We start from the raw sequence: 57,671 nt of genomic DNA on the forward strand, positions 1-57,671 counted from the left end.
TTGTTCATAAGCTTTTGCTTGTTCGATCACGTTGACGGATAAATTGATTGCGCCTTTAGACGGAGACGCTCGTTTGACTTCTCCGATGATATGCATTTTTTCAGGATGATCTTTGACTTGCTGATAAAATGAGTATGTTTCTCTCAGTGGCTGAACCGTTTCTAACGGCATTAGGTTCACTTCTTGTTTTTTTTCATTGATAATTTTTTCTAAAAAATCCATTTAGGCGACCTCCTTTTGTACTTGGATCAACTGTTGTAGTTTATCAAAAGCCGCACCGCTCGCCACACAATCTTTCGCCAATACAATTCCTTCTTGCACAGTTGATACTTTTCCATTGCTGAAAAAACCTAGCCCTGCATTCAATAAAACAGTATCTAAATAGGGACTTCCCTGATTTTTCAAAATCGACAACAGAATCTCAGTGTTTTGCTCAGCATTACCACCACGAATTGCTTCTATCGGAAGTTGAGCAAAACCAAACTCTTCGGGTTCGATCGTATGCATCGTGATCAACCCTTTTTCCAACAAAGCAAAATGTGTCGTTCCAGCAAGAGAGGCTTCATCCAATCCGCCTGAACCATTGACCACTACCGCCCGAGTACGTCCTAATTCGCCTAATGTTTTCGCGGTTTCTTCCAGCAAGTCTCGTCGATAGGTTCCCATTAATTGTGAATCCAAAAGCACTGGATTCGTTAACGGACCAATTAAATTTAAGATTGTCGGTGTCCCTAATTCTTTGCGTACTTTCATGACGTATTTCATTTTTGGGTGCATATGAGGTGCAAAGAGAAAGGCCAATCCAACTTCATTCAATACCGTACTTAATTTATCTGGAGAGAGAGCAATATCTACACCTAAACATTCAAATATATCCGCACTGCCTGATTTACTGGAGATACTGCGATTACCATGTTTAGCAACAGTTACGCCCCCCGCTGCCAAAACGAATGCTGCGGTTGTACTAATATTAAAGCTGTTTGATTGATCGCCGCCGGTGCCGCAATTATCCATGACGTTTTCTTTTTGACAATCAATGGTTACTGCTTTTCGCTGGATCGTTTCAGCTATTCCCGCCATTTCTTCAGCCGTTTCTCCATTACATTTTAGTGCTGTTAAAAAAGCTGCGATTTGACTATCGGTTAGTTGGCCTTCAAAGATTTTTTCTGCCACTTGTTGCGCTTCTATACGCGACAAATGTTCATTTCTAAAAACTTTTTCAAATAGATTTTTCATATCGTTGTTCCTCCATTAGTTGGATAAAATTTTTAATGATTGCCTTACCGATTGGTGTACCGATCGATTCCGGATGAAATTGAAGACCAAAAACGGGATAAGTTTGGTGTTCGATCGCCATGATTTCCTGATCGTCTGTAGCTGTTGCCGTAACGATGAATTCTTCTGGTAGTGTTTTTCGATCAATTACTAATGAATGATAACGCATAACTGAACCTTCATCGGCGCTTCCTTTAAAAAGTCGACTGACTTTCTCTGTTGTAATAGTGGATTGTTTGCCGTGACGGATTTCTTTAGCCGTTATCACTTTAGCACCAAATACCTCACCGATCGTTTGATGCCCTAAGCAAATACCTAATAATGGTTTCTGTTGGTAAAATTGCTGGATCACTTCTTTTACATAGCCTGTTTCTACTGGCGTTCCAGGCCCCGGTGAAATCACGATTGCATCCGCTTGTTCGGCTAAATGAAACATATCATCTGAATCATTTCGAACGATTACTACATCGTGACCTGTCCCAATCATTTGAGCTAGATTATATGTAAATGAATCATAATTATCGATCAGTAAAATCATTTTCCCACCTCCAAAAGTGCTTTGGCTTTTTGTAGTGTTTCTTCATATTCTTTCGTAGGATCAGAATCATAAACAATACCCGCTCCTGCTTGTACATACGCTTTATTTTTATGGATGACCATTGTTCTTATCGCAATGGCAAAATCTGCTTGATCATTTTTAGATAGATAACCGACCGCTCCTGCGTAGATACTTCGTTTAACTGGTTCAATTTCGTAAATACGTTGCATCGCTCGGATTTTTGGCGCACCGCTGACTGTTCCAGCAGGTAGTGTTGCCTGTAAAGCATCCATCGCGGTCAATCCTTTTTTTAGTTTTCCTGTCACAACTGAAACTAAATGCATTACAAAGCGATACTTCTCAATAATCATATAAACAGGGACTTCAACTGAGCCCACTTCACTAACTTTTCCTACATCGTTTCGACCTAAATCAATCAACATTAAATGCTCTGCACGTTCTTTTTCATCGGTTAGTAATTCTTGTTCTAAAGTCAAATCCTCTTCCACCGTTTGCCCTCTTTTGCGTGTTCCCACAATTGGATTTGTTGTTACGATTCGGTTTTTGACACTGACGAGACTTTCTGGTGATGATCCAATCACGTATGTTTCGCCAAAATCTAGAAAATACAGATAAGTTGATGGATTAGTGACCCGTAATCTGCGGTAATAATCGAAAGGTTCTTCTTCAAAATCAGCTGTTAAGCGTTGTGAAGGTACCATTTGGAACATGTCTCCTTGCTTGATATAGTCTTTCACTTTGGTAACTACTTGTTCAAAGCTTTCTTTGGTAAAGTTGCTTTGGTAATTTAATTTTTTTAAATGGATTTCCTTTTGCTCTTCTTCGTTTGGCGTTTGTAATTCATTTATTTTCTGCTTGATTGCTTTATTTAAAGCTTCTTCGCTTCGTTTTGAGTAAGTGTCCGCCTCAACCAAAAAGATTTTTTCACCGACATGATCGAAAATCAAATAAGAATCGAATAGATAAAAGTGGATATCAGGAACATTTAATTCATCAAATGGCAGCTTGCCTAAATCTTCATAGCAGGCAATCACATCATAGCCGACATAACCGATTGCACCGCCTTGGAAAGGAAGTTCTTTTACGAGTTCTTCTCTCTTCAATACCTGTTTTTCGATTTCTTTTAATGGATCTTTTACCGTATTCGTTTGCCCATTGATCGTGAGTTTTTGACCCAAACAAGTAATTTCAGAAACAGCATCCCAGGCAATGATTGAATAACGTCCTTTGCTTTTGTCTCTAGGAATGCTTTCTAAAAGGCATTTGTTTGTTCCTTGAATTCTCAAAAATGCGGATATCGCCGTTAGATAATCTGCTTGGATTTCTTTGATTAATTGCATGTTAGTTCCTCTTTTCTAGTTTTTTTTAGAGTTTGATAGAATATGTGATTATCTAGTAATGAAACTTCTCTCGCTTTGCTCGCCAAGTACTGTTCATCATCTACTCTGGCGAAGCCAGTCGTAGTGATTCCTAGTACGGTTACTTCTCTCGCTTTGCTCGCCAAGTACTGTTCATCATCTACTCTGGCGAAGCCAGTCGTAGTGATTCACAGCAAAAAGCCCTCACAAAACAGACCTCGATCTGTTTTGTGAGGGCGAATAATAGTATCCACGGTACCACCTCAATGAAAAAAATTCTTTATAGTAACCTTGGAATCGCTGTTCACTATTGATCATTTGGGATCAGAGTGTTTGGTGATTCCTAGTAAGGTTACTTTTCTCTCCTTAACACACCTTTTATTGTAAACCACTTTTTTCACGCTTTACAATAAAATAAGCCCCCAAACCACACAAAATCTGTGGTTTGAGGGCGAAAAATTCACGGTGCCACCTCAAGTTTGAAAGAAAGTCTTTCCTCTTATCAGTCGTCTATCAACGACCTTACTCTATAACGGGAGTTCCCGAAAATGCCTACTGAGATTCAACATTTCGCTCGAAAGTCCATTCACAACCCATCCCTTACTGATTCGCAGTCCCATCAGCTCTCTGAAAAGTTCCAGTGTTGTTACTCCTCTTTCTCAAAGCTTTGCTATTGAGGATAATCATATTAGAAAACTCTAATATTGTCAACTATTTTTTATATAAAAATTGATTTTTTTCTTAAACTTTTGATTTAATCGTATTTTCTTTAATGATTTCTATGATTGTTTTTGCAGCTAGTTCCATTGACTCTAATGTAATAAACTCATATTGCCCATGGAAATTTTCACCGCCTGTAAATAAATTAGGGGTCGGAATCCCCATGAACGAGATTTTCGATCCATCTGTTCCGCCACGAAAGGGTTGGATATCCGGTTTGATTCCTAGATTTTCCATTGCTTTAACAGCTAGTTCTACAGATGTCATATCTTTTTCGATGATCTCTTTCATGTTGTAATACTGATCTAGAAAGTCAATCCTGATCCGTTCTTTGTCGAATGATTTATTTAATTCACCGACAATATCCGTAAGTTGTTGTTTTCTTTTTTGGAAAAGGTTCTTGTCATGATCCCGAATGATATACGTCAACTCGGCATGGTCTAAGCTTCCAACAAATTTTGTCAGTAAATAAAATCCTTCATGTCCACGTGTTTTTTCCGGAACTTCCGCTTGAGGTAATTGAGCATCTATCTTCTCCCCCAATTTGATTGCATTGAACATCGTTCCATAGGCCGTTCCTGGATGGACACTTGTCCCTTCGATCGTGATCACAGCTTGTGCCGCGTTGAACGTTTCATATTCAAAGCAACCGACTCTGCCACTATCTATTGTATAAGCAAATGCTGCTGGAAAATTCGCCGCATCAAAACGATCTGCACCACGTCCAATTTCTTCATCTGGTCCAAAAGCAAGTAATACTTCTCCATGAGGAATTTCAGGATGGGCCAATAGATACTCAACTGCATCTAAAATTTCTACGATTCCAGCTTTATCGTCTGCTCCTAAAAGGGTCGTTCCATCGGTTGTGATCAAGGTTTGACCGATATACTCTTTCAGATTGGGAAACTCTTCGGTTGCCATGATGATTCCAAGTTTTTCATTCAGTACAACATCTTGACCATCGTAATTGGGAAAAATGTTGGGCTGAATATTCTCAGCGTTATAATCAGCTGTATCCAAATGCGCAATAAACCCAATCGTCGGTATCTTCTCATTTGTGGTTGCAGGTAAAGCAGCCGTTAAGAAACCATTTTTTTCATTGTAGTGAATATCAGAAAGTCCAATTTCTACTAATTCTTTTTCGATGATTCTTGCAAAGTCCACTTGCCCTGGTGTTGTCGGAACTGTCTGACTCGCGGCATCTGAGCGAGTGTTGACTTTAACATATCGGATAAATCGTTCTAATAATTCAGTCATCGTATACCTCTTTCATTTCAAATTTTTAACTCATATAGTGTTTTTTATTCTTCTAAATAAGCCGTTCTCAGGTTGAAATAGTCGCCGTATAAGTGATAGCTGATCCCTTTGATTTTTGGATTGATCAAATAATTAGACGCACTTTGATAAAGTGGTACTTGAGCAGCATCTTGATCCAATAAAATATCTTCTGCTTCTTTGTAGTTATCAAATTGCTCACTAGGTTTATTTGCATTCACTGTACGTGCATCCGTGATCAATTTATCATAGTCAGTATTTTTATATGATCCATAATTATAAGCAGATTCTCCAGCATATAAATTAAAGTAAGAATCTAAATCACTGCTCCCTGCGATCCAGCCAGATAATGATAGTTCGTAGTCTTTATCTTTACGCGTTTGTAAAACATTATTTTTTGGTTGTGCATTGATTGTAATTTCGATACCTTTTAAGTTTTCTTGCAATTGACTTTGGACATATTCAGAGATTTTTTTCCCATTATCATCATCAGAAACTAAAAGTGATAACTTAATTTTATCACCTAAATCAGCTTTGGCTTTTTCCCACTCTGCTTGCGCTTTTTTCACATCATGAACTAAATGGTCACCACTAAACTTTCTAAAGTCTTCAGAAGTTTCAGGATTTTTGTACAGGTTACTTGGGATCAAGCCATTTAATGGTTTTGATCCATCGTTTAGCACATTTTTTGTTAAGGCATCTTTGTCGATTGCTTGGGCAATTGCTTTTCTAAGATGGATATTTGCTGGCGCTGTTCCTTCTTTTTTATTGAAATCTAAATAATAATTGGCGACATCTGAATGTGTGACATAGCCCTCATCATCGCTATATTGTTGAACATATTGACCACTGATCCGAACTAAATCCAACTCATTTGACTGGTATAAATTAATCCCAGTATTCTCTTCTTTAATTGTATTCACTTTAACTTCTTCTAATTTCACTTTATCAGCATCATAATATTCAGGATTTTGCTTTAATGTCCATGTATCAGATGAAGCATCCCAATCCGTTAAGATAAAGGGTCCGCTGTATATTAAATGGTCACTATCAGCTGCATACTCTTTTCCTTGTTTCTCAACATAAGCCTGATTTTGCGGTGCTAACCAACCAATCGATACGACTGTTAAAAATGATGGTTGCGCCTGTTCTAATGTGACTTCAAATTCTTTATCACTTGGTGCTGAAAGACCGATCTCGTCAATAGATTTCTCCCCATTGCGGATTGCTTTGCTGTTTTTCACGTTGTCTAGTAAATAAGCATTTGGACCTATCGTTGCCGGTGTTACTAGTTTTTTCCATGAATAAAGAAAATCTTGTGCCGTGATCGGCTCACCATTACTCCATTTTATATCGTCTTTGAGTGTAAATTTATACGTTAAGCCATCTTCGCTGATCTCGACTTTTTCTGCCAATCCTGGAATCGGTGTACTATCATCATCAAAACGATACAGCCCTTCAAAAAGATGTTGAACGATCGTAAAGGTGTTTTTATCCATTGTTTGTGTTGTATCTAATGTTGAAAGTGGTGCTGGTGAACTGATTTCGATTTTTTGACTTGTTGCGATTGTCCCGTCTTCGCTTTTAGCCGTTTCTTTTTTGTCGTTGCCCCCGCATGCTGTTAGTAATAATCCCGTTAACACTGCGCTTACGACTAATAACTTTTTCTTCATTTTTGTTTCCCCCTTCAGTGTCTATATACATTAACTACTCCTACCTTTTTGTGTAGATGTCAGAAAAGCTGAATATTGTTCATCATCGAATCACTTTGTTCTTCGTGTTTTACAACAATGAGTTGGAAGCTGTGTACCGTGATTCACTAGTATGGTAACTTCTCTCCCTTTGGTCGCCAAGTATTGTTCATCATCTACTCTGGCGGAGCCAGTCGTAGTGATTCACAACAAAAAACTCTCATCCTAATAAAAGGACGAGAGTTTCAACTTTCGCGATACCACCTTCAATTGACTTACATAATAAGCCCACTCTTTCAGTACGAACATACTGAGGCGCTATAACAGGCGCACCTGAATTGATCTTAACGTGTTCAATCAATTTGTTCAAAGGCCATTTTCTTTTCCATATTCACTGTCTCTTCCCACCAAACGAGACTCTCTTTGAGTTATCTGAAAAATACTTTCCTTATCTTCACATTTAATTTTAATAGATAATGTATTATATGGATTGTAGCATAAAATTTTAGTGAGAGTCAACAAAGATTTTTATCCATGTATTTAAATTACCATATCCATATAGCCTTCGATAAAGACTTGTAAACGCTCTATTTCTATCACTCTCCTGTGTCAAAAAAAATTGACACTTGAATTACAATCTATTACTTTGTTCTCTATTTCTTATAAAATAATGTCTTTTTTTGATAAAAAGCTCATACTTGATAATGGTATACTTTAATTGGTATCAAAATGATTTGATACTATCTAGGAGGAGAAGGGAAAATGAAAAAAAACAAAAGATTTGCTAGTTTAGCATTGGTTACTTTACTAGCGCCTACATTATTGAATGCACAATGTGCACTTGCTGAAGAAACACCATCAGCTCCATCAGAGCAACAACAAGAGATCGTTCCTGAAAAAGAACAGCCTGAAGCTGAAAAAGAGGTTGAACCTGAGAAACAAACAGAATCAGAAACTAAACCTGAAACACCGGTAGAAGAATCTAAGCCTGAAAACAAACCAGAAAAAGATCCTACAAAAGAAGAAGCTAAAACTGAAACTGAAAAAGAATCAGAAAAAAAAGAACAACCTAAAAAAGAAAAAGCTGCTACGAATGTAACAGTGACTGTTAGTCTTATAGATCAGACAACGGGCATTATTCAAAATCTTCCTATTACTGGCGAAGTAGGCACAACAACAAATCTTGAATTGCCTCTTACAGCTGGAAAGTATGAATTTGTTTCTACTTCCGATGCACTGGCAATCCCAATTGCAGACGCTACTGGTCATTTAGGCTTACAACTAACATTCCCAAGTTCTGCTACAGGTAGTTATGCTATTTCTGTTACTGTTAGACAACTTGCTGGAATCGTCGGCGGAAATGTCTTTGTTCTTCACCTGGATGACTTAGGTAACGAACTTACACAAGCAGTGACTGTTTTAGGAGGATTTGTTGGTGAAACTTATACGACTGAACCAAAAAATATTCCAGGTTACACGTTAGTCGAAACACCTCTTAACTATACAGGTACATTTACAGAAACTGAGCAATCTGTGACATATCGTTATGATCGCGTACAAACAACAGTTAGTGTAGTTTGTGTCGATGAAAACGGTGTACCATTAGGAGATGTTGTTTCCCAAGCTGGTAAATTTAACGATACATTCACTATTACTGCACCTGAAGTGGCTGGTTATGAATATTTAGGAATTTCTCAAGCAACTTATTCAAATCCTTCCACAACATTCAGTGGAACATATGGTTTAGAAGATCAAAACTTTGTTGCTACGTATAGAAAAATAGTTGAAGTACCTGCTACACCTGCTGACCCAACACCAAATATTCAAACAGCAGCAATACCTAACCTATTAAATCAACTACCTGTTAAAACAGAAACTCCTAAAAAAGAGCATAAAAAATTACCTGAAACAGGTGAAACTGAAACTAGCTCATTCGTAGTCTCTATGGGTGTAACTTTAATTGCAGCCGTTTATTTCACTAAGAAAAAAAGAGAAGATCAATTTAGCTTATAATCAGTTTTTGATACTCTATTAAAAATCGGGACATAGGTCATTATCCGACCTATGTCCCGATTTTTTATTTAGTAAAGATTACTTCAACGCCTTTTTTACATCTTCAATCATCAAGTGCGTAGACTCTAATCCACCACCACTTAGGTACCAAACATCAGGTTGTAAAGAAATAACTTTACCATTTTTGCCAGCGTTCGTTTGTTTTACCAATTCATTATTTTCTACATTATCATTCGTATCATCGCCACCGATTGCTTTCGTACGGTCAACAACAAACAAGATATCTGGATTTTTTTCTAAAACATATTCATAAGAAACGCTTTGGCCATGAGTTGATGCTTCGATGGCATCATCTGCTTGTTTAAAGCCGAATGTATCATGAACAATTCCGAAACGAGAACCTGTACCATACGCTGAAAGTTGTCCTTCATTTACCAAGACAACCAACGCTTTTTCATCACTAGCTTCAGCTTTTTCTTTAACATCTGCAATTTCTTTTTCTAAATCAGTGATTTTTGTCTTCGCTTCATCTTTTTTATCGAAGATTTCAGCTAACGTTTCGATGTTTTTCTTCGTAGAATTCCATGTGTCTTTAGCATCGACTGATAGATAAATTGTTGGTGCGATTTTGCTTAATTTATCTTGGAAATCTCGTTGGCGTCCAGAAATAATGATCATATCAGGTTTCATTTGGTTGATTTTCTCTAAATCAGGCTCTTTGATTCCACCAGCTGATTCTACTTTTTTGTAGTCAGCTAAATACTCTGGTAAATTCTTTGTTGGAGCACCAACAACTGTATCACCAACCCCCAATGCGTCCATTGTATCCAATGAGCCATTATCAAAAACAACGACTTTTTTAGGATTTTTAGGTACTTCTATTGAACCATTTGAATCGTTTACTGTGATTGTTTTTGCTGTATCTGAACTTGATTCTTTCGAAGCTGAACCATCTGTCGCTTTTTTCCCGTTGTTACCACACGCACCTAAAGTAAGCAGTGCGATCATTGATACCGTTGCAATTGCTAAAAATTTCTTTTTCATTTTATTTCCCCCAGTTTAATTAATGTTTTTAAATTTTTTTCTACAATAGATTAAAGTGTTTTTTCTGCTTTTCTTGTGATCTAGCTTCGAGCGTTAGCTCTCAGCTTTTCTAGTTAAAATACATACAAAATCTTTTTCCTTCAATTTCACAAATTCGGATGTTCATATCATAAAGTTTATTCAAAACTTCGGATTGAATAATGTCATCTGTACTACCATGAGTAAATAACCGACCATCTTTCATTGCTACGATCTCATCTGCATAACTAGCTGCAAAATTGATATCATGTAACACAATTACCACTGTTTTGCCAAATTCATCGACTAAGCGACGCAGCGTCTGCATCATTTGAACCGCAAAGTTCATATCTAAATTGTTTAAAGGCTCATCCAATAAAATATAATCCGTATCCTGAGCTAAGACCATGGCAATATACACACGCTGTAGTTGCCCACCTGACAAAGTATCAATTAAATCATCGGCCATATCCAACAGTCCTAGATTTTCCATTGCTTCTTCAACTTTTTCATGATCTTCTTTTTTCAAACGCCCTTTACTATAAGGGAAACGTCCAAAATTAACTAACTCTCGAACCGTGATTTTAAGATTGATACCATTTGTTTGTTTTAAAATCGATAACTTTTTAGACAGTTCGCTTTGTTTCCACGTCTTTACTTCATTGTGATCTAAATAAATCTCACCAGTATCTTTTGGAATCAAGCGGCTCATCATTGAAAGCAGCGTACTTTTCCCTGCCCCATTTGGACCGATAAAAGCGGTCAATTTTTGTTCTGTGATCGGCAATTGAACCTCTGAAACTACAATCTTTTCACCATATCTTTTTGAAACATTTTTGATTTCGATCATCTACGCTGCTTCCTTTCACTAATAATCTTTCCGACAAAATATACACCGCCGCCAAATTCGATCACAATACTTAACGTCGTATTCAGCTGAAACACTTGCTCTACAAGAAACTGTCCAAATACTAACAAAAGGATGGACAATAAACTACCGCCTAAAAATAACTCACGATGTCTATATGTACCCATTAACTGATAGCTCATATTGGCAACAATAAATCCGAGAAAGGTCACAGGCCCCACCAAAGCCGTCGATAATCCTATCAAACCACTGATCACAGTCAATAACACAAACTGAAATCTCGGAACATTGATCCCTAAACTAGTTGCTTGCTCATTACCTAAATGCAAAACATCTAACGCATGACTTTTGAACCATAAAAATCCCACTAATAACGTGATCAAAATCCCGGCAATCAACAGATGCTGACTATTCACATTCCCAAAACTAGCAAATAATTTACCTTGCAGCAAATCATATTCATTCGGGTCCATCACAACTTGCAGGAACGTACTGATACTATTGAAAAAGGTCCCTAAAATAATCCCGATCATTAATAATAAAAACAGATCGTTACCACCTTTTTCCAACAAGAAACGAGACAACATAATACTCGCACTCACCATCAATAAAACGTTCAAAAGAAATGTAGTGATTGTTTCATTACCTAAAAGCTGCTGTCCACCTAAAAAGAAAAACAACAAGGTCTGAATAAAAACATATAATGAATCCAAACCCAAAATATTCGGCGTTAAAAAATGGTTCTGCGTCATCGTCTGAAAACTGATCGTTGAAAATGTTGCAGCGATCCCCACAAAAATAAAAGCCAGTAATTTTTTTCCTCTAAGCTCTAAAGCAAAGGCCCAATTTCCATAGGTTTTATACGATAAATACAAGGCGCAAACCACAATCACCGCAATCAACAATAAACTAATTTTTACCGCTGCTGACTGGAAGAATTTTTTCATGCTGTTTTCCTCCTCATCAATAATGCGATAAAGATAAAGCTTCCAAGTACGCCAACAACCACGCTGACCGGCACTTCATATGGTGCAATCACGACACGCGCTAAAACATCACACGCTAATAAAAAGATACTTCCGCCGACCGCTGTGATCGCCAGTGTATTTTTCATATGATCGCCATATCGCATCGACACTAGATTAGGAACGATTACACCTAAAAATGGAATATTTCCTACCATAATCAAGACAACCGCACTAGATAACGCAACAATCCCTAAACCGAATAATTGGATACGCTGATAATTCAACCCCAGATTCGTTGCCATATCTTCACCCATACCGACGACTGTAAAGCGATACGCAAAAAGATACGTGATGATCAATAACGGAATCGTCAGATAAAGTAGTTCATAATTCCCTTTCATCACGGTAGAAAAGTTCCCTTGTAACCAAGAAGACATATTTTGAACCAGTTGGAATTGATAGGCAAAAAATGTCGCCACCGAACCTATAATATTCCCAAACATCACACCGATCAGCGGAATCATTACTTGATTTTTTGCTGGCAAAAACCGTGTTAAATAAATAAAAATCAATGTACCGCCAAAAGCAAACAAGAATGCGATAAAGGATCGAAATAATAACGGCGCACTGGGGAAAAAAATCATCACGACTAAAATTCCTAAACGTGCACTATCCATCGTACCTGCTGTACTTGGCGAAACAAATTTATTCTGTGTTAAATGCTGCATGATCAACCCAGAGATACTAATTGTACTCCCGGCAATCACCAAACTAATCGTTCGGGGCAGCCGCGTTGTTAACAATACTAATTGTTGCTGTGAATCCCATTGAAATAATTGTGTCAGAGAAATATCTTTCACCCCGACAAAAATCGATAATACAATCAAAAGGAGTAAGAGAACAAATAGGCCTATTTTTTTCATATACTTGCTCCGTTTTTCTACTTGCTGGAATGAAAGCTTCTAAAGAACTAAGCGAGCTTGCTCAACTTTTCTCTTTGTCTAGCTTTACAGACTAGCTCCTCGGAAAAAAGATAAAACCTGCTCGTGCCCAAAAGCGGCACAATCATGTTTTCCTATTTTTCTGTCGGTGCTGAACGAGTCTGTTCAACTTTTCTCTTTGTCTAGCTTTACAAACTAGTTCTTCGGAAAAAAGATAAAACCTGCTCGTGCCCAAAAACAGCACAATCATGTTTTCCTATTTTTCTGTCAGAACTGAGCGAGCTTGCTCAGCTTTTCTAATTGAGAATGATTTTCATTCTTACTTATTAGTCTATGCGAAATTACTAATAAAAGCAATACCTTTTTAGCTTTTGTTCATTCTCAATTAGCGAGTAAATTCAGTTCTTTCAGGTGTTTCCTGTTTGTTCTATGCTATAATTTGAAGTAAGACTATATGGAAGCAGGTTAGATAATTAATGGCACAAGATGACTTACAGAAACATTTAGACAATGCAATGTATGGCACCCCGCTACTGAAACCAGAAGAACAGCGCAAATACATGGGAACTTTCCGTGAAAGATGTTACTTGACGATGAAGATTACACAGATGAAAAATACTGAAGATAAAGCAAATTTCTTAAAAGAACTGACACAGCATCCTGATGCTGCTGTCCTATTGAACGGCGCAATGGCTATTGATCTGCAATCGGCTTATATCAAGTTGATCAATGAGCGGAAAGTAAAATTCACCGTGGTCAATGACTTTGTTGAGAATACGCCAGATGCTTTAGGTTTAGTTTTAACTGCAAAAGAGGCAGTAAATGAAGAAGTTATCGATATTGAAGAAAAATATCCGAAACAAGCTGCTTCAGCTGTTCAAACAGAGCAACCTAAAAAAAGTTTTTGGCATAAATTATTTCATTAAATAGGAGGAATTATCATGGTAGAACCACATTTATTGAAACAAGATTTAGCTGATGCATTGAATGTCCATATCAAATTATTACGCGAAGTAGAACAAATCGAAGCGGATCACATGGATGCTTTTACGTTTATGATGCGTAGCTTTGGTTTTATGCTGGATCGATCCCCGAAAGTGCTTTTGGGATCTGATGATGAAGAGTTGAATTATATGATGTTTCAATATTATAGTTTGTTGACTGAACTTAAATATAATTTGATTTTGAATTATCCTTATGCTCATTTGCAAGGTAAGACAATGAGCGATGTGGTCGCTGTGTTTCCAACAACTTATGAACGTGAGCTGAAACAATGGTGGGAAGAGAAGACTGGATTGGAAGTAGAAGAGACGAAACAAACAATTGCGATTAAAGAATTAGAATATTAAGAACGCCATTTTATGATAACGAAATAGAAGCTTGAAATCTCATGGATTTCAAGCTTCTAATTTTGTTATTTCTCCAACAGCTCTGGATACAACATGTTCAATACATCCATAGTTAGCTGACGTCCTTTACCCGAATGCGGATATGCATGCATATGCATCGCTGGGTTAAAGTTTGCTTCTATAATCCCATATGTTCGGCTATTCTTCATTCCTTTGACCGATTTATCAGGAATGATCAAGTCAATTCCGCAGATTTTTGCACCTAAAGCTTGAACTGCTTCAACAGCAATTTGTTTGTAGCTTTCGTCAAAATTGTCCGTTACGTCGATTGAATCGCCACCAGTACTAACATTGGAGTTTTCACGTAGATAGACGATCTGATCTTTTTCTGGAACAGAGGTCGTCAATAGATTCTGCTCTTTTAACATCAAACGCTCGACATCCCCCAACTGAATCACCTCTAATGGCGAACGGTGATTCGTTCCTCTTAATGGATCAAGATTCTTTTCTGCGACTAACGCTTCAACCGAACGAATCCCATCACCGACAACATTAGCTGGCACACGCAACATGATTGCCCGCACTTGATCATCTAAAACGAAGAAACGGTATTCTGTTCCTGGCATAAATTCTTCGATCAAAACAGCTGAATCTTCTTTAAAAGCTAATTTCAAGGCTTCTGTATAATCAGCTAAAGATGCTCCTTCTTTAAAAATAGTGATTCCAAGACCATAATTGGTTGTCTTAGGTTTGATGACAAACGCTTTTTCTGAATATTTTACATACGCTTGTTCTGCTTGCTCTATTGCATCAAACTCATCTCCACCTGGTACGGTAAAGCCAGCTTCTGCCAAAACTTTTTTAGTGACGGTCTTATTCTCCATAATCAAAGGAACAATGTAGCTATCTTTACTCGTCATATTCGCATTTTTAACGTATTCGATATGATCATTGTGTTTGAGTTTTAAAAATTGTTCTGCTTCATCTAATATCTCAACTTCCACACCTTTTTGAATGACGTCAAACAAAAACAACTGCGTAGAGAGCTCCATATTTCTAAAACCAGCTAATTGATAAGGATGTTCAAACGCCATCCCTTGGTATTCTTTTCCAAAAATGATCCCTAATTCTTGATTAGAATTGCTTTCAATGATTGTCCACATCTTTCCGGCAATCGTTAAATCTGGTGTTCTTAGCTGAGCTCGATGGACTTCTAATGATTTTTTCGCTCTAAACAGCCCTAAAGCTTCGATCATTTCATCCATTTCAGCAAAAATACGATCCCCTTCTGCCAAAAGTTTTACCTGAGCAAACGGATGTCCCAATGCGACTTGTTCATTTAAGAAGTCTCCTGTCGCTACCCAATCATTCGGCGCTTCTTTTTCGTCCGTCCATAATAAATACAACATAAACAAATGAATAAACTCAAGGGCCTCTTCATCCACACCAAGTGGCGCAAATGGATTTAAATCCAGATTTCTAAGTTCGATGTAACGAACACCAGTCTTAGGCAAATCAGCCATTTGTTTACCGCCACGTAATCGAACAGCCGAATAAAATTCTTTTTCTTCTGATAATATGCCATTTTCAACCATCCGATGAATATCTGTGATGTACTGTTGCAAAGATTCATAGGATACTTTGACATTTTCATTGTTTTTGTAGCCAAATGCACTGTTTCGCAGACTTCTGACGGGCTCCTTCGGTCGTTCCTCACGCTCAGTAAAGTAACCCGACTCACTGACAGGAGAAGCACCAAATAAATACGTAATCAGCCAACGGTAACGCAAATAGTTACGTGAGACTTTCATATATAAAATATTTTTGAATTCTTCAATCGTTTCGTACTCTGTTTGCGCTGAGAAAAGCTGTTGGACCAACTCGATATCGTATTCAAAATTAAAATGAATACCGCTGACCATTTGTTTACGTTTGCCATATTCTCTTGCTAAGTAGCGACGATATAAAATCCCATCATACTGTTCTAGTTTGGCAATTTTTATATCTTCATCTTTTAGCGGTAATTTTGGCGGCATGCTTAGCGGCCAAAGCATCTCATGTTTATTCATCGAACGCAATGCTACATCATGAATGGCTGCCAGATAACGCATCATCTCATTGATAGAATTCGCCACAGGTGTGATTAATTCCATTTGCGTTTCGCTAAAATCAGTTTGAATATACGGATGATATGTTCGATTCCCCAAAACTTCCGGATGATCTGTCTTTGCTAGCTGACCATCAAATGTCGTGCGCTGACTTTCTTTTTCTAATCCAAATCGTGCAGCCATAACATACGGACGTGCATTTTTTTGCTGTAACAACTCTTTAAATTTCATACTGTCGCCTTTCTTCCCTGTTATTATTCCATTACTCATCATTATATAGAAAAAGAGAAGCAAAAAGAATATTTTAGCTTAAATTTTGTCAAAAAGAAAAAAAACTTCCTTAATTGGTAAAAAAATAGGTCTTTTAGATTTTTTATTCACTAAAGTATATCCTTTCAAGTCATTTGACTTCATTGTATACTAAAAAGAAAAATAATTAAAAGCCGAGGAGCAAATAATGAAGAATAAAGCCTTGATAGTGATCGATCTCCAAAAGGGTCTAGAAAATTTTGGTTCTGGATTATTTCGTCTTACGGATATACTAGAAGGTGTAAACCAACGTATTACAGATTATCGAAATAACCATCTACCCATTATATTTATCCAGCATGAAGATTGCGATCTTGTTGTCGATAGTCCCAACTGGCAATTATTTGATGAACTTGATGCTAGAACTGAAGACTTCTACATCGGAAAAACGCATGCCAATTCTTTTTTTCAAACAAAACTAAAAGAACTGTTAGATGAACTTTCAGTCACTGAACTTGAATTTTGCGGCGCTCAAACAGAATATTGTGTTGATACAACCATCCGCATGGCTCACGGTTTAGGCTATACTTGTTTTATGAAGCGTGGACTGAGTACAACGTTAAACAACGATTTGTTAGGCGCCCAAACGATTATCCAGCATCATGAAAATCTATGGGATGATCGTTTTTTAACTTTTATTTGAGGAAATAGAGACTGTTTTTCAATTCTCTCTAATTTTACCATATTCATCGGCTAAAAAATTAAAATTATCTCATGATATCTTCAAGTCATTCGTGATAGTATAACTAGGGGATATTTGTTGAACTTTTTTATTTTGCTCTTATTTTCTGTTCAAAGTGGAAATACCCCATATTCTATGAAAATGGAGGAACATTTTATATGAAATTTACGAAAAGACAAATCCAAGATACATTATACGTAACAATTGGTTCTTTTATTTTAGCCGTATCGATCAATTCGATTTTATTGCCAAATAAAATCGTGGCTGGTGGTGCCAACGGAATTAGTGTGGTAATCAATTATCTATTTGGGATCAATCCGGCTTTAGTTTTATATGCGATCAACTTACCTTTATTACTTCTTTGCTTTTTGCTACTTGGAAAAGAAGTTGGGATCAAAACAATTTACGGTAGTTTGATTTATCCTTTTTTTGTGGGAATCACAACGCATTTACCTGTGCTCACCCATAATATTTTTCTCGCAACGATCTTTGGTGGTCTTTTGACTGGGATTGGATTAGGGTTAGAATTCAGAGGGAATGCTTCAACGGGGGGAACAGCGATCCTCTCTCAAATCGTTAATAAATATTTTAAAATTTCACTAGGTGTGTCTATTTTGTTTGTGGATGGCATCGTGATTTTATCAGCGCTATTTGTTTTTAATACTGATACCGTACTATTCTCTCTGATTTGTTTATATCTTATCGGACGTGTGGTGGATATGGTCCAAGTCGGTTTCGTTCGTTCTAAGAATGTTCTGATCATTTCTCCAAAATATGCGGAAATCAAAGAAAAAATCTTAGTTGATATGGATAAGGGATTAACAATGATTCCGATCGAAGGTGGTTATCAAAAAAATCCAAGTATGTTGATGATGACTGTTATCAGTGAAAAGGATTTTGCTAAGATCAAAGAGAACGTCATGGCAATTGATGAGGAAGCGTTTATTGTTTCAATGAATGCGAGTGAAGTTTTTGGTCGAGGGTTTAGTTTGAAAAAAATTGCGGAAGATTATGGGATTGAAGCGAATAATTTGTAATCAGAAAAGCGGAATGCGACAGTTTGCTGTTTAGCAATCTAATAAAAATAAATTTTTCATTCTATTATGCACAAAATTCGTTCTCGATGATATAATTAGTTCCCAAAAAGACATGAGGTACACTAACTCCCTGAAGAGTTAGGATCTTCTGGGGGGTTTTCGTGGGCTAAGGCCGCCATATTTTGTTTCACTTCTTCTTTTTGGTATTTAGCCAATACTCAAATAAAGAGATTAATACTCCTACAAGAAGTGGGCAAAAAAATGCTAACAGCTTGGTACACCTCCATTCAGTCGCAAGACTGGCGGATAGGCGACATAGTAAAATACGCTGTTTTGTTTCAATCGCATTATTCTCATTATTGGTGGAGATATTGCGAGTCAATCCTATTTTTATACTATAAAAATTAAGCATACTAAGATCATTGTGTTCATCCAATAATCTTAGTATGCTTATTTACTATTCAATTGTTGGTTTATCTCTTTTGGTCATCACAATTTAAACTAATTGCTTCACCACTATCAATCAAATGCTCCGCATGTGTCTCTCCCCAAGAACAAAGTAAATCGAGAATTTCCCCTAATGATTCGCCATATTCACTTAAGCTATATTCAACTTTTGGAGGAATTTGGTTATAGGACTTTCGATCAACAATATTATCTTGCTCCAATTCCCGTAACTGTTGCGTCAACATTTTTTGCGAGATATTCGGTATCGCTCTAAGTAATTCACTTGTGCGCATGACTTGATGCCTCAAATTGCAAAGAATAATCGGTTTCCATTTACCGCCAATCACATCCATTGTGACTTCTACCCCTATATTATATTTTTTTTCGACTGTTGTTTGGACTGTTTCCATACATGCACATCCCTTCATGAGTTATTTAACCAAATAAACGCATAAAAATCAATTAATTACTTTTAGGTATGTATAGAACTTTAAAGTACGTACTATTCATTTGAACTAGTAGCTGTTACGATAGATTTACTTTAAAAGCGAAAGGAAGATGAGCATTGATCCATTCATTAACAGACACAATTCTATTAAACAATAAGGTAAAAATGCCAGGATTTGGTCTAGGCGTATTTCAAGTAAGTAATGAAGAGACTGTTTTATCTGTGCAAAAAGCAATCGAAGCGGGTTATGTAAGTATTGATACTGCACAAATTTATGGCAATGAAGCAGGTGTCGGCGAAGGTATCAAGCATGGTCTAGCTTCAACTGGGAAAAAACGTAACGAGTTGTTTGTCACAAGTAAAATTTGGAATCATGGGTTAAACTATGATCAAACGATTGCAGCCTTTAACGACAGTTTAGCCTCATTAGGATTGGATTATTTAGATCTTTATTTGATTCATTGGCCTGGAGACAACGAATTTTTAGAACCTTGGTCAGCGTTGGAAGATTTATATCTTAGTGGGAAAATCAAAGCGATTGGCGTTAGTAACTTTGAAATCCACCATCTAAAAACACTCCTTGAAAAATCGAGAATCACACCGACAGTCAATCAAGTCGAACTTCATCCCAGAATGGCCCAAAAAGAAGTTCGAGCATTTGCAAAAGAAAAAGGAATCCAGACTGAGGCTTGGTCCCCTTTGATGCAAGGCCAACTATTAGAGGATGAAACAATTTTAAAACTTGCAGAAAAATATCAGAAATCAGCAGCTCAAATTATTTTAAGATGGCATGTCCAAAACGATATTATCGTTATTCCAAAATCGGTCCAAGAAGCGCGTATCAAAAGTAATGCAGCGATTTTTGACTTTGAACTAGCAACAGAAGATTTAGCTATGATCGATCAATTAGACAATGGAACCCGAGTCGGTCCTAATCCAGATACATTCTTTTTTGAATAACGTTTAGTGAGGAGATAGGCATCATGGAAATGAATATCAAAGGAAAAACAGCATTAGTCACAGGTTCTACTAAAGGAATCGGTAAAGCCATTGCGATTGAATTGGCTAAAGAAGGTGCAAATGTCTTGATCAATGGTCGTAATGAACAAGAAGTCACAGCTCTCGTTAAAGAACTAAAAGAACATTTTCCAGAAACCACACCTCGATCCGCTGTTGGCGATATTGTCTCACCAGAAAATTGCCAATTATTATTCGATACATTTCCTCACTTAGATATTCTTGTTAACAACATGGGGATTTTCCAACCAATGGCATATGAAGATATTGAGGATGAAACTTGGGAAAAATTCTTTCGGACAAATGTACTCGCTGCTAACTCACTCGTCAAATTCTATCTACCAAAAATGTTAAGTGCAAACTTCGGTAGAATCATTTTTATTGCTAGTGAAGAAGCAGTCATGCCTTCTGGAGAAATGCCACAATACAGTATGACAAAAACCATGCAGCTTTCTTTAGCCAAGAGTTTGTCTACGTTAACAAAAGGAACGCAGGTAACGGTCAATACGATCATGCCTGGTTCTACAATGACAGAAGGCGTACGTGATATGATCGAAAAAATGTATCCTGATCCAGCAATTACCTTAGAAGAAAAAGAAAAATTATTTATGGCAAACAACCGACCGCTCTCTCAAATTCAACGCTTGATCGATCCAAGTGAAATCGGACGTTTAACTGCATTCATCAGCAGTCCTTATGCCACAGCTTTCAGCGGCGCAGCGATTCGAATGGATGGCGGTATGGTCCCAACAATATTTTAACGAATTAAAAAACCTTTTGGAAGTCTACTCATAAGTAGTCACTCAAAAGGTTTTTGTTGTTTCTTTAATCTTCGACTTTTAGTAAGCCTTTAAACAATCCAATTGCAAAATCATTTGCATCAAACGGTTCTAAATCATTGATTCCTTCACCTAATCCAACTAATTTCACTGGTAAATGCAGCTCATTGCGAATCGCTAAGACGATCCCACCTTTAGCTGTACCATCCAATTTAGTTAAAACTAAACCAGTGACATCTGTCGTTTCTTTAAATTGTTTCGCTTGTGACATCGCGTTTTGCCCAGTTGTTGCATCGACTACAAGTAATACTTCATGCGGTGCATCTGGCAATTCACGTTGAATCACACGCTTGATTTTTTCTAATTCGTTCATCAAATTGACTTTATTTTGCAAGCGTCCTGCTGTATCCACAAGCAAGATATCCGCATTCTCTGTCTTCGCTCGTTCCACTGCATCAAAAACAACCGCTGCTGGATCTCCACCCGCATTGCCTCGAACAACTTCGACACCAGCACGTTCGCCCCAGACCACTAACTGATCGATGGCACCGGCTCTAAAGGTATCTGCTGCTGCTAACAAGACTTTTTTTCCGTCTTGCTTGAACTCGTGCGCTAGTTTACCAATACTGGTTGTTTTCCCTACTCCATTAACACCAACAAAAAGCATCACTGTTAGTCCATTTACTTGAATATTCAAAGCATTATTTTCTTCGATGCCTTCTGCTTCGTACAAATCAACCATTTTTTCAATAATTGTATTTTGAACTGCTGCAGGTTTTTTCACATTACGAAGTTTTACTTCTTGACGTAAGGATTCTGTGATTTTTATTGCTGTATCAAAACCAACATCGGCACCAATCAAGGTTTCCTCTAGTTCTTCAAAGAAATCTTCATCAACTGAACGGAAATTAGCGAATAACTCATTCAAACGTGCGCCAAATGTTTTTCGCGTTTTTTCTAACCCTTTTTCATACTTTTCTTGTACAATGATTTCTTCTTGTTCTTCAATCACTTCAGGCTCAACGAGTTCTTCTGTTTGAACAACTGGCGTTGCCGTAGTCAAAGGGGCAATTTCCGGTTCTGTTTCTGGTTCTTCCGTTGGTGCTTGTGTTGATTCTTCAGGAAACTCTTCTTGTACTTGTTCCATCGGTTCTTGTTTTTCTTCTGAAACTTCGTCTCTTTCCACAGGTTCTTCTAGTGTTTGATCGGTTTCAATTTCAGCAGGTTGCGCTTCTTTTTCGTTCATAAAGGCTTTTTTTATTTTATCGAAAAATCCCATTTAATTCCCTCCTCTCAATGGTTCTAAGACAAATTTTTCAACGGCTTGTGCAACACCGTCATTGTCGTTTGTATCTGTGATCACGTCTGCCAAACTTTTCACTCTAGGAACAGCATTTTCCATCGCTACACCAAGTCCCGCATATTCGATCATCGGTAAATCATTTTCTTCATCGCCGATCGTCATGATTTCTTCTTGCTTGATTCCCAAATCTCTGGCTAGTAATGAAATCCCATATGCTTTCGTAATTCCTTTAGGCATAAATTCTAGTAAATTACTTCTAGTTTTGATGATTTCATAACGATCGTAAAACGGGCTAGGTATTTTTTTGATTTGCTCGTCTAAATAAGTTTGATCAACTGCAATAACGGCTTTATTGTAGATTCTATCCGTAGTCAATTGCGCTAATTCGTAAGATTCATAGGTCAGTAATTTATTTAACTGGCTATATAACGATTCATGATCCTGTGTTGTTGGTAGCTGCAACACAAGTCCATCAGATAAAATATCTAAAGGTACGTTCAATGATGTAGCTAATTCAAACAAATCATGGACATTTTCTAAAGGCATAGAGGCTTTTTCAATGATTTCACCTGTATCATTTTTTTGAACCAAACCACCATTGAAGGTGATGCTGTAATCGCCATTGTCCCGCAAATTCAACGCATCTAAATAAATACCGATTGCGGCTAACGGTCGTCCTGTACAAATGACGATTTTAACACCTGCAGCTTTTGCTTGTGCCAGTGCTTCTTTGTTTCTGGCAGATATTTCCTTTTTACTATCTAAAAGTGTGCCATCTAAATCGATAGCGACTAATTTAATCAATCTATCTTATCCCCCAATCCTATACAACTAAGCTTCAGCGACGATGGCGCCGCCTTCTTTGACTTCTTCTAAACGAACAGAAACAATTTTCGACACACCTGACTCCTGCATTGTAACACCATACAATACATCGGCAGCTTCCATCGTTCCCTTACGGTGCGTTACCACGATAAACTGTGTATCGTCTTCAAATTCACTTAAATAATGACCGAAACGCGAAACGTTCGCATCATCTAAAGCGGCTTCGACTTCATCCAAGACACAGAATGGAACGGGTCTAACACGAATGATCGAGAACAAGAGCGCAATCGCTGTTAACGCACGTTCCCCACCGGAAAGTAGGCTCAGATTTTGTAATTTTTTACCTGGAGGTTGCGCTTCGATCTCTACCCCAGTATTCAATAAATCTTCTGGATTCGTCAAAATCAGCTCTGCTCGACCACCACCAAACATATTCGGGAACACCACTTTAAATTGTGCACGAATCGCTTCAAAGACTTCACTAAAACGAGCTTTGACTTCTTCATCCATCTCACCCATTGTTTCGAACAACTGCTCTTTGGCATCTAACAAGTCATCACGTTGAGACACTAAAAACTCATGACGTTCATTGACTTGCTCGTATTGTTCAATCGCATTGAGATTGACTGGTCCTAGGCGTTCGATATCACGTTTCAAGCGTTTGACTTCGATTTTGGCCTGCTCTTTATCGATTGTTAGTTCATAATCTTCATTCGCACGTTCAAAGGTCAAACTGTATTCTTCTTGTAAGTATTGCAAAGAGTTATCTAGTTTGATTTCTGAACGGTTTTTTTCGACTTCGATCTTAGTTTGTTCCGTCAATAAATGTTGTTGCTGTTTATTTTCTTCTGCTAGACCAGTGTCGATTTGATCAACTTGGTCTTGTAATTGTTGACGAGCGGTTTTGGCTTCTTGAATGCTTGTTTGCAGCTGGTCTTTTTTCTCGGCTAGTTGTTCTAGTTGAACCGCTAAGCTTTCTTCTGTGACCAGATGATCCGTTGAATGATCATTTAATTGTTGTAATTGTTGACGTAAAGCTGTTTCTCTTGCTAAGAATTCATCTAACTGGGTTTGTTTTTCTGCTACTTGTTCCGTTAGATGAGCCAATTGTTCCGTTACAACAGCTTGGTCTGCTTGGACTTGATTGAAACGTTCAAATGCTTCTGCTCGCAATGTTTCCATTTGGCTAGCTTCTTGGTCGACTTGTTTCATTTCTTGGTCTAAACGCTCTTTGGTTGCATTCAGTGCTTGTTGTTGTTCTGTTAATTCTTCTTTTCTTGTTTGATACTCGGTTAAGAATTGATGCAATTCACGGGCTTCAAATTCGAAAAGACGTTGTTCTTTCGTTAAACGAGTGATCGTTTCTTCTTGATTTGCCAATTTATTTTGTAATTCCTGCTGTTTCAGGCGGCTTGTTTCCCCAGTTGAACGCAATTGTTCTAATTTTTCATTTAGTTCTTTAACTTCTTCGGTCAACTGTTGCACTTCTTTTTCGTTGACTGTTAATTGTTTTTCAACACGTTCCATTTGTTCAGTCAGCGTTTGAAGTTCTTGGGTTTGAGAGAATAGACTGCCTTGATTGCCTCGCTTATTGGCACCACCTGTCATTGAACCTCCAGAGTTCATGACATCGCCATCTAAAGAAACAACACGATATTGGTAGTTTACAGCTTTTGCTAATTGATTGGCGCTTTCTAACGTTTCTGCTAATAAGGTCACACCTAAAAGATTTTGGATTACATTGCTGACATCCTCTGAAAAGTGGACTAATTCGCTGGCAATTCCTAGAAATCCTTGAACATTGCTAACTCGATCACGAACTGCACTAGAAACGGTTCTTGGTTTAATTGTCGTCAGTGGTAAGAATGTTGCTCGACCGCTATGTTGTTGCTTTAGGAATGTAATTCCTGCACGACCATCTTTTTCCGTTTCTACGACCACATGTTGAGCGGCTCCACCTAAGGCTGTTTCGATTGCCAAAGTATATTCTTTCGGTACATCGATCAATTCGGCTACTGCACCGACGATTCCGGTTAATTGGTCTTTGTGTTTTAAAACTGCTCGAACACCTTGATAAAATCCTGAATAATTCTCTTGGATTTCTTGTAGGCTTTTTTGGCGAGCTTTAGCTTGTTGGACTTGGTTCATAGCTTGGTACATATTTTTTTGTTTAATAGCCAATTGTCCTTGTTTTTGATCCAATTGTTGCTTCAATTGCGTGTATTGCTCTCTTTGGTTTGTTAAAGATTGATCTGATTCAGATAAGGCGGCTTCCAGATTTTCTTTATCAGCCAAGGCTTCTGTCATTTGTTTTTCCAGCGCTTCATGCTTTTGAATAGATTGTTGATTTTTAGCTGTTTCTTGTTGATACTGACGTTCTAAATATTTTAGATCGTTGGTCGTATTGGCTTGTTCTTGCATGACTTCAACGTATTGGCTACGCAATTCTTCTAGTAATTCTTTTGACGATTTGCTGTATTTTTCGACTTCTAGCTCTGATGCTTTGATTGCTTCAACTAATGATTCACGTTGGGCTTTTTTCTCAGTGACTTTCGCTTGTAAGTCTTGGACTTCTTCACGATAGCGAGTGATTTTCTCCGCATTTTCTTCTAAAGATTGCTGATATTCACTGGTTGTTTGCATCGTATGTTTTGAGCGTTCGACTAGGACGTTTTTTTGTCCTTCGGTTTGTTTCAACGCTTCTGTAATTTGTAGAAGCTGTTGTTGTTCCGTTTCGATTTGCTCATCCAATTTGTTGCGTTTGCCGCGTAGTTGGAATAGCTCATCTTCTGAATCACGGATTTTTTTGCTGGCAATCTGTAACTTTCCCTCGATTAATGCAAGTTCTGCTGTTTTGATTTCCCAGACTTCTTTTGCTGCTTCGATTTCTGTTACGGTTAAGCTAACATCAATTTCAGTTAGGCTCTCTTTAAGCTTCAAAAACTCCTTGGCCGCTTCGCTTTGTGCAGCTAGAGGAGTCAGTTGATCTTCTAATTCATAGATGATATCTTGCACACGACTTAAGTTATCTTCTGTTTCAAACAGTTTTTGTTCTGCTTTTTTCTTACGTTGTTTGTATTTCAAAACACCCGCTGCTTCTTCAAAAATACCACGTCGGTCTTCAGGTTTACTATTAAAAATTGCTTCGACTTTCCCTTGTGAAATAATCGAAAATGATTCTTTTCCTAAACCTGAATCCATAAATAAATCGTGAATATCTTTCAATCGGCAGGCTTGTTTATTGATATAAAAATCACTTTCACCTGTTCTGCGATAGCGACGCGTCACACTGATTTCCGTAAAATCTAAAGGTAAAAAGTGATCACTATTATCTAAGACAACCGTTACTTCTGCAATATTTAATGCTTTACGGCCTTCAGAACCTGCAAAAATAATATCCGGCATCTTACCGCCGCGAAGGCTTTTAGCAGACTGCTCACCCAAGACCCAGCGAATCGCTTCGGTGATATTACTTTTTCCACTGCCGTTAGGTCCAACGACAGCTGTAACACCATTTTCAAACTCTATAACGGTTCGATCCGCAAAGGATTTAAATCCTGCGATCTCAATTCGTTTTAAATACACGAATAAAACGGCTCCTTCCAAGCTTACTCAGGATTTTGTTTCAGCGCTTTTTCAGCGGCATCCTGTTCTGCTAATTTCTTCGACTTCCCAAAACCCGTTCCAATCATTTTATCGTTGACGTAGACTTCTACAAAAAAGATTCGATCATGGGCTGGTCCTTCTTCATTGACTAAGCGGTATTCAATGGTAACATCACCTTGACGTTGTAGGACTTCTTGTAAATGTGTTTTGTGATCCATCTCATGTGAAAAAGCACCGGCATCGATTTTTGGAAAAATGACTTCTGCAATAAATTTCTTGACCGCATCAACTTTTTGATCTAAGAACAAAGCACCTAAAAAGGCTTCGAATAAATCACAAAGTAATGCTGGACGTGTCCGTCCGCCAGAATTTTCTTCTCCTTTGCCTAGAAGAATATATTGGTCAAAATGACATTCTTTCGCAAATTTGGATAAACTATCTTCACGAACGATTGCTGCTCGCATTTTCGTTAATTTTCCTTCTGGCATCTCTGGAAATTGTTTATACAAATATTGAGAAACCAATAATTCTAAAACGGCATCTCCTAAAAATTCTAATCGTTCATTGTCAGATAGTTTTAAGTATCGATGCTCATTCACATAGGATGAATGGGTAAAAGCTTGTTCTAATAGGTTGACATCATGGAAAACAATGCCGTAACGTTCTTTTAATTCTGTAGTTAACTGATTGTCCATTTGCTACATTCCTTTAAGTTTATTTACAACCTTCTCTATTATACTTTTTTTTGCGGGATTTTTAAATGGTTAGGGAGGAATTGCGCTAAAAACAGTACTGAATTCATGGTATTTGGAGAATTTCCTAATGATTTTAGTGTATTTTTATCATAAATCATGATTTTCCTAGCATTTATTCAATTTAAAAAGACAAAAAGCGTTCAAGACCGTCACAAAATCTTGATACGCTTTTAATTTAATTGGCTTCTTTAAAGAATCGTTTGATCTCAACTTCTGCCGCTTCTGGTGAATCTGATGCATGGATGATATTTTCGTAGCTATTGGCGCCATAATCGCCTCGGATCGTTCCAGGTTCAGCTTCTAAACAATTCGTTGCTCCAATCATTTTCCGAACTGTCTTAATGACGCTGGTTCCTTCTAAAACGAGATAAACAACTTCTGACGACGTCATATAGGTGATCATATCTTCGAAGAAATCGAACTTTTTGATATGTGCATAATGTTCTTCTGCTACTTTTTGGGACATTGTTGCTACTTTTAATTGACTAAGCTTTAATTGCTTTTTCTCAAATCGCTGTATGATTTCTCCAACTAATTTACGTGAAACGCCATCTGGCTTGATGATAACGAGTGTTTTCTCCATTTTATCCCTCTCCTTATTAGGTTTCTTACGTCACAATATTGAAAGCGCTTAACAAAAAGATTATCATGCTTCAAAATCTCTGTCTAGTATAGAAGTGACAAAAAATGTTTGTTCTTTGTGATTGTTAGATAGTATTGTGAAATAGTAGTTATTATTAAGTCACTCGTTTTTCTTATATCTACGCATAAATAAAAACAAGTAGCTATGAATTTATCTTCATAACTACTTGCTCTCAAAGGTAATAGACTAACGTTTTTCTGATGTTAATTCAATACCATAGAAGTCTTTTGTTTCTTCGTAATTCCAAGTAAATGATTTCACTCGGTCACTAACTGGCATGATTTCATTACGATACAATGTTGGAATAACTGGAGCTTGTTCAAACATATATTCTTGCCACGCATCATATGCTTCTTTACGTTTTTTATCGTCAAATGACGCTTTTGAATCGATTGCATTCAACAATTTGTCGTTTTCTTCTGAAGCAAAACGTGAGTAGTTGAATGCTGCGTTACGGCTATATAATCCTGCTGGAGATGGCGCACTGTTGACACCCCAAGCAGCTTGGAATACATCGATTTCTGGATCATCATTTTTGATTTTATCGTAAAATGCTTGGAAATCAATTAAACGGCCTGTTGCTAATTTCACATCTAAACCAATTTCTTTCCATTGTTGTAGATAGTAATCGGCTAAAGGTTGAGCTGTTTCGCCACCTGCCATTGAAGCAAAGTTGATGGTTAATTTTTCACCTTTAGGGTTTTCTCTTAGTCCATCGCCATCTGTATCTTTATAACCAGCGTCATCTAAAATTTTCTTTGCTTTATCTAAATCATATTGGTAACCTTTTACCTCTGAGTCATGTAACGTTTTAAAGATTGGTGGAATTAGTGTAGTTGCTCCAGTACGTAAACCATTGTAGAACTTTTGACCAATCGCATCGTTATCCATCGCATAGCCCATTGCTTGACGTAATTTTACATCCGCCATTTTTGCATCTGGGTTCATAATAACTTCGCCTTTTTCTTTGTCAAACGTTCCTAATTTAAAGCCAACGTATGTGTATGCTAATTCTTCACGGCCTAACATTTGATAACCTTCTGAATCTTTATATGTTGGGAAATTATCTGTCGGCATTGAGTAAACCATGTCATATTTTTTCGCTTTCACAGCTTCAACGATTGAAGCTGAAGGTACGTTAGTAAACACAACTTTATCTAGTTTAGGTTTGCCTTTATAATAATGTTCATTTGGTAAATATTCTACAGACTCACCTGTTACAATTTTACTCATGTAGTAAGGTCCAAATGTAACTGGATTTTTGCGGACTGCATCACTTTTTTCTTGATCTTTGATCGGAATATCTTTAAAGATATGTTTTGGCATTGCACTTGTGTAGACACCACCGTCTAATTGTAGCATGCCTGGATTCATTTCTTTATACGTTATTTCGATTGTTTGGTCATCTACTTTTTTGATACCAGATATAGTATCAGCTTTTCCATCATGGTATTCATCCATTCCAATGATGTTCGTAAAGTTGTCATCATAACGAATTCCTGTGTATTCTTTATCGCCGATTACTTCATAAGGATAGATTAAATCATCAGCAGTTACAGGTTCACCATCTGACCATTTAATATTTTCTTTAAGTGTAATCGTTGCTTTTTTATTATCAACATCTAAATCTAACTTAGCAGCACCATCATCTGTAATCACAAAGTCTTCATCATAACCAAATAATGGTTCATCAGAAGGTCTCATATAATGGTAATCATAGGCATCTTGATAGTATATTTTAGAAAATAGTCCTTTAAACTGAGTATCAGAAGCCACTGCAACATCCAAAGTCCCGCCTTTGATTGCTTCTTTGTCATTTTTGACCGTCATTGTAAATTTACTGATATCTTCTGTTTCTACGCTCTTGTTATCAGAACCTGACTTCTTACCCCCACCACATGCAGCTAATGTTACAGCCACCACTGCTGTCAATGTAATTAAACCCAAAAGTTTTTTGCTTTTCACACTACTTCCTCCTCTTCTTAACCTAAACGTTGTCTAGCATCTGCAGAACGTTTAAACGCTTGGCCAATATAATTTATACATAACATCATTACTAAAATTAGTACTGATGCAGGTACCCAGATCCATGTTTTGTTTGCTAAAACGTCGCCATTGCTGGCATATCCGATCAATGTTCCAAGACTCGGTACATTTGTCGGCAAACCAAAACCTAAGAACGTTAGTGTTGTTTCGATCCCGATATTTGCCGCAAAGTTGATTGTTAAGTTCGTGATGATCAATGAACTTAAATTTGGCATAATTTCTCGAAACATGATTTTAAAATCACTTGTTCCTAACGTTTTTGAAGCACTCACATAATCTCTTCGAACTTCCGATAGTGTTTTACTTCTGAATAGCCGCGCCTTTGCGACCCAGTAAAACGAGCTCATGATCCAAACAAAAGACCAAACATTATAATTGGGAATAATCGTAACAAATACAATGATGATCATCATAATCGGCAAGATCATGATAAAATCAACAACACGCATCACCGCATTATCAAACATTCCACCATAATAACCTGAAACAATACCGATACCTACACCCATGATCGATGTCAGGATCGTAATTGCAAAACCGATCACAACAGAATTACGGGCACCAATGATCAATTGTCCGAGAATATCACGGCCGCCTTCATCTGCTCCTAGTATGAAGTTTCCACCAGGTTCGGCATATTTATCTAAAATACTGACTGTCATTACTTTGTCTTGATCGGTCAATAAAGCACCGATAAAAACAACCAATAAAATGGCTACTAACAGTACAAGTGAGAAAATCGCTAATTTATCTTTTTTGAATTCTCTTGCGATCATTCGAAACCCCATTGGTGGGATCGTTTCTGGTACAGCAACTGCTGCAGTTTCTTTATTTTTATCCATCTCGTCTCTTCCTCTCCTTAAAATTGATTTTCTATTGAACACGAATCCGCGGATCTACAAGACTCATAACGATATCTGAAATCAGATTTCCGACGAGCGTTGCAACTCCTAAAATCAATACTAAGGCCGTGATTACTGCATAATCACGCTGTCCGATCGAGTCGATAAATAATTTCCCAATCCCTGGATAACCAAAGATTTTTTCGATAACTACCGATCCACTGATTAAAGCTGTGATTTCGTAGCTAAGTTGAGAAACGATTGGTAAAGATGCATTTCTGAAAATATGTCTTGTATAGACTTTATTGGTCGGTACCCCTTTTGAACGAGCAGTCCGAACATAGTCTAACGATTGAGAATCAATGACTTCATTACGCAAATACTGGATCGTGATCGCCGTTCCAAGTAACGCTTGAGCAAGCGCTGGTAAAATCAAATGATAGAATCGATCCCAGATATAGGCACCTGTTCCTGGCTCAACACCACTGGAGATTGAACCTGTCGTTGGAAACCAATCTAAACGATACCCGAAAATAAATAGCATAACCAATGCAAAAATGAATGGCGGTACCGCAAAACTAATAAAGTTATACACAACTACAAATTTATCTAAAATAGAGTTTTGATAACGCCCAGACAAAACACCTAGTGGTAAAGCAATTGCATACATAATCACAACAGTTAATAACGACAGTAAAATAGTGTTCACCGCACGTCCACCAATCAAAGTTGAAACTGGCAACTTGAAAATAAAACTCTCGCCAAAATCGCCATGAAAAACATTAACAATCCAACGCACATACTGCGTTGTCCACGGATCATTCAACCCAGCTGATTCACGCATCTTTTCAATCACGGCTGGATCTGTATTTGGATTGATCAGCCCAGTAAATGGATCACCCGGCATCATTTTAGCCAGTATGAAAATCAATATGCTTAAAATCAAGATTTGAGGAATCATAAAGAGTACACGCCGTAAAATCGTCTTCCACATTAGATTGCACCTCCATCTTTTAATGCTACTTGGTGTGTATCACTGATTGCACGTAAATCATACACACGGCCATTTTGATCGTAATAATCTTTTTGATGCTCAATATATTCTTTTTCTACTTGACGACGTTGTGCTTTGTGTTCTTCACGATGCACAACATCGATTTTAGGGATTGCTGATAATAAGCGTTTAGTGTAAATATGCTTCGGATTTGTATAGATATCTTGACGAGTTCCGATTTCTACAAAACGTCCTTTATACATAATCGCAATATTATCACACATATGTTTTACAACACCTAGATCATGTGAAATAAACAAATAACTCAAGCCATACTCTTCTTGAATATTTTTCATAAAATTCAGCACTTGGGCTTGAACCGATAAATCCAAAGCAGAAACAGGTTCATCTGCAATAATCAGTTTAGGATTCGTTGCAACTGCTCTGGCCACACCTAAACGCTGACGCTGCCCACCAGAGAATTCATGAGGATATTTATACAACGCATCTTCTGGCATCCCAACAATATCTAAGAGCCCTTTGACTTTTTTCTTTTCTTCTTGATCACTCAATCGTTCAAAATTACGGATCGGTTCTGCAATAATATCTAGCACCCGTTTTTTAGGATTTAAACTAGACATTGAATCTTGAAAAATCATTTGAACGTCTTTATTGTATTTCATGGCTTTACGATTATGTGCTTTCGTCACATCTTGATCCTCATATAAAATACTGCCGCTCGTTACCTTTTCTAAGCCAATAATCGCTTTTCCTGTGGTAGATTTTCCAGAGCCTGATTCACCAACTAAACCATAAGTCTTCCCTTTTTCGATAATAAAATCAACACCATCAACTGCCAGCACATGATCAGTCACTCTGTTAAAGAAACCACTACGGATAGGATAATGAACTTTCAAGTCTTTGATTTGAATGATTTCTGCCATTATACTTCCTCCTGATCGTCTCTAAAATGGAAATGCTGATAACACGTACAACGAACAAAATGTCCTTCTGACACCTCATGCAGCGTTGGTTCTGCTTCATGAGCATCCTCTGGAATCCAAGGAATTCTCGGCGCAAAACGACACCCTTCTCTCGGTAACTTGCTTAATGAAGGAACCACACCTTCTATCACGTGCAATTGACTGTCATCTGAGTTTTCTTGTGGGATCGACTGCAGTAAAGAACGAGTGTATGGATGTTTTGGATTATTAAACAACTCTTCAGCAGTTGCAACTTCAACGAATTGCCCTGCATACATTACAGCCACCTTATCCGCCATTTCAGCTACCACACCTAAATCATGGGTGATCAAAATAATTCCCGAGCCAGTTTCCTCTTGTAAATCCTTGAGTAAATCTAAAATTTGCGCTTGAATCGTCACGTCCAATGCCGTTGTCGGTTCATCTGCAATAATAATTGCTGGTTTACATGCAATAGCGATCGCAATGATCACACGTTGACGCATTCCTCCAGATAATTCATGTGGATATTGCTTTCCAACACGTTCTGGATTTGGAATACCCACTTGTATCAATAACTCGATTACTCGTGCTTGTTTTTGCTCTGCATTCATATCTGTATGATACGTTAAACTTTCCTTGATCTGATCTTCTATGCGCATCAAAGGATTCAGGGCTGACAAAGGATCTTGGAAGATCATCCCAATATCATTACCTCGAATTTTATTATAAAGTTGCTCGTTAAATGTAGTTAAGTTTAAATCCTTATAAAGAATTTCTCCAGTTACACGAGTATTATTTGCATCGTGTAGGCCGATAATTGTCGTAGCCAACGTACTTTTACCACAACCGGATTCACCAACAATCGCTAAAATTTCATTTTTTCCTAATTCAAATGACACATCATCAACAGCATCATAGTATTGATCTTTAATACGAAACCCGGTATGTAAATGCTGAACGTCTAACAATGGCTTACCATCACTCACTTTAATACACTCCTTCATGCTCAGTTAAATAACTCATTACAACAAAAAAACTTATTAAAACAAACTCTTTTTTTAATAATTATTCTTCGTTTCCTAATTGTAATCGTTTTTACGCAATTCATATTCTCATTGTAATCATATTTAGGCAATTGTATATAAAATTTGTAAAAATTGCAACATTTTGGTAATGTAAATTTGCCCAAACAAACAAAAAGCGGAACAAAACAGGATTTGTTTTGTTCCACTTTTTTCAGTTCAAATTATAAGTTATTCATAATATAATCAACAGCGGCACCAACTGTTTCAATTTGCTCTGCGTCTTCATCAGAAATTTCTGTACCAAACTCATCTTCCAGCTCTAAAACAAATTCCATTACACTAATTGAATCTGCATTCAAGTCATCTTTAATGTTTAATTGATCTGTCACTTTCTCAGCTTCAATATCAAAGTGGTTTGAGATAATCTTCGCTACTTTTTCAAGTACTTCTTCACGAGTCAACTGTATTCACCTCCACTGCTTTTGAAAAGCGTTCCTCACCATTGAGTTAAACGCTATGATACATTGTACTCACAATTGATCGATTTGTCCATCTTTTTTTGCAAAACTATTACAACAGGGTTGCAAACAGGTTGCGGACAGATTTATTCTTTTGTTTCATAATAGCTAACAAGCTGAGGTACAACTTCGGTCTTCAGCATTGCATGGATTTGACGAATCGTATAGCGGACAGCCTCTGGACCTGTTGATCCATGTGTTTTAATGACTGGTGCTTTTAGGCCAAAGAGAACCGCTCCGCCATGTTTAGAGTAATCCATTTCGTCTTTCATGCCACGCAACGCATTCTTTAAAAGTAATGCGCCCATCTTGCCTTTGAACCCTTCTGCCAGAATCGATGATTTTAAAAGTCCCATCATATTTAAAGCTGTTCCTTCAATTGACTTCAATACAGCATTTCCTGTAAAGCCATCTGTCACAACAACATCCGCTGCTCCGCTTAATAAATCACGCGCTTCTACATTCCCGATAAAATGTATTCCCTCTTCTTCTGAAAGCAATTCAAACGCTTTTTTAGTCAGCTCACTGCCCTTGGTTTCTTCCGCACCATTATTTAAAAGAGCAACACGAGGTTTCGTGATATTTCTAACTTTTTCAGCATAAAAAGAACCTAACACAGCATATTGAACAAGATGCTCTGGTTTATTATCCGCATTTGCACCTAAATCTAACATATCAAATCCGACATCTGATTGGCCGATCACTGGTAAAGTCGACATCAAACCCGGGCGTTCAACATTTTTGATTCGTCCCACAATAAATAACCCAGCAGCTAATAACGCACCCGTGTTACCTGCAGAAAAAATCGCATCTGCTTCACCATTTTTTACGGCTTGTGCAGCTAACACCATCGAAGCTGTTTTCTTACGACGAATCGCTTTTACTGGTTCATCGTCACTATTGATTTTTTCATCAGTATGGATAATCGTAATATTCGTTTCATCTGTTACATATTTTTTAATTTCATCTTCTTTTCCATAAAGTAAAAACTCAAGTTCTGGAAAATCCTGTTTGGCTAACATCACGCCTTCAACAATTGCTTGGGGCGCATGATCGCCACCCATTGCATCAACTGCAATCTTCATAACATAGTCCCTCCTAGGTAAATTACAATAAATAGTATAACATATCGAAAAGCGGAACAAAGCGTTTAACTCTCATGAAAATTAGGAATCTGACTAGGAAACGCTTTTAGTTTCATAGGCAGATTATCTATTTTCCTTGGGAGTTGCTTTGTGCAGCTAGATCAGGAAAAGCGGAACATATTTCTCAATCATTTTTCAATCAAAAAACTGCTGCTCATCATCATTTGGCTTAATTTTATCAGCAACACCGCGATATTCCGGTAAAACCCACCATTGCTCTTTTTTCCAAATAATACTAGCTTCTTGCCGTGCCACTTCAAGGATGTTGAAATCGGTCACGATATCGCCAACGGCAAATTGCGGAACACCTGATTGTCTAGCGCCGAACACTTCACCCGGTCCTCGCAATTCCAAATCCTTTTCACTCAGCACAAAACCATTATTCGTTTCTGTCATGATTTTCATTCGCTCAACACCCATCTCATTTTTTGGGTTAGCAACTAAAATACAATAAGAAGCTTCTGAACCTCGGCCAACACGACCGCGAAGTTGGTGTAATTGTGCTAGTCCAAAACGATCAGCATCCATAATCAGCATGACCGTCGCATTCGGAACATTGACCCCGACTTCGATCACTGTAGTAGAAACTAGCAACTGTAAGTTATTTTCTTTGAACTCCTGCATAATCTCTTCTTTTTCCTGATTTTTCATTTTCCCATGAAGCAAACCGACCTGATAAGTTGGATTAAAAAAAGCCGACATATGTTCAAATATCTCTGTAGCATTTTTAACATCCAACGCTTCAGATTCTTCGATCAGCGGACAAATCACATATGCCTGATGCCCACGCGCTAATTCTTTTTCCATCCACTCTAAAACAGTATCTAATTGAGGTGGACGAATCCAACGGGTTTCTATCGGAATACGTCCAGCTGGCATTTCATCAATGATCGAGACATCCATTTCACCAAAAGCCGTGATTGCTAGGGTTCTTGGAATTGGTGTCGCAGTCATGAACAATACATCAGGTTTCAGGCCTTTTTCTCTTAATATTCGGCGTTGATTCACACCAAATCGATGTTGTTCATCCGTTATCACTAAACCTAATCGATGAAATAAGACATCCTCTTGAATCAAGGCGTGCGTACCAATAATGATATCTATTTCACTGTTCGCTAGTTGTTCAAGAATCACTCGACGTTCTTTTGTTTTAGTCGATCCAGTTAATAGTGCTGTGCGAACTTCTAAGGGATCATATAATTGCTGAAGACTTTCCATATGCTGTTGGGCCAAAATCTCTGTCGGTACCATTAAAGCGCCCTGAAAGCCAGCTGTCATCGTTGCGTAAAGAGCAATTGCCGCAACAACTGTTTTTCCACTCCCAACATCGCCCTGTAATAAGCGCTGCATATGATTCGAGCTCATTAAATCCCTACAAATTTCGTTCGTTACTTTTTTTTGAGCTGCAGTCAGTTCAAAAGGTAATTTCTGGGTAAATGATTTTAAACGCTCCACATCATACTGAATGCTCAATCCATTTTTTTCTGCTTTTTCTTGTCGCTTCAACCCTTGCATTTTCAATTGAAATAAAAAGAACTCTTCAAATACGACCCGTCGCTTTGCTTGATGACTTTCTTCTGGATTACTCGGAAAATGCATCGCAAACATCGCTTCTTTTCTTGGCATCAAACGATATTTCTCTAGTAGCTCTCCTGGTAAAATCTCTGAAATCAACTCACCATATTTTTCAAATCCAGTGCGAATGAGCTGGATCAAGCTACTTTGCCGAACTTTTTTATTTACATGATAAATCGGAGCGAAATCTTCTCCGTCGTTTTTTGCCGCTAAGATTTTCATCCCATTCAATGACTTTCGTTTAGCATCCCATTTTCCATAAACTGCGATTTCTTCGGACATAATGATTTTGTCTTTTAAATAAGGCTGATTAAAGAAGGAAACATTGATTACAGCATGGTCTTGCATCATCCGAAACATCATTCGGCTTTTCTTATAGCCATAACGGCTCACAACTGGTTCCGATACAACCAGCCCTTTTAAGGTAACTTTTTCTTGATCTTGGATTTCATTTAATTCCTTTTCTTGGATATCATCATATCGAAAAGGGTAATAGGATAACAAATCTTCGATCGTTTGAATGCCTAATTCTTTTAAATTCTCTGCACGTTTTGGACCAACGCCAGGCAAGACACCGATATCATCCGATATGTTCACTCATTTTCCTCCTTTCACCATAAAATACGAAATTACTCTCTCTTTTCCTTAGATAGATTCAATAGATCTCTTTTTCTATAGAAAAAGCCAAACAACAAGTGTCTGGCTTCGATAAGTCATTTATTATTCAGCTGAAAATAAATATGGATAAACCGGTTGTCCACCTTCATGAAGTTCTGTTTCTAGATCTTCGTATTCAGCAGTCAATGCTTCTACAAATTTTTCAGCTTCTTTCATTGTACCACCCTCACCGACAATGATCGTTACGATTTCTGTATCTTCATCGATCATGCGTTTTAGTGTATCCAATGATGCTTTAAACATATCTGGTTCAGAAACTACGATTTTACCGTCGATCATTCCTAGATAGTCATCTTTTTTGATTTCGACATTATCGATCGTTGTGTCACGTACAGCTGTTGTTACCTGTCCACTGACTACACTTTCGATCATTTCTGTCATGGTTGTTTTATTTTCTTCAAGCGTTTGTTGATCATTGAATGCTAGCATTGCTGTCATCCCTTGAGAGATTGTTTTTGTAGGAACAACCGCTACCGGAATATCAGCCACTTCTGCTGCTTGATCAGCTGCCATGAAGATGTTTTTGTTGTTAGGTAAGATAATAACTTGGTCAGCGTTAACTTCTTTAACAGCTTTCAATATGTCTTCAGTACTAGGGTTCATTGTTTGACCGCCGCTAATGATATAACTTGCACCAAGGCTGCGGAATAATTCTTGAACGCCTTCTCCTGCCGCAATTGCAATAACTGCATAAGGAACACGTGCTTTTTGAGCAACTGCTGCTTGAGCGTCATGTTCAACCAACGTTTCATGTTGTAAGCGCATGTTATCTACTTTGATTTTCACTAATGAACCGAATTTTTGACCATAATTCATCACTTCACCAGGATGTTCTGTATGCACATGTACTTTGATGATTTCATCGTCATTTACAACAAGTAATGAATCACCTAATTCATTTAAGTAGTTTCTAAATGTTTCATAATCGAAATCACTGTCCACAGTTGGACCTTCACCGATTTGAACCATAATTTCTGTACAGTAACCGAATTTGATATCTTCAGTCGCCACGTGACCGCTGACACCACGATGATGTTCAGCATTGACCATTTCATCCATCTCACCTGGGCTTGGCTCATAGAGTTCCGTTGCTAAAAATTCTCCAGATAAAGCTTCCAAAAAGCCTTCATAGATAAATAACAAGCCTTGACCACCACTGTCGACTACGCCAACTTCTTTTAATACAGGTAAAAGGTCAGGAGTTTTAGCTAAAGCACGTTTCGCACCTTTAACGACCGCTTCCATCACTTCGATACAGTCATCCGTTTCTTTTGCTTTACGTTCACCAGAACGCGCAGCTTCACGGGAAACAGTCAGAATCGTACCTTCTACGGGCTTCATTACTGCCTTATAAGCAGTCTCTACACCATGAGTAAACGCTGCTGCTAAATCTTTTGCATTCAACGTCTCAACATCTGGAATTTGCTTAGAAAAACCACGGAATAATTGCGATAAGATAACACCAGAGTTTCCTCTAGCGCCCATCAATAATCCTTTTGAAAGAATCGTTGTGAGTTCTCCGACTTTTTCAGAACGAGAATCGGCTACAGCCTTCGCTCCACTTGTCATAGATAAGTTCATATTTGTTCCTGTATCACCATCTGGTACAGGGAAAACATTCAATGAGTTGACGTATTCTGCATTCACATGCAGACGACTCGCACCAGCCTGAACCATCTCTTGGAACTGACTTGCACTGATTTCTGTTACATTCACCTAAAAAATCCTCCTTTGAGATTCCTGCAAATAGATGATAGTTCATCTATTTGGCAGCTGGCTACCTAGTCAGGCAACACACGAACACCTTGCACAAATACGTTGACTGAATTAGCTGTCACACCTAATAGTGTTTCAAGGTTATATTTTACTTTTTCTTGTACATTACGAGAAACTTCTGAAATTTTTGTTCCATAACTTACGATTGTATATACGTCGACCGCAACGCCATTTTCTTCTTGTCGCACGACCACGCCTTTAGAATAATTTTCTTTGCGTAAAATGCCATTTAAATTATCTTTGATTTGGTTTTTACTAGCCATACCGACGATTCCGTAGATATCTGTCGCAGCACCGCCAACTACAGTGGCAATAACCTCATTGGTAATCTCAATGGTGCCTGCTGGTGTTTTGATTTTTACAGCCATTGATGAAAGCCTCCTTAAAGAGCACAATTGCCCTATTTTCTTCTATAATATTTTAACATAGCCGTACCTCAATGAAAAGGAACTTATCCAGATAATTATAGAGAGTCTCATCGAATTTACCAATAATTGTATAATTTACATCGTTTGAGGGGAAATGTCAAACTGATTTGAAAATCCTCTTGCAAAAAACTGCTTTCTATGATAAATTAATTTAGTATGAGCTGAAAATCATCGCTCCGAGATCAAAGCAAAGGAGGAAACTAAAAATGGCAAAAGTATGTTACTTTACTGGTCGTAAGACAAGCAGCGGCAATAACCGCTCACATGCAATGAACGCTACTAAACGTACTGTTAAACCTAACTTGCAAAAAGTTCGTGTATTAATAGACGGTAAACCTAAAAAAGTTTGGGTGTCAACTCGTGCTTTGAAATCTGGTAAAATCGAGCGTGTTTAATAGAACGTAATCAAAAAGCTGAACGGCATGCCGCTCAGCTTTTTTTATTTATCATCTCGACTTTGGATCACAGCGATCATTCCTGTATCAAATGAAAACCCAGCCGTTTCTCCTACAAATTCATTACTTGCATAAGAAGTAGGAATCGCAACATCCACGTGATCTAACGTATATTTACTTTCGGTTAACGTCAGATTTTTAACTGGTGTTAAACAGCAGTAAGCTAAATAGTTCATCCTTGTTTCTTTTCTTATCACATAGTCTCCCGGGAGATAATAGGCAATACTATTTTGATGATCTTTTATTTTTATTTGACGGGCAAACGCTTGAAAACGTGGTTCCAACGGCAACCACAAATTTGCTAAAAAGTGATCCAAGCGACCGCCTGTTGCACCTATGATCATGATTTCTGCTGCTGGAAACTTTTGAATTGCGAGTGCCAAAGCTAGTTGGGTATCAGTATCATCTTTTTCTGCTTGTGCCTGAATTAGTTCTTTTGCTTGTTTTTGAACCGTCTGTTGTTCATCATTCGTCAAAGAATCAAAATCTCCCACCGCCAAATCCAATGACCAACCATGGTCCAAAATATATAAGCTCCCTCGATCGATTCCTAGATTGTAATCAAAACCCTCCGAGTTAAACTGCGGCCACTCATTAGGCGAACCGCCTGCCACAAGAAGAATCTTCATTAATCTAACACAGCTCTAAGTGCATCGATACGATCTTTAGGACTTTCCGAATCATAGATATAAGAACCTGCAACAAAAACATTTGCTCCCGCTTCTTTACAGCGTTTCGCTGTTTCTGGAACAATGCCACCGTCCACTTCGATATCGTACGTATAGCCTTTTGTTTCTTTCCACTCTTTTAATTGAGCGATTTTGTCCAAAGAACTTTCAATGAAAGATTGACCGCCAAATCCAGGATTCACTGTCATGATCAACACTTGATCCACTAAATCCAATACATATTCGATTACAGATAAAGGAGTCCCTGGATTGATCACCACACCTGATTTAACACCTGACGCTTTGATCATTTGGACGGCGCGATGGATATGCGTCGTTGACTCTGCATGAACTGTAATAATGTCCGCTCCCGCTTTAGCAAATGCTTCAATGTAGTTTTCTGGCTGAACAATCATCAAATGAACATCCAGCGGTAATTTAGTAACGGGTCGAATCGCAGATACTACGTTAGGTCCTAAGGTAATATTAGGAACAAATTGACCATCCATCACATCCACATGAATGTAGTCTGCTCCTAATTTTTCGACTAATTGAATATCTCTTTCTAAATTGGCAAAATCGGCACTTAAAATCGATGGTGCTAGTTTCATTAAAGCCACTCCCTTTATTTTTTCTTATAAATTGGTCTGCGGTTTTCTATTTCTAGTAAAAATTGTAAATAATCATCATAACGTGTTTGAGCAATCGTTCCTTCTTCCACACGTTTTTTCACTTCACAACCTGGTTCTTTGCGGTGCATGCATTCACGGAACTTACATGCAGATGAGGCATCTACAAATTCTGGAAATTGTTTTGGCAACTCCGTTGTTTCCATTTCTAAAAAGTCGATCGAGCTGAATCCAGGCGTATCTGCAACTAAACCATCATACAACGGTAGTAATTCCACATGTCGTGTAGTATGCTTTCCTCGGCCTAATGATTCAGAAATTTCATCAGTCGCTAATTGTAAGTCAGGAGAAATTTTGTTTAACAAGGTTGATTTTCCAGCACCTGATTGACCCATAAAAACAGTCAAACGTTCTGGAAAATACTGCTCCAAAGTCCGAACTGCTCCTTCATCATTGGCTTTCGTTGCAGCAATTACAGGATACCCGATTTCTTCATAAACCTTTTTGACATCTGCCACACTAACTGATTCTGTTCCTGTCAATAGATCGACTTTCGTCAAATAAATGATTGGGGAAATTCCTTTATCTTCTAATGTGACTAAAAAGCGATCCATTAAATTGTATGAAAAATTAGGTTCAACCATACTCATGACGATCACACCTTGGTCGACATTTGCCACTGGCGGACGCACCAGCTCATTGTATCTAGGATAAACTTCAAGCAAATAACCATCAGTTGGATTATCACTTTCAAACATGACTTCATCGCCAACTAATGGAGTGATGTTTCGATTACGAAAATTCCCGCGGGCTCTCGTTTGAAATGTTGCACCATCTGCATAAATGTAGTAAAAACCACTTAATGCTTTTCTGATTTGACCTTTCAGAAATGCCACCTCCTCGTTTCTATTGGTTCCATTTTACCATAGGTTGAAGAAAAGCTAAACGTAGGGTTAGAGAAATCGCTTTTCCACGTAAAAAAGTGACTAAGACAGTATTCATCTTAATCACTTTATGGTACTTATTTAATTATTTCCATCGTTTGTTGGGTCCGTTGCATTTGAGAAATTTACTGTAATAGACGTCCCTTTCGCAACACTATCACCAACACTTGGTGAGATACTTGTTACTTTCCCTTTTGAAGCATCTCCAGATCCTTCTACATACTTCAAGCCACTACCTTCTAATTGAGATTTGGCCTCTGCTGAAGAAAGTCCTATTAGATTAGGAACACTAACATTACTTGGTCCTGTGCTAACTTTTAACGTAATTTTACCATTTTTAAGATCAAACGTTGCTCCTGCCCCTGGATCCTGTGAAATAACAGTATCTTTAGGCAAATCACTAGCTTCATCAACTCTCGATATTTGATTTTCTTTAATACCTAAATTAGTCAATGCATTTACCGCATTTTGATACGTGTAATTTTCTGCATAGCTACCTAAAACAACTGTATTTGATTCAGAACTAGCCGTCGTTTTATCTGGTCCAGAACTTACCGTTAATGTAATCTTACCTTTTTTAGGATTAAACGGATTACCTGCAGCTGGATTTTGAGCAATTACTAAATCTTTAGCTACCGTATCACTTGGTTTATCCACGCGAGTAATCTGACTTTCTTTAATTCCATAACTCAATAACTCAGTCACCGCATTATTATAACTGTAGCCCAAACTTGCGTAATCAGCTAAATAGATATCATCTGGTCCTTCACTAACAACCAAAGTAATCTCGTCCGCTTTAGGATCGACTTCCTCACCTTTTTCAGGTGTTTGACTAATAACTTTGTTCTCATCTACTTTAGAATCTGTTTCTTTCGTGATTTTGATTTGACTCTCTTTGAAGCCTAATTTACCTAACGCTTCAATAGCATCTTTATAATCTTCTCCAGTATAATCATCAAGTTTGATTTTCTTGTTTCCAGAACTTATATAGAGTTCGACTTCACGATTTTTTTTCACTGTAGAATCTATGGCTGGGTCTGTTTTAACTACTTTTCCTTCATCAATCGACTCATCTGGTATTTCTTTCGTCTCATCTTTGACTTTCAATCCAGCATCTTCCAGTATTTTTCGTGCTTCAGCTTCCGTTTTGTCTTTTACATTAGGAATCTTGACTTCACTACTGCCTTGTCCTGCAAGATAGAGCCCTCCACCGATGAGCAAAGCTAGTACTAACAAAATGATAAAAATGATCAATGGTTTCTTTTTCTTTTTTTTCTTCTTTGCTGCTTCTTGCTGCTCGATTTCTTCATGTTCATTTCGGTCTTCTGAAGGTGTTTCCATCGAATTAAACGAAGAGGGCATTGCCATTTCATCTGTAATCGGTGTTAAAATTTTCGTTTCACCCATTAAGCCTGTCGGTTGCCATTTTGGTTCATTTAAACGGTTCGCAGCCAAAACAGTATATAGATCACGAGACATTTCTTCAGCCGTTTTATAGCGATCTGCTGGGTCTTTCGCTGTTGCATGTAAGACCACATTTTCCAATGATTGAGGAATATTAGGGTCAAACGTTTTAACTGAAGGCATCTCTTCTTGGAAATGCTTCAACGCAATCGTGACAGCAGATTCACCGTCAAATGGTACATTACCTGTCAGCATTTCATATAAAATGATCCCAACTGCATAAACATCTGACTGATTAGTGGCCATACTGCCACGGGCTTGTTCTGGAGATAGATAGTGAACAGAACCTAGCATCGTATTGGTTTGCGTAATCGAGGTTTCTGTTAAGGCAATCGCGATCCCGAAATCGGTGATTTTCACAACGCCGCTTTCATCCATCAAAATATTTTGCGGCTTTAAATCTCTATGAATGATTCTATGTTCGTGCGCTAGCGAAACTGCTGATAAAATTTGTTCCATGATATCAACAATTTTTGCATACGGAATTGGATACTGTGTCTGGATAAATCGTTTTAGATCCATCCCTTTCACATATTCCATGACTAAGTATTGCATGCCGTCTTCTTCGCCTACATCATAGACACTGACGATATTTGGATGAACCAATTCAGTAGCGGCTAAAGCTTCTCTTTGAAAACGACGGATGGCTGCTTGATCGTTTTGAAAGTCAAAACGAAGCACTTTGACAGCTACATCACGATCCAAAATCAAGTCATGCGCCAAAAAGACGTTTGCCATACCACCGCTACCGATATTGCCAATAATATGATATCGACCATTCAATTTTCTGCCGATTTCGATCATTGGTTCTCCTCCTTATGTTCGTCAAAATGAATGACTAAAACAGTAATATTATCCGCGCCACCCGCTTCATTTGCTGTCGTGATCAATGTTTCAACTTTTTCATTTAATGGTGTATCTGAAAGTAAAATGGCCAAAATATCCTCTTCTGAAACCATATTTGTCAACCCGTCTGAGCATAGCAAAATATAATCGTCTGGTACCCAAAGATGATTTGCTACATCAACTTCTACCATTCTAGGCATCCCTAATGAGCGCGTCAAAACATTTTTTCTTGGATGATTCGCAGCCATTTCACGTGTGATTTCCCCAGATTTTACTAATTCATTAACCAAAGAATGATCTTCTGTCAGCTGGCGTAATTGATTATTGCGGACTAAATAAGCTCGGCTATCACCAATATTGGCCAATACGAATGATTGGTCCAATAGCACCGCACTAACAATTGTAGTCCCCATCCCTAAATATTCAGGACGAGACTGGCCTTTTTCATAGATCATTGTGTTTTCGTCTTGGATTTCTTTGATTAGCCATTGCGCTGCCTTTTCCGATGTATCAATAAGACTTTCTTGCCAACGCTCCCCAAGATTATTGACGGCCATCTGGCTTGCCACATCTCCTGCCTGATGGCCGCCCATCCCATCCGCTAAGATAGCTAAAGAAACTCCTGACTGATTCTCAAATAGACCAGCATAATCCTGGTTGGTGTTCCGTTTCCGTCCGACATCTGTTTGAAAATTGATTTCCACTATGCTTCACCTCGTTTAACAAACTTTCTGCATACAGCAAATAAAAAATCCATCTGTCCCTAATTGATGCGGGTATAATGTAAGCATCTGATCCTGCACAGAAGGCTGAACCGCCTCACTGACACTCACATCGATTTTTTTGAATTCTGGATGCTTCTCTAAAAATGCTGCAACTACTTCCTGATTCTCTTCTTCTGCAATCGTGCATGTGCTATAGACCATTATACCGCATTGTTTCAATGTTTGGGCAACACTTTCTAGAATTTCTAGTTGAATTTTAGGTAATTGCTCAAAATCTTGCGCTGATTTATTGTATTTAACATCCGGTTTACGACGCATCAAACCTAGTCCTGAACAAGGTGCATCCACTAAGATTCGATCAAAATATTCAGCAGGAAACTCTTCCCCTACTTTACGTGCATCTAATTTTTCAGTATCGACAACCTCTTTCACGTGAAGACGTTCTGCATTTTGTTTGATCAATTTTATTTTATGATCATGAATATCTAAAGACTTAACACGACCACCTTGTGCAGCATCAAGAAAAGTTGCAATATGAGTGGTTTTCCCACCAGGAGCAGCACAGGCATCTAAAACAACGTGATTTTTTTCGATTTGCATTGCTGGTGCCACTAACATAGAGCTCTCATCTTGGATCGTTAGTTTGCCTGCTGCAAATAAATAATGACCCGCCAAAAAGCCTTTATCTGCCACTACACCATAAGGCGAAACTTGGCTGGCAGATGCTTCAATATGATCTTTTTGTAATTCTTCCAGCGCATCTGAAATACTGATTTCTCGTGTATCGACACGTCCGCTAACATGACTTTTTTCAAAAAGAGATAAGCCTAATTTTCTTGTTTCATCCATGCCCATTTGTTTGATTAACTTTTCCGTCAACCACTTAGGCATACTGATTTCTACCGAGAGACGCTCAACAGGATCTTTAATATCCTCTAAACTTGGTGCCCCTTCACGCTGAAATGCACGAAGTACGCCGTTAACAAACTTACCGATCCCCACATTCCCTCTGTGCTTTCCAATTTCTACCGCTTCATTAATGATCGCATGATCCGGAATTTTATCTAAAAACACTAATTGGTAAATCGACAAGCTAAGTAAGTTTTTCACCCAGCTGTCTACTTTTTTAGGATTTGTAATAAACGGTGTCAAATAATACTCCAGTAACAACTTACGGCTGATGGTACCATAGACAAGTTCTGTGAATAAACGGCTGTCTTTTTCTCCTAAAGCAGACTTATTGATCATTTCATTTAATAATAAATTTGAATAAGCGCCGCCATTGTCCACACGTTCAATGGTTCTTAGTGCCACATAGCGAACAGAACTCTTTACTCTTGCTGGTATTTTTTTCCCCATATTGATTAGCCCACCTTATCTGATTCTGCAACTGTTTTACCGACGCCATTTAAGAAATCTTGAATAAATAATTTTCCTTTACCGGATGGCTGAATCGTGTTTATAGAAAGAACCGTTCCTTCTCCACAAGCGATCCATAACTCTTTTTTACCGCGCTTGATAATTGTTCCAGGAGCGGCCTCTGTTGTTTCTTCTAAAGGCGTGACTTCCCATAATTTCCAATTGACCTCATTGTATGTTGTGAACGCTATTGGCCATGGACGCATACCACGGACTTGATTGTCGATTTGTTCCGCTGTTTTATTCCAATCGATACGTTCTTGTTCTCTCGTAATGTTCGGAGAAAAGGTTACTTGACTCTCATCTTGTGGAATCGGCGTGATTTCATTCGCTAATAATTTAGGTAAAGTATCAAGCAGTAACTCTTTTCCAACGACACTTAGGCGGTCAAACATCGTCCCTACATCATCGGCTTTAGTGATCGGAATTGCTTTTTGCGATAGAATATCACCCGCGTCCATTTTCTTCACCATTTCCATGATTGTAACACCTGTTTCTTTTTCGCCTTCGATGATCGAGTAATGAACAGGGGCGCCACCACGATATTTCGGCAGTAACGATGCATGAACATTAACTGCGCCAAATTTAGGTGCAGTTAAAATCTTTTCTGGTAAAAATTGACCGAAAGCAGCTGTCACAATAAGATCAGGCCCAAGTTCGATGATTTTTTCCATTTCAGGTGAGCCAGAGATTTTTTCCGGTTGTAAAACAAGTAAACCATGCTTTACTGCAGCTTCTTTCACAGGCGTTGGTGTTATTACTTTTTTTCGTCCAACTGGGCGATCTGGCTGAGTGACTACGGCTAGGATTTCATAGCCATTTTCAATCAGACCTTCTAAAATAGGCACTGAAAATGCCGGTGTTCCCATAAAAATTAGTTTAGTCATCTAAATGTTCCTCCATATATGCATCTAAATCTTCTGGTTTAATTGAGTCGATGATTTTATCAATAAATAATTCGCCATTTAGATGATCGATTTCATGTTGAAAAGCTCTGGCGAGATAACCATAAGCTGTTACTTCGATTTCGTCACCTTCACGATCAAAATAACGAACCGTCACTTCATCTGCTCGTTCGACTGTGCCGTACGTTTCTGGGATACTTAAACAGCCTTCTACATCAATGTCGCTACCTTTACGCTCGATGATTTCAGGATTGATCAATTCAAATAAACCTGTTTCTTCATCCACTTCAATCACTGCAAGCTGAAAATTTTTACCGATTTGAGGTGCAGCCAAACCGATACCGTCATGAGCGATCATCGTTTCATACATATCTTCTAAAAGAGTGATCGTTTCATCAGTGATCATTGTTACTGGTTTTGCTTTTTGTTTCAGACGTTCATTAGGGTGTATTACTATAGGATAGCGCATAGAAATTCCTTTCTTTTATAAAGGTGAACAGATCATATAAAATTCATCGGCTCAGCATCGATCGATAATTTTAAACCATGTGCTGTTGCTCTTTGGGTGTCAGTCAGTATTTTTTTTAAGATAGTTTGTAAATTGGGTTCGTTTTTATATTTAATGATTACTTGATAAAAGTAACGATTGTTGACCCGCATAATTGCATTTGGTGTTGGGCCAAGTAAAATACTCTGGTCAGATAATCCTTCTTTTAGCTCTTTGACTATTTCAAACATCTGCTTAGCTGCTTGATTTTCTTCTGGGTGGCTAGCTGTGATTTGTACTGTAAAGTAAAACGGCGGATAATCTCCACGATGACGGACGTACATTTCTTTTTGATAAAAGTCTTCATAATCTTGTGCTTTGGCTAATTGGATTGCGTAATGTTCAGGATTAAAAGATTGAATGATTACTTCTCCAGGCTTTTCTGCGCGTCCTGCCCGTCCACTGACTTGAGTCAATAACTGAAATGTCCGCTCACTGGAACGAAAATCAGGTAGATTCAGTGCAGTATCAGCATTTAATACTCCGACTAATGTTACATTAGGAAAATCTAGTCCCTTAGCAATCATTTGTGTCCCTAACAAAATATCCGCTTCATGATTACCAAATGCCGTCAGAATCTTCTCGTGGGCACCTTTTCGTCTCGTCGTATCCACATCCATCCGTAAAACACGACTTTCAGGGAAAAGAGCTTTTAATTCTTCTTCCACTTTTTGAGTTCCAGTTCCATAATAACGGATCTTATCCCCGCCGCAGTGGGGGCAATGATACGGGATTCGTTCTTCATGACCACAATAATGGCATTTCATCGTTTTCGTATCCATATGTAATGTTAACGAAATATCGCAGTTGGGACAAGGTAAAACATAGCCACAATCCCGGCACATTACAAAAGAAGAATACCCTCGACGGTTTAATAAAAGAACACTTTGTTCTTTTTTAGCCAAACGATCTTGGATTTTTTCTTGAAGTGCTAACGAAAAAGAAGAGGTATTTTTATTTTGAATTTCTTCACGCATATCTACTACATCAATTGTTGGTAATGTAGCCGTCTGATTGGCTCTTTTCGATAATACTAATCGTTCGTAAACATTTTTTTGCGCTCGTGCCCGCGTTTCCAATGAAGGTGTTGCACTTCCTAAAACCACTGGACAATGATGATAGGCCCCCCGCCAAATAGCTAAATCCCGTGCATGATAGCGTGGTGTTTCTTCTTGCTTATAACTTGCTTCGTGTTCCTCATCGATAATCACGACACCGAGATTTTCCAAAGGAGCAAAGATAGCAGAACGTACCCCAACCACGACCTGTGCTTCGCCACGTTCGATTTTACGCCACTCATCGTACTTCTCACCTTGAGACAATGCGCTGTGCATTACGGCTACCTGTTCCCCAAATCGGCTCTTAAAACGCTGAACCATTTGCGGTGTCAGTGAGATTTCTGGTACGAGCATCATAGCTGTTTTCTCTTGATTCAACACTTCTGCGATCACTTGCAGATATACTTCAGTTTTTCCACTACCGGTAATGCCTTCCAACAAATAAGTTTCGCTTGTAGCTTGGTTTACTGAGTTTAGAATTTTATCTACTGCGATTTGCTGTTCGTCATTCAAAGCAAGTGCTGTGGTTTTTTCAAACGTATGATCAGCAAATGGATCACGATAGGCTTCCGCTTCGATAAAAGTCAGCCATTGTCTATTGGCTCCGTCATTTAAAACGGCTGTACTAAATCCTAGTTCTTTCATCTCTTTGACCGTAGTCATTTTTTCTAAGCCTAGTTGCTGTAAATAATTGATCAACTGCTCTTTTTTTTGTGAGCCTTTTCTAAGCTCTGTTCGTGCTTCTTCCAATTGTTCAAAGTCTTTCAACGCTTGGATATAACGGATTGTTTTCACTCGATTTCGCGTATTCACTTCGTAACGGATGTCGACTTTTTGCTGTTTTCTAAGCTGCATCAACTGCGGTAAAATATTACGAGCCAAAGCGTCTTCCCAAGCGATTTCTTCTAATCCGTAAAATAACTCATCTTGCAACTCTTCATCTAATTCATCTGTTAAATATATGTATTTGCTATAATCTGCACGCATCACACTTGGCAGCATAGTTTGTAAACAAGTAATTTTAAAGGCAAATGTTTTTTCCTTCATATAGTCAGCCAGCTCCAATAGTTCAGTATTGAGTACTGGTTTTAAGTCTAGAACTGAAAGAATTTCCTTCCATTCAAACTGTTGCGCTGCTATCACGTCATCCGTTACTTCATCTACTGCTAAAACAAACCCTTGCAGATGCCGATTTCCATTGCCGAAAGGAACTTCAACCCGCATGCCGACTGTTAATTGTTGTTCTAAATTAAAAGGAATCAAATAAGTAAACGGTTGATCTGTCTGCATCGTTGGGACATCAACAATGACTTGTGCCGCTTTTCTCATAAACATTCCTCCATTCTATAATGATTGATTTTCCATTAGTGCCAAACGATTCGTTCAGCTTTTCTTTGATCTAGATTCTCGAACCAGCTCTTCGGAAAAAAGATGAAAGTTGCTAGTGCGAAATTACGGCACAATCTTCTTTCCCTATTTTTCTGTCAGAGCTAAACGGGTTCGTTCAGCTTTTCTTTGCCTATTGTACTAAAGAATCAAGCATTTGTCTTGTTCCTCTGATTTCTATTACCAAAAATTAAAGCAGCCGTTCGTTGTTTATTTTCTAAACATATAAAAACTGAGATGAAAACTCTTCATAGTTTCATCCCAGTTTTTATATGTTATAGACTTTTTTCTTCGCGGATGCGATTTTCAAGTTCTTTTTGTTCTTGTTCATGTCTCATTTTTTGTTCTTCTTTTGCCATACGCATTCTTTCGCGTTTCTCTTCTGGGCGAGGATCGTTGATCACTGTTGCAGCGTCGATTTCTTCTAATGCTTGGCCTACGCTTTTTACAGATTCAAAACTTTCTAGTGTTGGTTGTGCACCTTCGTCTAATTCATGCGCACGTTTACTTGCTAGAATCACAAGTGAATATTTTGATGGTACTTCTTTTAATAATGAGTCAATAGATGGTTTTAGCATCATAAGGCTACATCTCCTTCAACATTTTAATATATTTACCAATTACTCGATCAACGCGAAAATGTTCACTCGCGATAATTTCTTTGATTCGTTTCACTGCCAATGGCACTTTATCGTTCACAACAGCATAATCATATAATGCCATCATTTCGATTTCTTCGCGAGCCACACGCATTCTTTCTTCAATCACATCATGATCATCGGTACCGCGACCAACGATTCGTGATTTTAGCTCGGATAAATCAGGCGGCGTTAGAAAAATAAATACGCCGTCTGGCACTTTTTCTTTCACTTGTTCGGCACCTTGGACTTCGATTTCTAAAAAGACATCTTTTCCCTTATCAAGCGTTTGGTTAACATAAGAAAGAGGCGTTCCGTAATAATTCCCTACGTACTGCGCATATTCCAACATTTCACCAGCTTCGATCATTGCTTCAAATTCTTCTTTTGTGCGGAAGTAGTAATCTACTCCTTCTACTTCTCCTTCCCGCATTTTACGGGTAGTCATAGAAATTGAGTACTGAAAATCATTCTCTTCACTATCAAAAATTGCTTTTCGTACTGTTCCTTTACCAACTCCAGAAGGACCCGATAGTACAATTAATAATCCACGCTCTGACATGACGACTTCCTTTCAAAATATGTCTTTTAAGTATTACTTCTATAATGCACTTTTTTTCAGTAATTTTCAAGGCTTTATTGCTTAATATTTTCAAAAAAAGAATATACTCTTCTATCTATCAAAATTGTCACCTCTATTACAAAAATATTTGCAAAAAAAGTATACACTTTATCTACTTTTCAAGTAGAATGAAGTTATTACGCACTTTTATACTCTGACAACTGACCAACTCACAGAAATTGATGTATAAAAAACGAAGGGATTTAAATTTATGTTCATTAAAAAAAGATTTTGGAAAGCCACAACGGCCTTCTTACTTGCTGCTTGTATTTTACTTGGAGGTTTTGCGCAAACAAGTTATGCAGAAGAAGACCTAATGGAATTTGCAAAAAAATCAGGATACCCTATAAAAGACGGCTATCGACCAAAAGCCTCGATTGTGATCGATGCTGATTCTGGTCATATTTTGTGGGAAAAACAACCTGATCTATCTTGGAGTCCGGCAAGTATCGCTAAAGTCATGACTATGTATTTAGCCTTGGAAGCGATGGAGCAAGGTAAATTCAATTTAGACACGACTGTCACTGCAACTGAAAAATATGTAAATATCTCTCAAATTTACGCCTTAAGCAATAATAAAATTGCCTTAGGCGTAGATTATCCTGTTCGAGACTTGTTCTCGATGGTAGCCGTTCCCTCCTCAAATGTTGCCACACTGATGCTAGCAAATCTAGTTTCTGATAATGACGAAGCTGGTTTCATTCGCAAAATGAACGAAAAAGCAGCAGAATTAGGCATGAAAAATACAACCTACTTTAACTGTAGCGGCGCCCAAATCAGTGCTTTTGAAGGATTATATCAAGCGCCAGGCATCGATCCAGAGGGCGATAATAAATCAACTGCTAGAGACTTGGCTATTTTAACCTATAATTTAATCAAAAAATACCCTGATATTTTACAATTCACCAACAAGCCAGTTGTTACGACTATGGAAAATACACCTTATGCTGAAACCTTTGAAACTTATAATTACTCATTACCTGGCGCAAAATACGGTTATGAGGGAGTCGATGGATTAAAAACTGGCTCAAGCCCAACTGGCGGTTTTAACTATATCGCAACAGCTAAAAAAGGCGATATGCGATTAATTGAAGTTGTTCTAGGTGTAGGTGATTGGTCAGATCAAGAGGGCGAATATGAGCGTCATCTTGCTGGAAATGCGATTTTAGATCATGCTTTTTCTACTTATGAACATAAAAAACTACTTTCTAAAGGATCAAATAAGATCAATGGAAAAGAAATTACCCTAGAACAAGATTTTTACGGATTTGCTAAAAAGGATACTGAACCTAGTTTCACATTAGCAGATGGAAAATTATCTTTAAAGAATGAATACGGTCAAGTTTCTCCAAAAATCCCTGCTCAAAGTGTTCAGTACCAAGAAACCAACTCAAAAGCAACGGATGATCCGTCTACCAAAACAGAAAAAAAGAAGACTGTTCCGTCTTCTTCTACAAAAAAAGAAGGACATAATTATCTGGTCACCGGCATCCTAGCTGTCTTAGGTTTGTTGCTACTGGTTCTTTCAAAAGTATTTAGGAAACGGATCGCTGGCGTCAGACGAGGTAGCCGAAAAATAGCAACTCCCGCGACTCGCTTGTTATTTGCTTTAGGAATTATTTTCATTCTTTCAGCAGTTAGTGTATTTATCTTTTTATAAAAAAATAAAGAGGATGAGACAAAACTAAAAATGGTTTTGTCTCATCCTCTAAACTGAATAAACGGTGATGCAAAAGCAACTCCTTCGGAAATAAGCCGAAATTCACCAAAAATTTGAAGAACCATTTTCCGCAAATTCCTTCTTATTTCTCGGAGTTAAACGCTTTTGTCTCATCCTCTTTAAATTATTGATTCTCTTAAAACCCCATATTCGATAAAGTATTCACAACACCCATAATTTCATCATGGCGTTTGATTTTTTTATCCACAGGTCCATCCACTTCTTCGACATCCACACGGACAACGAAACGACGGTTCAATGATACAAATGTATCTTCATTCACACGAATATTGAAAACATCCTCTGTAAATGACACACAAGCATCTTCCCAAACATCAAATGGTTCTTTATCCGAAATGATTTCTCTTTTTACCACAGTTTTCCCGCTTAATTCATGGAACGTTACATCATAATACTTTGACATAATTCTTCACCTCTTTGCTTTCTTCTCTTTAATTATAGCTTTAAAAATCGGAATCACAAACTATTTTCTATTATTCGACATTTTGGATCTGTTCACGAATTTTTTCAAGCATCGTTTTCATCTGAACCACGATGTTTTTGATCTCGATTGGACTGGATTTAGACCCAATCGTATTGACTTCACGATTCATCTCCTGAATCAGAAAATCTAATTCTCGGCCAACAGGTTCTGGCTGTATCAATAATTCCTGCAACTTATCCACATGAATTGCTAAACGATCCAACTCTTCATGTATATCCCCTTTTTCAAGTAAAATCGCAAGTTCCGTCAACAAGCGTGCTTCATCAACTTGACTACCAAGCCAATCATTCAATTTCGTTTCAAATTTTTCACGATAATCCTTTTCATAGGTACCCACAAAGCCTTCCAACTCACTCACCAAAGCAATGAAATCTTGGCAATAAGCGGACAGTACTTGCTGAATTTTTTGACCTTCCTGTAAGCGGCTGGCATCGATTCGTTCGACTGCTTTTTTCACACAATCTAGAATCAGCACGCCAAATGTTTCATCTGCTTCCTGCTTTTCTGTTACCTCAACATAATCAGAATTGTTCAGCAGTTGATTGATGTTTTGCGCAGGATCAAATTCAGCTTTGGGATAATTAGCGGCTAATTCTTGTTGGACTTCTCCTAACAATTGATGGATGAGATTCCAATGAACTAATACTTCTTTATTACCACTACCCGTCTGCTTGATGTTAATGTAGGCTTCGATCCGCCCACGTTGCAACGTCTCTTTCATTAATTGGCGAATAGCCATCTCATGAGGATTGACCTCTTTGGGCATTCGTAATTGAATATCTAGAAAGCGTTGATTGACACTCTTGATTTCAACATCGATTTGATATGTGTCATTTAAAAATGTTTCTTTTCCAAAACCAGTCATGCTTTTCATCGACAGGGTGTCCTTTCTACATAGATTTTATTGCTTTAGATAAGATATCAAACTCTTCATTCGTTAACGTGATTCCTTTACCCATTTTTTCATGATCTGCAGACCAGTCTCTTAAATCAAATTTTGGCGGACGACCATTCCAACTGACCAAATTGAATTCCTTGCGCCAACCTTGGGTATTTTCTGATAATATTGCGATTTCTTCTACGATTTCATATGAAAATTCTTGTTTCATTATTCATCCACTCCTTGTAATATAAATTCTTTCATTAAAATTTGTAACGTTTGTGTTGGTAATTTATCTAGTAAAAAAGCCAAGCGTTGTGGTTTTTCTTTCTCATCTGCATCAAGCAAATTATTCATTAATGATAGCTGTTGTTTGTCAGAAAGTAAAAAGTAATCTTCATAGTATTTTTTCAACCATTCTTGGATAGAAATCATTCCTATTGTCTCCACCAAATCAACCTTCATCTGTCCACTTTTCTGCAAAATTTCGACTAATTCTTCGATCTTATATAGCTTAGAAGCTGAAATTTCTTGACTCTTTGCTAATAATTCGACTAAAACCAAACCGATATTTTCAGTATACACCCTGTCTTTATAAACTTTACGCAATTTCTTACAGATTTTATTTTGTTGTTCAGTAGAATCACATAAGTTTATTTGATAGGCGTTTTTAATGTAGACAAAAAAGTCTTGTTGGAATTTCTCAACATTTTTCAGCGTCTCATCAAACGTATACCAATGACCTAAATATTTCCGACCAATAACTTTCATAGTTTCTAAATAACCTAGCTTGATATTTTGGGTCGAACGAGCCCCATCAAATAAAAGAACCGCTCCCATAGACCACGATGTCTGTAAGTTCAGCATAGTTGCCGTTGCTGATATTTTGATTGGCTTTGTAATCCCAGGACCTTTAACATCGACCACAATACATTCTGTCGCCCCATTTTTTAACGCAATATCGACTGGAATATTATTCCGATAACCGCCATCTACATAATATTTCCCATCGATCTGAGTGGCTGCCATAGCTGGGAAAAAAGAAGCAGACGCCAACAGCCAACTCTGCCATCGATCACTTTTACATGTATTGAAGTGTATATCTTTTTCTTGTAAGTTAGGCAATTCAGTCGTTACTAAATAAAAATCTGATGTCACCTGTCGCATTTTTTCCTGCGAGAAAGTATCATTGATCAACTTACGTAATGGTAATGTTGAAACGCCGTTTGATTGGATCGCATTTACAGTAAATGAGCCGATTTGGCTGACCATACCGCTTAATGTATCAGCTGATGCTGCTGTTACTGGAAATGATAAAATTTTTTGAGTATCGATTTTTTCCCACATATTTTTAGCAGCTTCAAAATCATCTTGTAAAATCAATGCACCATTCAACGCACCTACCGATGTGCCTGTAATGATCTTCAATGAGATACCTAATTCCTCCAACGCTTGCCAAACACCGATTTGATAAGCACCACGGGCTCCGCCACCACCTAATACTAACGCGGTATTATAGCTTAAATCTTTCGTACTTATTCGCCCTTCATGAACCATATATCCTTGTTTCAAGAAAACTTCTTGTAAATGTAAGGTCAGCGATTGAGAAAAATCAAATGTGATCGTTGGTTGAAACGATTGTTTAAAAAGTTTCTCAATCATTAGAAATATTGCTGTCCAGCTAATTTTTAATGATTCTCGTATCAAAACATTGGTGACGACTCCTTCTTCAACGGTCAAAAACATATACGGAGTCTTTCCCCTATAGATAACATACGCAATTCCTGAATTTTCTCGTGTTTTTTTATTAAATACTTGTCTAGCCAAAGTATGAGTACTATAAAAAGGCAGTAATAATATGCTTTTAGAAATCTGTTCAGAAAAGTAGTCCAATTGTGAAGCAACCATCTGTTCAATCTTCATTTCAAATCCACCTCCGTCTTTTTAAGTATACCAAAACTACTAACAAATTACTTTTTATTTAAAGTGTATGAAAAAGAAACAATTTTATTTGTTTTTCACGTAGAATAGAAGCGTTACACTTTTGCTTTAACATTGACTTTGCTAAAAAACGATAGTTTAATAGAAGATGGTGTTTTTATTTCGTCAGTCAAAATTTCGAATCACTTGACCCACTTAGTTAATTAAATACAGATTGCCGACATTTTACGTTTACAATTAGCAACTAAAACGTCAACTTTCCAGTTTATTTATAGAAAAGAATAACAAA

Annotated in this window: 51 protein-coding genes and 2 other annotated features (1 of these 53 only partly in view); of the genes, 9 read left to right on the top strand and 42 right to left on the bottom strand. The window is 37.8% G+C overall.

Annotation, left to right across the window (positions count from 1 at the left end):
* The 6 genes from trpC to BCR21_RS12955 all read right to left on the bottom strand — a co-directional run.
* Window positions 1-222: the start of an indole-3-glycerol phosphate synthase TrpC gene (gene trpC, locus BCR21_RS12930; protein WP_069646883.1), read on the bottom strand. The gene continues 537 nt to the left of window position 1, outside the view; 222 of the gene's 759 nt are visible here — the first part of the coding sequence; the start codon lies at window positions 220-222; its stop codon lies off the left edge, out of view.
* Window positions 223-1,236, bottom strand: a complete 1,014-nt coding sequence (trpD, locus tag BCR21_RS12935) for an anthranilate phosphoribosyltransferase (RefSeq protein WP_069646884.1) — start codon at window positions 1,234-1,236, stop codon at window positions 223-225.
* Window positions 1,220-1,813: an anthranilate synthase component II gene (locus BCR21_RS12940; RefSeq protein WP_069646885.1), complete on the bottom strand. Its 594-nt coding sequence runs from the start codon at window positions 1,811-1,813 to the stop codon at window positions 1,220-1,222. Before BCR21_RS12940 ends, trpD begins: the two co-directional genes overlap by 17 nt.
* Complete coding sequence (gene trpE / locus BCR21_RS12945; protein ID WP_069646886.1) at window positions 1,810-3,174, bottom strand: anthranilate synthase component I; 1,365 nt, start codon at window positions 3,172-3,174, stop codon at window positions 1,810-1,812. Before trpE ends, BCR21_RS12940 begins: the two co-directional genes overlap by 4 nt.
* Before the next feature lie 462 nt (window positions 3,175-3,636).
* Window positions 3,637-3,864, bottom strand: a binding site (T-box leader).
* Window positions 3,865-3,933: 69 nt separating this feature from the next.
* Complete coding sequence (pepT, locus tag BCR21_RS12950; RefSeq protein WP_069646887.1) at window positions 3,934-5,169, bottom strand: peptidase T; 1,236 nt, start codon at window positions 5,167-5,169, stop codon at window positions 3,934-3,936.
* 44 nt (window positions 5,170-5,213) lie between these two features.
* Entirely contained in the window at window positions 5,214-6,860 is a 1,647-nt protein-coding gene (locus tag BCR21_RS12955) for a peptide ABC transporter substrate-binding protein (RefSeq protein ID WP_069646888.1), read from the bottom strand.
* A gap of 247 nt (window positions 6,861-7,107) precedes the next feature.
* Window positions 7,108-7,342: a binding site (T-box leader), on the bottom strand.
* A gap of 298 nt (window positions 7,343-7,640) precedes the next feature.
* Between BCR21_RS12955 and BCR21_RS12960 the strand changes: the two genes are divergently transcribed.
* A complete protein-coding gene (locus BCR21_RS12960; RefSeq protein ID WP_069646889.1) occupies window positions 7,641-8,891 on the top strand; it encodes a MucBP domain-containing protein in 1,251 nt (416 codons plus the stop codon).
* A gap of 78 nt (window positions 8,892-8,969) precedes the next feature.
* Here the strand turns inward: BCR21_RS12960 and fitD are convergent, their stop codons facing one another.
* The 4 genes from fitD to fitA all read right to left on the bottom strand — a co-directional run bounded on the left by fitD (window position 8,970) and on the right by fitA (window position 12,712).
* On the bottom strand, window positions 8,970-9,935 hold the full coding sequence (fitD, locus tag BCR21_RS12965; protein WP_069646890.1) for an iron chelate ABC transporter substrate-binding protein FitD: 966 nt from the start codon (window positions 9,933-9,935) through the stop codon (window positions 8,970-8,972).
* Between the two features lie 109 nt (window positions 9,936-10,044).
* Window positions 10,045-10,803, bottom strand: a complete 759-nt coding sequence (gene fitC, locus BCR21_RS12970) for an iron chelate ABC transporter ATP-binding protein FitD (protein WP_069646891.1) — start codon at window positions 10,801-10,803, stop codon at window positions 10,045-10,047.
* A complete protein-coding gene (gene fitB, locus BCR21_RS12975; RefSeq protein ID WP_069646892.1) occupies window positions 10,800-11,768 on the bottom strand; it encodes an iron chelate uptake ABC transporter family permease subunit FitB in 969 nt (322 codons plus the stop codon). The genes fitC and fitB overlap by 4 nt, the downstream gene beginning before the upstream one ends.
* Window positions 11,765-12,712, bottom strand: a complete 948-nt coding sequence (gene fitA / locus BCR21_RS12980; protein ID WP_069646893.1) for an iron chelate ABC transporter permease FitA — start codon at window positions 12,710-12,712, stop codon at window positions 11,765-11,767. Before fitA ends, fitB begins: the two co-directional genes overlap by 4 nt.
* A 494-nt stretch (window positions 12,713-13,206) precedes the next feature.
* On the opposite strand from fitA, the gene BCR21_RS12985 reads away from it, so the two are divergent.
* Window positions 13,207-13,656, top strand: coding sequence for a YueI family protein (locus tag BCR21_RS12985; protein ID WP_069646894.1), 450 nt, complete (start codon window positions 13,207-13,209; stop codon window positions 13,654-13,656).
* Window positions 13,657-13,671: 15 nt separating this feature from the next.
* A complete protein-coding gene (locus BCR21_RS12990; protein WP_069646895.1) occupies window positions 13,672-14,079 on the top strand; it encodes a hypothetical protein in 408 nt (135 codons plus the stop codon).
* A 65-nt stretch (window positions 14,080-14,144) separates the two neighbouring features.
* Here BCR21_RS12990 and gshAB read toward each other — a convergent pair whose 3' ends face one another.
* The gene (gene gshAB, locus BCR21_RS12995; protein WP_069646896.1) at window positions 14,145-16,418 is read right to left on the bottom strand and encodes a bifunctional glutamate--cysteine ligase/glutathione synthetase; all 2,274 of its coding nucleotides are present in this window, start codon (window positions 16,416-16,418) and stop codon (window positions 14,145-14,147) included.
* Window positions 16,419-16,644: 226 nt separating this feature from the next.
* On the opposite strand from gshAB, the gene BCR21_RS13000 reads away from it, so the two are divergent.
* Both BCR21_RS13000 and BCR21_RS13005 read left to right on the top strand, forming a co-directional pair.
* Entirely contained in the window at window positions 16,645-17,139 is a 495-nt protein-coding gene (locus BCR21_RS13000; RefSeq protein WP_069646897.1) for a cysteine hydrolase family protein, read from the top strand.
* 197 nt (window positions 17,140-17,336) lie between these two features.
* The gene (locus tag BCR21_RS13005; RefSeq protein ID WP_069646898.1) at window positions 17,337-18,215 is read left to right on the top strand and encodes a YitT family protein; all 879 of its coding nucleotides are present in this window, start codon (window positions 17,337-17,339) and stop codon (window positions 18,213-18,215) included.
* A 473-nt stretch (window positions 18,216-18,688) separates the two neighbouring features.
* Here the strand turns inward: BCR21_RS13005 and BCR21_RS13010 are convergent, their stop codons facing one another.
* Window positions 18,689-19,072, bottom strand: a complete 384-nt coding sequence (locus tag BCR21_RS13010) for a winged helix-turn-helix transcriptional regulator (protein WP_069646899.1) — start codon at window positions 19,070-19,072, stop codon at window positions 18,689-18,691.
* Between the two features lie 155 nt (window positions 19,073-19,227).
* On the opposite strand from BCR21_RS13010, the gene BCR21_RS13015 reads away from it, so the two are divergent.
* Both BCR21_RS13015 and BCR21_RS13020 read left to right on the top strand, forming a co-directional pair.
* Window positions 19,228-20,070, top strand: a complete 843-nt coding sequence (locus BCR21_RS13015; RefSeq protein WP_069646900.1) for an aldo/keto reductase — start codon at window positions 19,228-19,230, stop codon at window positions 20,068-20,070.
* Window positions 20,071-20,093: 23 nt separating this feature from the next.
* On the top strand, window positions 20,094-20,888 hold the full coding sequence (locus tag BCR21_RS13020) for an SDR family NAD(P)-dependent oxidoreductase (protein WP_069646901.1): 795 nt from the start codon (window positions 20,094-20,096) through the stop codon (window positions 20,886-20,888).
* 64 nt (window positions 20,889-20,952) lie between these two features.
* On the opposite strand, the gene ftsY is transcribed toward BCR21_RS13020, so the two are convergent.
* The 15 genes from ftsY to BCR21_RS13095 all read right to left on the bottom strand — a co-directional run bounded on the left by ftsY (window position 20,953) and on the right by BCR21_RS13095 (window position 39,970).
* Window positions 20,953-22,185 (bottom strand): signal recognition particle-docking protein FtsY, encoded by a 1,233-nt coding sequence (gene ftsY / locus BCR21_RS13025; protein WP_069646902.1) that lies wholly within the window; start codon window positions 22,183-22,185, stop codon window positions 20,953-20,955.
* Window positions 22,186-23,013 (bottom strand): Cof-type HAD-IIB family hydrolase, encoded by an 828-nt coding sequence (locus BCR21_RS13030; RefSeq protein ID WP_069646903.1) that lies wholly within the window; start codon window positions 23,011-23,013, stop codon window positions 22,186-22,188.
* A gap of 27 nt (window positions 23,014-23,040) precedes the next feature.
* Window positions 23,041-26,619 (bottom strand): chromosome segregation protein SMC, encoded by a 3,579-nt coding sequence (smc, locus tag BCR21_RS13035; protein WP_069646904.1) that lies wholly within the window; start codon window positions 26,617-26,619, stop codon window positions 23,041-23,043.
* 23 nt (window positions 26,620-26,642) lie between these two features.
* Window positions 26,643-27,335, bottom strand: coding sequence for a ribonuclease III (gene rnc / locus BCR21_RS13040; protein ID WP_069646905.1), 693 nt, complete (start codon window positions 27,333-27,335; stop codon window positions 26,643-26,645).
* 235 nt (window positions 27,336-27,570) lie between these two features.
* Entirely contained in the window at window positions 27,571-27,978 is a 408-nt protein-coding gene (gene ndk / locus BCR21_RS13045; RefSeq protein WP_069646906.1) for a nucleoside-diphosphate kinase, read from the bottom strand.
* A 246-nt stretch (window positions 27,979-28,224) separates the two neighbouring features.
* Window positions 28,225-30,003: an oligopeptide ABC transporter substrate-binding protein gene (locus BCR21_RS13050; RefSeq protein WP_069646907.1), complete on the bottom strand. Its 1,779-nt coding sequence runs from the start codon at window positions 30,001-30,003 to the stop codon at window positions 28,225-28,227.
* A gap of 17 nt (window positions 30,004-30,020) precedes the next feature.
* Complete coding sequence (locus tag BCR21_RS13055; RefSeq protein WP_069646908.1) at window positions 30,021-30,926, bottom strand: ABC transporter permease; 906 nt, start codon at window positions 30,924-30,926, stop codon at window positions 30,021-30,023.
* A 31-nt stretch (window positions 30,927-30,957) separates the two neighbouring features.
* The gene (gene opp4B / locus BCR21_RS13060; RefSeq protein WP_069646909.1) at window positions 30,958-31,920 is read right to left on the bottom strand and encodes an oligopeptide ABC transporter permease; all 963 of its coding nucleotides are present in this window, start codon (window positions 31,918-31,920) and stop codon (window positions 30,958-30,960) included.
* Window positions 31,920-32,864 carry an ATP-binding cassette domain-containing protein gene (locus BCR21_RS13065; RefSeq protein WP_069646910.1) on the bottom strand — a complete coding sequence of 315 codons (945 nt, stop codon included), beginning with the start codon at window positions 32,862-32,864 and terminating at the stop codon, window positions 31,920-31,922. Before BCR21_RS13065 ends, opp4B begins: the two co-directional genes overlap by 1 nt.
* Entirely contained in the window at window positions 32,864-33,871 is a 1,008-nt protein-coding gene (locus BCR21_RS13070) for an ABC transporter ATP-binding protein (protein ID WP_139125663.1), read from the bottom strand. Before BCR21_RS13070 ends, BCR21_RS13065 begins: the two co-directional genes overlap by 1 nt.
* Window positions 33,872-34,131: 260 nt before the next feature.
* Window positions 34,132-34,371, bottom strand: a complete 240-nt coding sequence (gene acpP / locus BCR21_RS13075) for an acyl carrier protein (RefSeq protein WP_010761893.1) — start codon at window positions 34,369-34,371, stop codon at window positions 34,132-34,134.
* 143 nt (window positions 34,372-34,514) lie between these two features.
* Window positions 34,515-35,513 (bottom strand): phosphate acyltransferase PlsX, encoded by a 999-nt coding sequence (gene plsX / locus BCR21_RS13080; RefSeq protein WP_069646912.1) that lies wholly within the window; start codon window positions 35,511-35,513, stop codon window positions 34,515-34,517.
* A gap of 195 nt (window positions 35,514-35,708) precedes the next feature.
* A complete protein-coding gene (gene recG / locus BCR21_RS13085) occupies window positions 35,709-37,745 on the bottom strand; it encodes an ATP-dependent DNA helicase RecG (protein WP_069646913.1) in 2,037 nt (678 codons plus the stop codon).
* 123 nt (window positions 37,746-37,868) lie between these two features.
* Entirely contained in the window at window positions 37,869-39,542 is a 1,674-nt protein-coding gene (locus tag BCR21_RS13090; protein ID WP_069646914.1) for a DAK2 domain-containing protein, read from the bottom strand.
* 65 nt (window positions 39,543-39,607) lie between these two features.
* Window positions 39,608-39,970: an Asp23/Gls24 family envelope stress response protein gene (locus tag BCR21_RS13095; protein ID WP_010761897.1), complete on the bottom strand. Its 363-nt coding sequence runs from the start codon at window positions 39,968-39,970 to the stop codon at window positions 39,608-39,610.
* A gap of 266 nt (window positions 39,971-40,236) precedes the next feature.
* On the opposite strand from BCR21_RS13095, the gene rpmB reads away from it, so the two are divergent.
* A complete protein-coding gene (rpmB, locus tag BCR21_RS13100) occupies window positions 40,237-40,425 on the top strand; it encodes a 50S ribosomal protein L28 (protein ID WP_010761898.1) in 189 nt (62 codons plus the stop codon).
* Between the two features lie 44 nt (window positions 40,426-40,469).
* On the opposite strand, the gene BCR21_RS13105 is transcribed toward rpmB, so the two are convergent.
* From BCR21_RS13105 to gmk, 11 genes are all read right to left on the bottom strand, one after another.
* Window positions 40,470-41,114, bottom strand: a complete 645-nt coding sequence (locus BCR21_RS13105) for a thiamine diphosphokinase (RefSeq protein WP_069646915.1) — start codon at window positions 41,112-41,114, stop codon at window positions 40,470-40,472.
* Complete coding sequence (gene rpe, locus BCR21_RS13110; protein WP_069646916.1) at window positions 41,114-41,764, bottom strand: ribulose-phosphate 3-epimerase; 651 nt, start codon at window positions 41,762-41,764, stop codon at window positions 41,114-41,116. The genes BCR21_RS13105 and rpe overlap by 1 nt, the downstream gene beginning before the upstream one ends.
* A gap of 14 nt (window positions 41,765-41,778) precedes the next feature.
* Window positions 41,779-42,678, bottom strand: a complete 900-nt coding sequence (gene rsgA / locus BCR21_RS13115; protein ID WP_069646917.1) for a ribosome small subunit-dependent GTPase A — start codon at window positions 42,676-42,678, stop codon at window positions 41,779-41,781.
* Window positions 42,679-42,807: 129 nt separating this feature from the next.
* The gene (pknB, locus tag BCR21_RS13120) at window positions 42,808-44,994 is read right to left on the bottom strand and encodes a Stk1 family PASTA domain-containing Ser/Thr kinase (protein WP_069646918.1); all 2,187 of its coding nucleotides are present in this window, start codon (window positions 44,992-44,994) and stop codon (window positions 42,808-42,810) included.
* Window positions 44,991-45,740, bottom strand: a complete 750-nt coding sequence (locus tag BCR21_RS13125) for a Stp1/IreP family PP2C-type Ser/Thr phosphatase (RefSeq protein ID WP_069646919.1) — start codon at window positions 45,738-45,740, stop codon at window positions 44,991-44,993. Before BCR21_RS13125 ends, pknB begins: the two co-directional genes overlap by 4 nt.
* Before the next feature lie 15 nt (window positions 45,741-45,755).
* Window positions 45,756-47,120, bottom strand: a complete 1,365-nt coding sequence (gene rsmB, locus BCR21_RS13130) for a 16S rRNA (cytosine(967)-C(5))-methyltransferase RsmB (protein ID WP_069646920.1) — start codon at window positions 47,118-47,120, stop codon at window positions 45,756-45,758.
* Window positions 47,121-47,125: 5 nt separating this feature from the next.
* The gene (gene fmt, locus BCR21_RS13135; RefSeq protein WP_069646921.1) at window positions 47,126-48,067 is read right to left on the bottom strand and encodes a methionyl-tRNA formyltransferase; all 942 of its coding nucleotides are present in this window, start codon (window positions 48,065-48,067) and stop codon (window positions 47,126-47,128) included.
* Complete coding sequence (gene def, locus BCR21_RS13140) at window positions 48,060-48,554, bottom strand: peptide deformylase (RefSeq protein WP_069646922.1); 495 nt, start codon at window positions 48,552-48,554, stop codon at window positions 48,060-48,062. Before def ends, fmt begins: the two co-directional genes overlap by 8 nt.
* 32 nt (window positions 48,555-48,586) lie before the next feature.
* A complete protein-coding gene (gene priA / locus BCR21_RS13145; RefSeq protein ID WP_069646923.1) occupies window positions 48,587-51,019 on the bottom strand; it encodes a primosomal protein N' in 2,433 nt (810 codons plus the stop codon).
* A gap of 332 nt (window positions 51,020-51,351) precedes the next feature.
* Complete coding sequence (rpoZ, locus tag BCR21_RS13150) at window positions 51,352-51,657, bottom strand: DNA-directed RNA polymerase subunit omega (protein ID WP_010766464.1); 306 nt, start codon at window positions 51,655-51,657, stop codon at window positions 51,352-51,354.
* A gap of 4 nt (window positions 51,658-51,661) precedes the next feature.
* On the bottom strand, window positions 51,662-52,276 hold the full coding sequence (gmk, locus tag BCR21_RS13155) for a guanylate kinase (RefSeq protein ID WP_069646924.1): 615 nt from the start codon (window positions 52,274-52,276) through the stop codon (window positions 51,662-51,664).
* 271 nt (window positions 52,277-52,547) lie between these two features.
* Here gmk and BCR21_RS13160 point away from each other — a divergent pair, with 271 nt between their 5' ends.
* Complete coding sequence (locus BCR21_RS13160; RefSeq protein ID WP_069646925.1) at window positions 52,548-53,996, top strand: DUF1958 domain-containing protein; 1,449 nt, start codon at window positions 52,548-52,550, stop codon at window positions 53,994-53,996.
* A gap of 196 nt (window positions 53,997-54,192) precedes the next feature.
* Here BCR21_RS13160 and BCR21_RS13165 read toward each other — a convergent pair whose 3' ends face one another.
* From BCR21_RS13165 to BCR21_RS13180, 4 genes are all read right to left on the bottom strand, one after another.
* The gene (locus tag BCR21_RS13165) at window positions 54,193-54,480 is read right to left on the bottom strand and encodes a hypothetical protein (protein ID WP_069646926.1); all 288 of its coding nucleotides are present in this window, start codon (window positions 54,478-54,480) and stop codon (window positions 54,193-54,195) included.
* A 70-nt stretch (window positions 54,481-54,550) separates the two neighbouring features.
* Window positions 54,551-55,435 (bottom strand): YicC/YloC family endoribonuclease, encoded by an 885-nt coding sequence (locus BCR21_RS13170; RefSeq protein ID WP_069646927.1) that lies wholly within the window; start codon window positions 55,433-55,435, stop codon window positions 54,551-54,553.
* Between the two features lie 16 nt (window positions 55,436-55,451).
* The gene (locus BCR21_RS13175) at window positions 55,452-55,670 is read right to left on the bottom strand and encodes a YdbC family protein (RefSeq protein ID WP_069646928.1); all 219 of its coding nucleotides are present in this window, start codon (window positions 55,668-55,670) and stop codon (window positions 55,452-55,454) included.
* A complete protein-coding gene (locus BCR21_RS13180; protein WP_069646929.1) occupies window positions 55,670-57,364 on the bottom strand; it encodes a patatin-like phospholipase family protein in 1,695 nt (564 codons plus the stop codon). The genes BCR21_RS13175 and BCR21_RS13180 overlap by 1 nt, the downstream gene beginning before the upstream one ends.
* Window positions 57,365-57,671: the final 307 nt, after the last annotated feature.

Origin of the sequence: Enterococcus ureasiticus, from assembly GCF_001730285.1 — a bacterium.
GTDB lineage: Bacteria > Bacillota > Bacilli > Lactobacillales > Enterococcaceae > Enterococcus_L > Enterococcus_L ureasiticus.

Bases quoted from the DNA above. Each gene is read 5' to 3' on its own strand.
- trpD (WP_069646884.1), bottom strand. From the start codon at position 1,236: ATGAAAAATCTATTTGAAAAAGTTTTTAGAAATGAACATTTGTCGCGT.
- BCR21_RS12940 (WP_069646885.1), bottom strand. From the start codon at position 1,813: ATGATTTTACTGATCGATAATTATGATTCATTTACATATAATCTAGCT.
- trpE (WP_069646886.1), bottom strand. From the start codon at position 3,174: ATGCAATTAATCAAAGAAATCCAAGCAGATTATCTAACGGCGATATCC.
- pepT (WP_069646887.1), bottom strand. From the start codon at position 5,169: ATGACTGAATTATTAGAACGATTTATCCGATATGTTAAAGTCAACACT.
- BCR21_RS12955 (WP_069646888.1), bottom strand. From the start codon at position 6,860: ATGAAGAAAAAGTTATTAGTCGTAAGCGCAGTGTTAACGGGATTATTA.
- BCR21_RS12960 (WP_069646889.1), top strand. From the start codon at position 7,641: ATGAAAAAAAACAAAAGATTTGCTAGTTTAGCATTGGTTACTTTACTA.
- fitD (WP_069646890.1), bottom strand. From the start codon at position 9,935: ATGAAAAAGAAATTTTTAGCAATTGCAACGGTATCAATGATCGCACTG.
- fitC (WP_069646891.1), bottom strand. From the start codon at position 10,803: ATGATCGAAATCAAAAATGTTTCAAAAAGATATGGTGAAAAGATTGTA.
- fitB (WP_069646892.1), bottom strand. From the start codon at position 11,768: ATGAAAAAATTCTTCCAGTCAGCAGCGGTAAAAATTAGTTTATTGTTG.
- fitA (WP_069646893.1), bottom strand. From the start codon at position 12,712: ATGAAAAAAATAGGCCTATTTGTTCTCTTACTCCTTTTGATTGTATTA.
- BCR21_RS12985 (WP_069646894.1), top strand. From the start codon at position 13,207: ATGGCACAAGATGACTTACAGAAACATTTAGACAATGCAATGTATGGC.
- BCR21_RS12990 (WP_069646895.1), top strand. From the start codon at position 13,672: ATGGTAGAACCACATTTATTGAAACAAGATTTAGCTGATGCATTGAAT.
- gshAB (WP_069646896.1), bottom strand. From the start codon at position 16,418: ATGAAATTTAAAGAGTTGTTACAGCAAAAAAATGCACGTCCGTATGTT.
- BCR21_RS13000 (WP_069646897.1), top strand. From the start codon at position 16,645: ATGAAGAATAAAGCCTTGATAGTGATCGATCTCCAAAAGGGTCTAGAA.
- BCR21_RS13005 (WP_069646898.1), top strand. From the start codon at position 17,337: ATGAAATTTACGAAAAGACAAATCCAAGATACATTATACGTAACAATT.
- BCR21_RS13010 (WP_069646899.1), bottom strand. From the start codon at position 19,072: ATGGAAACAGTCCAAACAACAGTCGAAAAAAAATATAATATAGGGGTA.
- BCR21_RS13020 (WP_069646901.1), top strand. From the start codon at position 20,094: ATGGAAATGAATATCAAAGGAAAAACAGCATTAGTCACAGGTTCTACT.
- ftsY (WP_069646902.1), bottom strand. From the start codon at position 22,185: ATGGGATTTTTCGATAAAATAAAAAAAGCCTTTATGAACGAAAAAGAA.
- rnc (WP_069646905.1), bottom strand. From the start codon at position 27,335: ATGGACAATCAGTTAACTACAGAATTAAAAGAACGTTACGGCATTGTT.
- ndk (WP_069646906.1), bottom strand. From the start codon at position 27,978: ATGGAGAAAACACTCGTTATCATCAAGCCAGATGGCGTTTCACGTAAA.
- BCR21_RS13055 (WP_069646908.1), bottom strand. From the start codon at position 30,926: ATGGATAAAAATAAAGAAACTGCAGCAGTTGCTGTACCAGAAACGATC.
- opp4B (WP_069646909.1), bottom strand. From the start codon at position 31,920: ATGTGGAAGACGATTTTACGGCGTGTACTCTTTATGATTCCTCAAATC.
- BCR21_RS13065 (WP_069646910.1), bottom strand. From the start codon at position 32,864: ATGGCAGAAATCATTCAAATCAAAGACTTGAAAGTTCATTATCCTATC.
- plsX (WP_069646912.1), bottom strand. From the start codon at position 35,513: ATGAAGATTGCAGTTGATGCAATGGGTGGCGATCATGCGCCCCAAGCA.
- BCR21_RS13095 (WP_010761897.1), bottom strand. From the start codon at position 39,970: ATGGCTGTAAAAATCAAAACACCAGCAGGCACCATTGAGATTACCAAT.
- rpmB (WP_010761898.1), top strand. From the start codon at position 40,237: ATGGCAAAAGTATGTTACTTTACTGGTCGTAAGACAAGCAGCGGCAAT.
- BCR21_RS13105 (WP_069646915.1), bottom strand. From the start codon at position 41,114: ATGAAGATTCTTCTTGTGGCAGGCGGTTCGCCTAATGAGTGGCCGCAG.
- rpe (WP_069646916.1), bottom strand. From the start codon at position 41,764: ATGAAACTAGCACCATCGATTTTAAGTGCCGATTTTGCCAATTTAGAA.
- pknB (WP_069646918.1), bottom strand. From the start codon at position 44,994: ATGATCGAAATCGGCAGAAAATTGAATGGTCGATATCATATTATTGGC.
- rsmB (WP_069646920.1), bottom strand. From the start codon at position 47,120: ATGGGGAAAAAAATACCAGCAAGAGTAAAGAGTTCTGTTCGCTATGTG.
- fmt (WP_069646921.1), bottom strand. From the start codon at position 48,067: ATGACTAAACTAATTTTTATGGGAACACCGGCATTTTCAGTGCCTATT.
- def (WP_069646922.1), bottom strand. From the start codon at position 48,554: ATGCGCTATCCTATAGTAATACACCCTAATGAACGTCTGAAACAAAAA.
- priA (WP_069646923.1), bottom strand. From the start codon at position 51,019: ATGAGAAAAGCGGCACAAGTCATTGTTGATGTCCCAACGATGCAGACA.
- rpoZ (WP_010766464.1), bottom strand. From the start codon at position 51,657: ATGATGCTAAAACCATCTATTGACTCATTATTAAAAGAAGTACCATCA.
- gmk (WP_069646924.1), bottom strand. From the start codon at position 52,276: ATGTCAGAGCGTGGATTATTAATTGTACTATCGGGTCCTTCTGGAGTT.
- BCR21_RS13160 (WP_069646925.1), top strand. From the start codon at position 52,548: ATGTTCATTAAAAAAAGATTTTGGAAAGCCACAACGGCCTTCTTACTT.
- BCR21_RS13165 (WP_069646926.1), bottom strand. From the start codon at position 54,480: ATGTCAAAGTATTATGATGTAACGTTCCATGAATTAAGCGGGAAAACT.
- BCR21_RS13170 (WP_069646927.1), bottom strand. From the start codon at position 55,435: ATGAAAAGCATGACTGGTTTTGGAAAAGAAACATTTTTAAATGACACA.
- BCR21_RS13175 (WP_069646928.1), bottom strand. From the start codon at position 55,670: ATGAAACAAGAATTTTCATATGAAATCGTAGAAGAAATCGCAATATTA.
- BCR21_RS13180 (WP_069646929.1), bottom strand. From the start codon at position 57,364: ATGAAGATTGAACAGATGGTTGCTTCACAATTGGACTACTTTTCTGAA.